Below are 41491 nucleotides of genomic sequence, written 5' to 3'. Positions count from 1 at the left end.
CCCGCCCCCTCCCCCGCTCCCACCCCGCCACCCGCGGAACCCCAGGGCCCGCCCCCCACCGACACGATCCACCTGAGAGGCACACCCCCGTCCCCGTCCCCTGCCCCGGCCGAACCGGCGCCGCCCCCGGCCCGGTTACCGGAAGCGCCCGCGAAGCCACGGCCGCAACCGCAACCGCAGCCCCAGCCGCAGCCGCAGCCGCAGCCCCAACCGAAAGCACTGCTCGCCGCCGTGGCCGTCCTGCTGGCGTGCGCGCTGCTGGCCGGCGGGATCTGGTGGTGGGCATCCGACGACGACCCCGGGACCACCACCGCGCGGCCGGGCGCCTCCACCTCGTCGGGCGCCTCCACCTCGCCGCCCGCCTCCGGCTCCTCCGCCCCGGGCCCCTCCTCGGCGCCGGCCCGCCTCCCGGCGCCGCCCGCCGCCCCGGCGGGGTGGCGGGCGTGGCACGCCTCGATCGCGCCCGACGGCGACGGCGCGGGGAGCCGGGACGGCGACTGCCTGGTCGCCGGCGGATCCCTGTACTGCGCCAACAGCGACTACCGCGCCATCCGCGTCGACGTGGCCACCGGCAAGGTGCGGTGGCGCGCCGAGCACGGCGCCGCGGCGTACCACAGGACCGGCGTCGTCGGGGTGCACGGCGACACCGTGGTGACCCGCACCGGCACCCACTCGCTGGCCGGCCTCGACCGCGACACCGGCCGGGCCCGCTGGGTCCAGGAGGTCACCGCGTCCGGGGTGGTCGCCCACGTCGAGGGCACCGTCTTCATCACCTCGCAGTCGCTCCGGACGGGGGTCACCACCCTGTGGGCGCTCGATCCGGCCGACGGCTCCGTGCGCTGGCAGCGGGATGTCGGCACTAGGCGGAACACCGAGCTGGTGGCCGCGGGCGACGTGGTGATGTACGTCAGCCCGCCCGCCGGGAACGAGAAGGACACCTGGGTGCACGGCTACCGCGTCCGCGACGGCGGCCGGCTGTGGGAGCTGGAGTTCCCCCAGAGCCTGCACCCGGTGGCGATCGAGGGCGGCGGGGCCTACTTCACCGAGCGGGGGACCGGCGGCGAGGGCGGCGTGGCCCGCCTGGACCTCGGGACGAAGAAGCTGACCCGGGTGGCCCTGCCGACGGCCCCGGTGCACGGCGAGGTCGCGGACGGGGTGGTGTACGTGGCGGACTCCGGCACCCTGTACGCCGTCGACCCGCGCCGCGGCACCCGCCGGACGGCGCCGCTCCCGGGCGTCGAGGGCAGCCCGCCGCTCACGGTGGTCGCCGGCCGTGTGCTCATGACCGAGGGCGGCGAGCTGCTGGCGTTCGACGCCCGCGACGGCCGCCGCCTGTGGAGCGCGGCACCGCCCCCGGGCAGCGGGCCGACCACGGAGCCCCACCCGCTCCAGGCCAGCCGGGTCCCGCCGCTGCCGGCCGGGGGCGTGGTGCTCGCGGTCACCCCCACGCACGTGGTCTACTCCGTCTCCGTGGCGGACCGGGACCGCTCCGGCTGACGCCCGGCCGGCCGGGCCCTCAGCCCGGGTCGTCCCCCGGCCGCCGCGCGACGAAGACGAACTCCAGGCCGGGCCGGTCGGGGGCGCCGCGGACCTCGTCCACCACGAACCCCCGCGCGGCCAGGTCCGCCTCGACCTCCTCCCGCTCGCGGAAGCGCAGCGTCGAATCCGACGTCAGCACCTGCCCGTCCGCGGCGAAGACATAGGTCTGCCGGAAGGTCACCAGCGGCCCGCTCACCTCGGTCACCTCGACCCACTTCTCGACCGCGCCGACGCCCGGGATCCGCCTCACCCGGTACGAGGACTCCCGGTTCCACTCCTCCCAGGCGCGTTTGGCCGGATCCCGGGTCTCGAACACCAGCCGTCCGCCGGGCCGCAGCGCCGCACGGGCCCCGCGCAGGGTCTCCCGCCACAGCCGCGGATCGACGATGGCCTGGGCGACGTTCCCCGTCATGGTCGCCAGGTCCACCCGCAGCGGCGGCAGCGCCGTCGCGTCACCGTGGATCCAGCGCACCCTCTCACCGCCAGGCTTGCCCCGCGCCACCTCCACGGACGCCTCGGCGGGATCGACGCCGACGACCTCGATGCCGCGGCCGGCCAGCAGCAGGGCGAACACCCCCGTCCCGCAGCCGATGTCCAGCACCCGGCGGGCCCCGCACTCCCCGGCGATGCGGAGGTACGCGTCCAGGTCGCCGCGGTCCGGTTCGAGCGGGTCGTAGACCGCGGCGAGCCGCGGATGCCCGAAGCACTCGTCAGCCATGCGACCGACGGTAGACACCACGCACCCCGGACAGCCACCCGTTTCCCGCCGCCCGCCACCGAGCCGTGCCCTCACCACCCGCGGGCGCTGCCGACGCCGACCCCCCGAGCCCGCCCTACCCCGTCCCGAACGTGACCTCGCGGTGGGCGGCGCCCGGGTCGGTGAAGGCCAGCAGCCGGTGGCCCTCCGCCTCGACGTCCGCCCGGTCGCGGGCCGGCAGCGGCCGGAGCGGCTCGACGGCGAGGACGGCCCGGCCGCCGGACCGGGAGACCGTCCACGTCGCCGCCACCGTCCCGTCGACCAGCACGGTGGCGGCGACCGCGGCGCCGTCGCAGACCCGGCGCCGCACCTCGTCGGTCATCACCCGGGTCCGGTCGGCGTAGGCGAGCAGGCACGCGTCGAACTCGGGCAGGAAGCGCACCGGCACCGGCAGGTCCCCGTCCGGCAGCGGCGCGCCCGGCAGGTCGAACAGCTCCCGGCCCCGCTCGTCCCGGAGGACGGCGAGCCCGGGGCGGAGCCGCTCGAAGACCTCGCGCAACCCGCCGACACCCGACCAGGCGCGGGCGTCCGCGACGGTCGCCGGGCCGAACGCCGCCAGATACCGCCGGACGAGCTCCGCCAGGTCCGCCTCGGTGGCCTCCCGCCCCGCCCCGGGCCGGTCCGCGAGCCGGAACGGGGTCGCCCCGCGGACGTTCCACGTTCCGCTCGGCGCCGGATGCGTCACCGGCAGCAGGTACTGCACGGTCCAGCCGAGCGCGGCCGGGTCCGCGCCCGGCCACCGCCCGGCCAGCAGCCGGCCGAGTTCCGGCCTGGTCAGCACCCGGCCGCCGGCCAGCAGCTCCCGCGCCTGCGCGACGAGGACGGCGAGGTCCACCCCCGCCGTGCGGCCGCCGAACGCGTTGCGCTGCACCCGGCGCAGCAGCGGGGCCACGGCCGGGCGGACCAGCCGGAAGTCCGGCGCCGTCACCATGTGCTGGGTGGCCCGCAGCAGCGTCGAGCGCACCACCGTCCCGTCGGTGACCGCCGCGGTCAGGTCGGCGATCGCGAACCGGGCCAGGCGGGTCCACAGGGCCAGGTAGGGCAGGTTCGGGTCCTGGGCGTTCAACCCGAGCACGCGCTCCACGGCGGCGGCGACCGGCAGGTCCGCGCGCCGCGTGAGCAACTGCCGCCGCAGCAGCGCGCGGTTCAGCTCCCGCGCGGTCACGGCCATGTCAGCGCAGCTTCCGGAAGAACGCCCGCACATCGGCGACCAGGACGTCCGGCGCCTCCATCGCGAGGAAGTGGCCGTACTCGTCCAGCTCAGTCCAGGACACGACCGCGTGGTCCCGCTCGGCCCACCGTCGGACGGTGACGTCGTGCGCGGAGACCAGCACACCCGTGGGAACGGTCCCGCGCGACGCAGCCCACCCGCCGTCCCCGCCACCCCACTCTCCACCGTCCCCGGCCTCACCCCAGGCCGCGCCGCCGCCGTCGCCGTCCCCCACCTCACCCCACCCGCTCGCCGACATCTCCTCGTAGTAGACCTGCGCCGCCGACCCGGCCGTGCCGGTGAACCAGTACAGCGCGATGCCGGTCAGGAACCGGTCCCGGTCGATGCTGTCCTCCGGCAGGCCGTCCTCCGGCCAGGTCAGCTCCTTGTACTTCTCCACGATCCAGGCGAGCTGGCCCACCGGCGAGTCGTGCAGGCCGTACGCCACCGTCTGCGGCCGCTTGGCGTTGCACATCAGATAGCCGTCATTGACGTTCTCCATGCGCTGCCGACGCCGCAGATCGGCCTCGCTCAGCCCTTCCTCCTCCCCCCCCTCCCCGGCCGGGAAGGTGACCATCGCGTTGACATGCACGCCGATGACCCGCTCCGGCGCCCGCCTGCCCATCTCCGGCGCCACCCAGGACCCCGTGTCGTACCCCTGGACGCCGTACCGCTCGTAGCCGAGCCGCCCCATCAGCCCGTCCAGCACCTCCGCCATGCGGGCCGCGCCCATCCCGGGCCCGGCCAGCGGCGTGGAGAAGCCGAACCCCGGCAGCGACGGCACGACCAGGTGGAAGGCGTCGGCCGGGTCCCCGCCGTGCGACCGGGGGTCGGACAGCGGCCCGACGACGTCCAGGAAGTCGGTGAACCCGCCGGGCCAGCCGTGCAGCAGCATCAGCGGCACGGCGTCCGGCTCGGGGGAGCGGACGTGGAGGAAGTGCAGGTTCTGCCCGTCCACGGTGGTGGTGAACTGCGGGTGGGCGTTGAGCGCGGCCTCCTGACCGCGCCAGTCGAAGCAGGTGCGCCAGTACTCGGCCAGCTCCCTGAGATAGCCGACCGGAACCCCGCGGCTCCAGCCGACGCCCGGCAGCTCGTCCGGCCAGCGGGTGTTGGCGAGCCGGGCGTGCAGGTCGTCGAGCCGGTCCTGCGGGACGTGGACGCGGAACGGGCGGATGGCGGCCCCGGAGGCCGTGTCGTGGATCATGCCCGGAAGGCTAGGCAGCGGTTAGGACGGATTCGTTCCCAAGCCGGTGGCAGGCTTGGCACCGTGTTGGAGACCTCCGCCCGGCTGCTGCGCCTGCTCTCGCTCCTGCAAACGCGCCAGGAGTGGACCGGCGCCGAACTCGCCGACCGCCTGGGCGTGACGCCCCGCACCGTCCGCCGCGACGTGGACCGGCTGCGCGAACTCGGCTACCCCGTGCACGCCACCCGGGGAACCCCCGGCTACCGCCTCGGGGCCGGGGCGTCCCTGCCCCCGCTGCTGCTGGACGACGAGGAGGCCGTCGCCGCGGCCATCGCCCTGCGCACCGCGGCGGGCGGCGCGGTCGCCGGAATCGAGGAGGCGTCCCTGCGCGCCATGGCCAAGCTCGAACAGGTCCTGCCCTCCCGGCTGCGCCACCGCGTGGACGCGCTGCGCCGCGCCACACTGCACATCGGCCCGCCCGGCCCCGAGGTGGATCCGGACACCCTCATGGCGATCGCCGACGCCTGCCGACGCCGCGAGGTCCTCCGCTTCGACTACGCCGCCCCGCGGGCCCCCGCCGCGGTCCGCCGCACCGAGCCCCACCGCCTGGTGCACTTCGACCGGCACTGGTACCTGGTCGCCTGGGACCTCGACCGCGCCGACTGGCGCACCTTTCGCGTCGACCGCCTGACCCCCCGCACCCCCACCGGCCCGTCCTTCACCCCCCGCCCCGCCCCCGACGGCGACGTGGCCGCCTACCTGTCCCGCCAACTCTCCCAACGCGCCTGGCCCCACCAGGCCACCGTCACCCTCCACGCCCCCGCGTCCCTGGCCACCGAACGCGTCTGGCCCGGCACCGGCGCGATCGAACCCGTGGACGCCCACACCTGCCTCCTCCACGTGGGCGCCGACTCCACCTGGACCCTCCTGTGGATGATCACCTCCCTCGACCTAGACTTCACCCTCCCCCAAGACCACCCCGAACTCACCACCGCCCTCCACACCCACACCGAACGCTGCCGCCGCGCCTTGCCACCGGGGTGACACCCCCCCTTCCCCTACGCCCCGCGCTCCGCGCGTGCGGGGAGCGGAACGGCGAAGCCGGGGACTTTCATCCGTGGGTTCAGGGTTCGAGCCCTTGGCGGCCCACCGAGGCGAATGGCCAAGCCCCAGGTCATGAGGGTTGTCACCTGGGGCTCACCCATGACTGGGCCCGTTCGGGATCATCTGTTCCACCGGTGCTTCACCGAGCTGCGGCGTCGGGTTGTCGTATCTTCGCCGCGCCGTGACGGTGTCCCAGTTCACCGCGCCGGCTGCCGGGGATCCGGACACGTAAGTGCGGGGCCTGTCTTGTTGCGCGGTGGTCAGGTCAGGACGGTGTGCCAGCCGCCGCGGGCGAGGATGGTGCGGCCGTCCGGGGTGATGAACACGCGTGCTCCGCGGACGGGGAGTTCGCCGTGGCTGAGCCAGTGGGCGCGGACCTGGTCGAGCAGGTTCCACAGGCGGCGTGGGCCGCCTTGGTGGACGGTGGGGTGGTCGGTGCCGTGGGCGGTGGCGCGGGCCCAGGAGCCGTCGGGGTGGGCCATCAGGGCGGTCCGCTGTTCGCCGTCGTCCTGGTGGTCGTGTTCGATGCCGGGGGAGATCAGGTCGAGCATGGAGGCCAGGTCCCATGCCTCGGCCACGTCCACCACCGGGTACGGGCCGGTGGTCACTTCCTCGCCGTCCTCCTCGCGGGCCTGGGCGAGCAGTTCGCCGACGCCGGGCGGGTAGTCGTCGCCGTTGCGGGCGTGCATGAATCCGGCGCGGTCCCATTCCACGCGGCCGGTGGCGCCGCCGTCGGGGTCCTTGTCCGCGGTGACGAGCAGGGAGGTGCCCGCGATCGTGGCGACCAGGCGCCCGCCGGGGCGCAGCGCCTTCAACCACGTGACCGGGACGGGGCGGACGGCGACGGTGGCCACGATCCGGTCGAACGCGCCCTCCGGGAGTTCGCCGGTGGCGTCCGCGACGGCCACGGTGGGGTGCAGCCCGATCCGGTCCAGGCGCTCGCGGGCGGCTTGGACCAGGTAGGGGTCGATGTCCACGCTCGTCACCCGGTGCTCGCCGAGGCGCCGGGCGGCGAGTGCGGCGCCGTAGCCGGAGCCGGTGCCGACGTCCAGCAGATGGTCGCCGTCGCCGAGCCGGGCGTGCTGGAACATGCGCACGACCAGGCTCGGCAGTGTCGCGGAGGAGGTGGGTCGGCCGGTGGGGTGGTCGTCGGGCTGGGCGTGGTCGGCGTGCTCGGGGCCGACGCGGGTGATCAGCGAGGCGTCGGCGTAGGCGGTCTCCAGCCACCGTCCTTCGTCGCTGGGGCCGTCGTGCAGGGCCCACCCGGTGCGGCCGCTGTGCCACCAGCGGGGCACGAACAGGTGACGCGGGGTGGTGGCGACGGGGCCGCGCCAGCGGGAGCGGCGGTGGGTGGCCTGCTCGGCCAGCGCGGCGGCGCGTGTCTCCCATGTCATGTGCTGGACTCCGGGGCGTGGGGGAAGCTGGGGGCGCAGGCGGGGGTGTTGGCGGGGTCGCAGTCGCCGGAGTCGTGCGGGGTGCAGGGGTCCCCCGATTCGGCGTCGCGCCGGGCCCTGCGGCGCAGGAGCAGCACGGCGGCGACCGCCATCAGGACGTTGCCCACCTCACCGCCCCCCGCGGAGGCGGGCCAGTCGCTCGAAGTGGTCGGCGACCTCGCGGGCCAGTCGGGCGGCCTGCCGGAGGAGCTGTTCCGTCGTCGGCCGCTCGTCGTCGGCGGCCTGGCGCTGGTGGTCGTGGTCGTTCACCGCTCCCACTCCCCGCCGCCGGCCGGGACGTAGGGGCGGACGTCTTTGATGTCCACGCGCCATTCGTGGCCGCCGCCCTGCGGCAGCAGCCACACGCACGACGGGGACGACTCCAGCCGGTACGGGGACCCGATGCCGTGCACGATGCCCTCGCGCTCCGTGGCCAGGTCCCGCACCAGCGCCCCGTGATGCAGCCACTCCGGCAGGGCCGGGCCCTTCTGCCCGGTCACCGGTCGGCCGCCCAGTTCCAGCGGGGCACGATCAGGAGGGTCCGCCGATGTGGGCCCCGCCGCCGGTGCCGGCCCGTGCCGCGCCGGGCGGCCAGGACGTAGGGGCGCACGAACGCCGAGCCGGTTACCGGCGGCGGGGCGGTGCGCACGGACATGGTGGTCGTCTGCTGCCTACCCATGCCCGTGACGCTAAGTGTGCTCGGCGTCACACATCAATGGCACTTTGGTGAGGCGGCGAAGCAAAGTGCCAAGACGCGTGTTCGACTACAGCGGCAAGCCCACTCCGTCCGCCAGATCCCGCATCTCCGGCGTCAACGTCCGCCGCCGACCGACCACACCAGAGAGAATGTCCCGCGCGTACCGCTGCTGCGCCAGCCACTCCGGCGCCTCGGCGCGCACCTCGCCGAGCACCTGCACCGCGGGCCCGTACTGGCGCAGCATCAGGTGGGCCTTCGCCACATCAAGCCGATGGCGGTGCCACTCCGTTCCCCCGGCAGGGCGCCCCTTGGCCAGCCGCTCGGCCACCGCCAGAACTTCGTCCGGCCGATCCATGATGATGTGCCGCTCGACTGCCTTGTACGCCACCGTCTCCGGGCCCCACGTCGCGAGCCGGACCTCGCCGCGCGAGATGCGACCCGTGGTCGCCGCGGCCCCCCGGGCCAGACGCAGCATGTGATCTGCCTCGCCGCACCGGTTGTCCCGCAGGCTTGCCGCAGCCGCCTGAAGTAGCAACCAGCCCCACGCGGCCAGCTCCTCGGCGGTCGCCCGGGACAGCCGGGGCTCGCTGTCGTCTGCCCACTTCACCGCCATGTCACGGGCCTCATCCATCCGACCCTGCCGTACCAGCAGCCACGCCCACGTGGTGATGACGGAGGCCGCGCGCAGCCGGTCAGGCGCGTCGTCCAGGGCGCGGCGCAGCGCGGTCTCGGCGGCGGCGAATGCGCGCGCCTGGGTGAGTGTGGACCCGGCGATCTGGAGCAGGTGCGCCCGCACGGCCCGCGCCTCCGGTTCGCCGTCGAGCGCGTCGGCGTCCCGCAGTAGCGGTACCAGCAGGGCCACGGCGTCCCGCATCCGCTTGTCGAAGTAGGCTTCGCGGACCGCGCGCAGGCCCTCCGTCAGCCCGTCGAGCGTGGGCTCCTCGTCGGGCTGCACGGCCGGCTGCTCGACCGCTCGCTGAAGCGGCAGCCACGGCTCGGGAGCGGGCCCAGGCGCGGGATCGGCCCGCCGCAGGAGGCTGGTGGTAGGCACGCGCAGCGCAGCAGCGAGGCGGCGAGCGGTTTCCATGCGGGGGTCGGACACTTCCCCCTGTTCGATCTTCCTGATGAGAGACACGGACACGCCGGACGCCTCGGCGAGCTGGCGCTGGCTCAGGAGACGCCGCTTACGGATCTCGGCGAGACGGGCGCCGAAGTCGTTGGACTCGGGCATACTGCTCCCCTAGGTGCTGTGATGGCCTCGACACCCAAAACGGTACCCCCGGGCCCGCCCCGGAACAGAGCGATTGGCCCCCACCGGGAAACCGGGGGGGCCGTTGCGCTGTCCGGGCCGCGCAACGACGAAGCGCCCTCTGCTGGGCCCGTGTTGGGTTCGGCAGGGGGCGGTCTCATGTGCGTCTGCGTTCGGCTGGTAGCGCGGCCGGGTTGCTGGCCCCGGGTCCGGTGACGGGTCGGGCACGGAGTTCCGGCGGAGAGCACGTCGGCGCGGCGTTTGTCCCAGCGCCGCTGGGCGGCTCACCTCCGCTCGCGCGGAGGTGAGCCGCGCCCGGAGGGGCGTTGGCAGTGCGCGGCATGGTGCTCTCCCCGCGAGCGGAGGTGATCCGGAGGCGTAGGGGTAGCCGGGGAGGGGGCCGAGGCCCAATTACCTCCCGGGGGTATATTGAGCGGACCCGGCCCCACTGACAGGAGCCATGGATGGACGCGATGACGACAGCCGGCCCCCGGTGGGCCCTTGGCCGCCGTGGGGCCACCCCCTGGGCGCGGGCTGCTGTCGTTGTGCTGTTCGTCGTGCTCGCGGTGCTCGTTCATCACCAGTCGCCCGCCGGAGCGGTCCCCGCGTCGCCGGTTTCGGCCATGGCCGGGATGCCGGACATGGCGCACGGAGCCTCCATGACGGCGGTGAGCTCGCACGGCGCACTGCACGGCGCCGCGGCACCGGGCGGCACCGGTCACTCCGCCGACGGCGCCTGCCCCGGTCCGGTGATGAAGCACTGCGCGACCGCGAGTGTGGACACGGTGAAGCTGCCCGCGCCGCCCGGGGCGTCCGCGGGTGGCGCTGGGGACTCGTGGGTGCGCGCGGTCGCCGGGCGCCATGCGCCGGGCAGTGTGGGCCGTGCGCCGCCCGACCTCTCTGTTCTCTCTCGTTTGCTGATCTAGGCCGCACCCGACGGCGTGGCCGCGCGCCCTCGCGTGGCCGGGCCGTGCCCGCGTGTATCCCTCGGCCTCATCAAGAACGAGAACAGGATTACTCATCGTGAACAGCATCAACCGTCGGTCCGTGCTGCTCGCCGGGCTCGGCGTCGCCGGCGCGGGAGCGCTTGCCGCGTGCGGGGGCGGCTCGGGTGGCAAGCCCGCTCTGGTCAGCCCGTCCGGCTCGGAGGTCGCCGCCGCCGAGAAGAAGCGCCTCAGCACGGGCAGGGTGCGCAACGTGTCGCTGACCGCCGCGCCCGCCACGGTGGACCTCGGCGGCGGGGTGAAAGCCAGGACCTGGGCCTTCGACGGGCGGGCCCCGGGCAGGGAGATCCGGGTGTCCGTCGGCGACACGCTGGCCGCCGAGCTCTCCAACCGGATGCCGGGCAGGACGACGACCTCCGTCCACTGGCACGGCCTGACACTGCGCAACGACATGGACGGCGTGCCGCCCGCCACTCAGGCCGTCGTGCGGCCGGGGAGCACCTTCACCTACCGCTTCCTCACCGACGCCCCCGGCACGTACTTCTTCCACCCGCACGTCGGCGTCCAGCTCGACCGGGGCCTGTACGCCCCGTTGATCGTGGAGGACCCCAAGGAGCCGCTGTCCTACGACGAGGAGTGGGTCGTCGTCCTGGACGACTGGCTCGACGGCGTCACCGGCACCCCCGACCAGGCGTTCGCCGAGCTCAGGAAGGGCATGAGCGGCACGGGCTCCGGCGGGCACGGCGGCCACGGCACGGGCGCCACGGACGGCATGGACACGGGCTCGTCCAGCGGCTCGTTCATGATGATGGGCGCCGAGAGCGACCTGCTCGGTGGCGACGCGGGTGATGTGCGATACCCGTACCACCTGGTGAACGGCCGGGTCCCGGACGACCCGGAGGTCTACCGGAGCAGGCCGGGACGCCGCGTGCGGCTGCGGATCATCAACGCCGGCGGTGACACGGCCTACCGCGTCGCCCTCGGCGGCCACCGGATGACGATCACGCACACCGACGGCTACCCCGTCCGCCACCAGCAGGTCGACGCCCTGCTGCTGGGCATGGGCGAGCGCTACGACGTGCTCGTCACCCTCGCCGACGGCGTCTTCCCTCTCGTCGCACTCGCCGAGGGAAAGAACGCCACCGGCATGGCGCTGGTCCGCACCGGTTCCGGTGCCGCGCCCAAGGCGACGGTCCGCCCGAAGGAGCTGAAGGGCACGATCATGCCCGCGTCCGGACTGCGCGCGGCGGACGACGTCCGGCTGCCCGCGAAGAAGGTTGACCGCGTGCACCGGATCGAGCTGAACGGCGGCATGGACAAGTACGACTGGGCTGTCAACGGGCAGCGGTTCGACATGAGCGACCCGGCCGCGAACCCGCTCCTGATCGAGCAGGGCCAGCGGGTCAGGCTCGACTTCGTCAACAGCACGCGGATGTGGCACCCGATGCACCTGCACGGCCACACTTACCAGCTCGGCGACGGCGGCCCGCGGAAGGACACCGCCATCGTGCTGCCGAATCGGAAGCTGTCGGTCTTCTTCGACGCCGACAACCCCGGTCAGTGGATGCTGCACTGCCACAACGCCTACCACGGCGAGGCCGGGATGATGGCGCTGGTGGCCTATCGGAGCTGACCACCACTCCGCCTGACGCCGGGGCCGACCGCCCCGACGAGAACCGGTGCGGCACCCGGCGCCCGGGGCGGGGACACGTGTGCCCCCGCCGCACTGCCGGTACGCCTCCGTTCGCGGGAGGGGCGGAGCCCCGCCCCTTCCGCGACGCAGGTGGCTCAGCTCTTGTCGAGCATCTCCCTCAGCCGATCGTCGGGAAACGCCGCCCGCGACGGAGCGGAAGCCGAGTGCCACGGCTGGCGCCCAGGCCGACCGCGCGCCCGTTCCGGACACCGCCGACCTGCTGCTGAGCTGGGAGCGCCCGCCAGGGCAGGGCGTCCTGTCCGGGCGTCCTGTCCGGGCGGCCCGGAGGGCCCCGGGCCAGGTTTCGTGTCCACCCACGGCACCGCCGAGGGACCTGCCGACGGCCGCCGTGGCGCGTTCACGCCATGACGTGCGTTTGCACTCGCTCAGGCCCCGGGTGTCGAGTCCCTCTCTGTCATTCTGTTCATCAGCCCCGCACGGATGTGAAACGGGGGGCATTTCCGGAATGGGTTCGAGGACATGCAAAGTCGTGAATGCGGATGCGTTTCCGTTCCTTGGGTGCGATCACCGCCACCCTCGTGCACCTGGGCATTGGACAAGGACTGACGGAAGCAAAGGACTGACGGAAGCACATGCCAACCTGCCGCGCCCCCACGCATCGCCCATGCCATTTGAGTTCCTCGGCGTCCGTTCCCTTTCCCTTCCGCTCCGAGCCCCGCTGGGAATCCGTGGCCCAGCGGCTTCCGCACCACAGTCAAGGAGGCCCGTCCATGAGCCCCCAACTCTGGATCACCGCGACTCCGCCCGCCGGCGACGGCGAACTGCACATCGGGCACCTCTCCGGTCCCCACGTCGCCGCCGACGTGCTGAGCCGTCACATGCGCGCCGAAGGACAGCCCGTGCTGTTCACCACCGGCACCGCCGAGCACGCCGACTCGGTGGAGGCAAGGGCGCTGCGGGGCGGTCGCAGGCCGGAGGAGGTCGCCGAGGGGTACCGCGAAGCGATCACCGCCGACTTGCTGCGCTCGGGTGTCGAGTTCGACCGCGTCGTCCAGCCGCGACGTGACCACGCCTACCGGCGCTGGCTTCAGCACCTGTTTCTGGACATGTACGCACGAGGCGCCCTCGTCCCCCGGACGCGGCTGCTGCCCTACTGCGAGCCCTGCGACCGCTGGCTGTACGGGACCTACGTCACGGGTGCCTGTTCCCACTGCGGGAGCCGGAGCGGCGGCGGCTTCTGCCACGAGTGCGCCCGGCCGCACGACGGCGATCTCCTGGCCCCGGTCTGCGCGCTGTGCGGCTCTCCGGGCCGCGCACGTCGCTGCCGTCGCCTCTACCTCCCCTTGGAGCCGCTGCGCGACCCGCTCGCCGACCACTGGGCCTCCGCCGGTCTGCCGCCGCGCCTCGCCGCGCTGTGCGAGAGCCTCGTCGAGGACGGCCTGCCGGACCTGGTCGTCGGGCAGCCGGGAAGCTGGGGTGTACCGGTTCCCGTCAACGGTTTTCCCGGGCACCGCATAGCCGCCGGCTTCGAGGAAGCCGCGATGCATCTGTTCGCCTGCGGCTACGACGACGAGCCGCTGCCTGAGCGAACGGCGCACTTCTGCGACTTCGGCCATGCCTTCCAGCAAGCCGTGGTCCTGCCCGCGATCCTCCTCGTGCGCGGCGTGAAGCTGCCGCAGGAATTCCACGTCACCGAGCCGTACCGCGTCGACACCCAGGACGCGGCGGGCCCCGGCGGCGGGCCGACGGTGTGGGCCCTGGACCTGCTCACCGAGTTCGGCTCCGACACACTGCGCCGCCACGTCCTCGAAGTGACGCCGCTCGGACGCAGCACCGGTTTCCGCCGCGACCTGCTCGATCGGACCCGGCAGGTATTGGACGGCACCTGGAACGGCTGGCTCACCCGGCTGTTCACCGCCGTGCGTGAGGACTGCGACGGACTCGTACCTGACGCGGAGCCGGGCGCCGGGTGGGAGACCCTGCGGCGACGGCTGCACCGGGCCGCCGACGACCTGTGCGAGGCGTACGCGCCGGAGACCTTCGACCCACGTCGTGCCGTGGCCCTGCTGGACGAGGTGGTGCGCTGCACCGCGGACTTCGGCCATGTCAACGCCTTCGAACGGCTCAGGCCCGGACGTGCCGGGGGACATCTGTCCGCGCTCGCCGCCCAGTTGTCGGTGGCCTCCGCGCTGAAGTCATGGGCGTGGCCCGTCATGCCCGAGGGAGCGGGGCGACTGGCGGCGGCGCTGAGGGGAACGCCGGGCGGCCCCGTGCACCCACGGGCCCTGGTTCCGCCCCCCGCCGGGACTCGGCTGTCACCCCCGTCGAGCCCCGTCTTCGGGTTCTGAGTCGCCGCGCCCCACCGTCCCGCCTCCTTCGCGGAACGGGTGGGCGCGGCCTCGCCACCGGCACCGCCGACCTCGGTACCGGAAAGCCCCTCTCCGCGGGCGCGGACCGGTCAGTCCAGCCAGCCCAGACGGGCCGCGCGCACCCCGGCCTCGAAGCGGCTCGACGCGCCCAACTCCTGCATCAACTCGGAGATCGTCCTGCTGACCGTGCGCAGGGAGACCCCGAGGCTGCGGGCTATCTTCTCGTCCTTCATGCCCGAGGCCAGCATGCGCAGGGCGGCCCGATGCTGCTCCGTGAGCCCGTCGCCGCCGCGCACCGGGCGGACCTGCTCACCGTACGGCGTGGCCGAGTGCCAGCAGTGCTCGAACAGCGTCCGGTAGGAGCGGACGAGAGCCGGCCCTCGGGCCAGGATGGCCCCCGCGTAGCGGTCCGCGGGGTCGACCGGGAGCACCGCGAACTGCTCGTCGGCGATGATCATGTTCATGGGCACCACCGGGGAGAGGCGCACCTGCACACCCAGCTCGGCCTTGTTCCTCAGGTGCTGGCCGGCCTCGGGCAGCGAGGTGAGGTGCCTGCTGAAGATGGAGCGGACTCGCACACCCTTCTCGATCTGCCGCTGGTCGCGGCTCAGCGCCCGCTCGGGGATCTCCCTGCCCAGCGCGATCGGGTGCATCGAGCAGAGGGTGTGCCGCACGGTGTCCGTGATGTCCTCCAGTACCTGCTGGATGCGGCGGTAGTCGCGCAGGATCTCCACTTCGACGTCGGCCGCCTGGGCGAGCGTGTCGGCGCGCAGGAAGTCTCCGGCGAGCGTCTTCAGCATGCTCTGGACCCGGTCCGTCTGCTCCAAGTGCTGCCGGAGCCGGGCGCGCTCCCTCTCCAGCAACCTGAGGAGGGCGACCTCTGGTGCCACTACCGTGACAGCGTCGGTCTCGGCCCTTGATGTCCCGCCCGCGTCCAGCTCAAGGCGGTTCTCATGCGCCTGTCCCGTTGGTATGACGAGGCCGAGGCCGATCAATTCGGCGTGGCACCGGTCGCGTTCGTCGTCCGTGAGCGCCATCTCGGCCGCGACCGCCTGAAAACTCGACGCGCCGCGCGCTCTCAGTTCCCGGTAGAGGGCCAGAGCCGGATCGGTGGACTGAGTGCCTGCTCTGCCATCGCCGTTCACCATCGTGGAATCCCCCTCTCCGAGTCGTCGCCGCCACACCTTGTCGTACGGCCGTCCACGGGAACCGTCCAGCACGATCGGCGATGTGACCCGCGTTTGTGGGCGAAGCGGCGCACTCGCGAAATGCCTCCTGTCCGTTCTCAGGCGTTGCATGAGGCGTTTCCTCATGTCGGCAGCGGCGGACGGAAACGCCCCCCGCCGCTGCCGCGCCGCGCGCCATGGCACGGCCACGTTTGCCGTGTGAGGCCGTGCTCCGACGGCTCAGGGGCGCGTGGCGGCGAAGTACGGCATGGAGTCCAGGTCGGTGATCTCGACGTTCTTGCCGGTGCGCGGTGCGTGGATGGCCTTGCCGTTGCCCACGTAAAGACCGTTGTGCTGGTTGTCGTTGTACCAGTAGACGATGTCGCCGGGCTGGAGGTCGGAGCGGGAGACCTTGCGGCCGGCGGTGTACTGCTGGATGACTGTGCGGGGCAGGGAGACGCCCGCGGCCTTCCAGGCGGCGCCGGTCAGACCGGAGCAGTCGTAGGAGTTCGGCCCGGTGGAACCCCACTGGTACGGCTTGCCGAGCTGGGCGTAGGCGAACTCGACGGCGGCGCGGGCGCGGCCGCTGGCCGGGCCGTCGTAGGTGGCCGGCTTGTCGCTGCTGCCGGATGCCTTGTCGGCCGCGGCCTCCGCTGCCTCGAGCTCCGCGCGTTCGGCGGCGGTGAGGCTGTTCAGCAGCTCCTGCGCGTCGCGCAGTTTGCCCTGGATCTCCCGCTTCTTCCCGGCCAGTTGCTGGCGTTCCTCCTCCACGGCGGTGAGCTTCCCCATCGCCTGGGAGCGGGTCCGGTCGAGTTCGCGCTGCTTGTCCCGGAGCGTCTCCAGCAGGGTGGCCTGACCCGTGCCGACGCGGTCGAGTGCCTCGGCCTGCTCCAGGTAGTCGTCCGGGTCGGAGGAGAGGAACAACCGCAGGCTCGGATCCATGGTGCCGTCGCGGTACTGGGCGGCGGCGAGCCGGCCCATCTCCTGCCGCAGCTTGTTGATCTCGGCCCGCTGGTCGGCTACGCGCTCCTGAGCGCGGTCGGCCTCCTTCTGTAGGGCCTTCTTCCGCTCGACGATGGCGTTGTACTCCTCCGTGGGCGCCTCGGCGTCGTGGTAGAGATCCTCGACCTGCTGGCGCACCTCGTCGATCGACGGCTTCGGCTCGGCCTGGCTCTGCGATGGGAACAGGGAGAAGGCCCCTGCCGTGGCGGCCAGGACGGCGAGCCGGGAGCGGCTCGGCGGCTTCGGGCGGCGGTGGGTTCCCATCCTGCGACAACTCCTCGGTTCGCCCGCGCGGGCAGGGGCCGCCTCTCGTGCGGTACCGGTCTGGTCAAGCAAGTGCGTTAAAACTTAGTAGCTTCGTAGTTGGAGTGCAATCCAGCCGTCGACGCGGAGGCTGGGCGGAACGCGGCGCCGTGGGCGGCTCCGATCTGGGGCCTTCGATGTGCGAGACCGCCGCTGCGCTCGGTGCCCCGGGTCTCGTCCGGGTCCGCGTCCGAACCGCGGCAGGCTGCCCACCGGTGCCCGCAGGGTCGGCTCCTATGCCGTCCTGGACGTTTTCGGTGTCTCTCCGGCTACGCGATCGGCGGTGTGCAGCCGAGGAGGAAGGGCAGCAGCGGTGCCGCGACGGCCGCGACCCCCATCGAGACCGACATCGCCGGGTGCGGACGCCGCTGCGGTCCCAGCACTCGCTGCAACCGCACCAGGGCGCTGGGACCGCCGATCGCGAAGGCGCCCCGCGGAACCCTGGCCGCCGCCATCTCGTACATGGCCGTGGCGAGCACCTCGCGCGGCTGGCGGCGCAGCGCACGGTCGTCGGCGATCATCTCCAGCAGCACGGCGGTCTGCTGCCGCGCGTGCCGGGCCAGAGGCAGCCCGCGGAAGACGGTCGCGAACGCCTCGACGGCGGCCATGGCCAGGTGGTGGCGGCCGGTGATGTGGGAGCGCTCGTGCTCCAGCACGGCATCGAGCTGCTCCGGGGAAAGCAGCCGCAGCGCCCCCTCGCTCACGACCACGCGCGGGCGCAGACCGGGCAGGCAGTAGGCGGCGGGCAGGTCGTGTTCGAGGACGGTGACGCGCAGCCGGGCCGAGCGTCGGCCCACCATGTCGAGCACGCTTCGGTGGCGGGTCCGTGAGCGGCGGCCCCGCGCGACCTTGTAGGTGAAAGCGCCGAGGACCAGCCCCACGATGCCGAGCGGCAGGGCGAGGGCCAGCAGATCCGCCGTGTTCGCGTACGGCTCGGCGGCGGCTTCACCGGCCAACCCGCAGGAGTGCAGGAAACCCATGAATCCGGCGTGCAGATGCTCGGTCGGTGTGGCCGCGTTGTAGGCGGCCAAGGCGACGGTGAGCGTGAAGGACACGGTCAGCGCATGCCAGGCGGCCACCGCGAGAGCGGGTGAGCGGTGGGACCAGGTGCCGCGCAGCATCAGGCGGGGGGCGAGGAACCCGACCGCACCCGCGTACCCGATCAACGCCGGAGCCGCGTTCACGTCTGCGTCCGCTTCCCCGCGGTGCGCAGCGCCTTCCGCAGCGCGTTCACCTCGTCCGGGGACATCTGCTCGATGAAGTGGGCAAGTGCCAGCCGGCGGTCCTCGCTCGCGCCGAGGGCGTCCTCCATCAGGGCGGCGGAGTACTCCTCGCGGGTGCGGACCGGTTCGTACAGCCAGGCCCGCCCCTCCTTCTGGTCGCGCCGCAGCCAGCCCTTGGTGTGGAGGATGTTGGCCACGGTCAGCACGGTGGTGTACGCGACAGGCCGTGTCCGGTTGATGTCATCGACCACCTCGCGAACCGTCGCTGGGCGCCGCCATCGCCACAGGCGGTCCATGATCTCCGCCTCAAGGTCGCCCAACCGCCGCATGACCGTTTCCCCTTCTCCGCTGGAGTACGTAGCGCAATAGTAGTTGGCAGCGCCCGGTCACCGCCCTCCGTGATGGCCTCGGTGACGCAGTGGCTGAGGTGGTCGTCCAGGAGCGCGAGGGCGCAGGACCGGAGTGCCGCTGTGGCCCGCTGCCGGCCCGAAGGGTGGGAATCCGTCTGTGTCCCACTTCACCGTGCTGGCTGCAAGGAACCCGGACATGACGAGGCCCCGCACCGGATGCTCACCCGGTGCGGGCCCGTCTCGTGCGCCCATCCTGTGCTGCCCGGTGGGACGGGCTACTCGATCGTGGCTTCCCACTGGCCATGGCTGAGGTGGCACACCCCGTCCGGGTCGATGCGCACGCGGGCGCCGTACAGCCCGACGGTGCCCTCCGTGTTGAGCCGGTCGCGGATGCGCTCCAGTTCGTCCCACAGGCGGCGGGGGCCGCTCTGGTGCACGGTCGGGCGGTCGGTGCCGCGGCCCTCGGCGCGGGCCCAGGAGCCGTCCGGGTGGAGCAGCCACGCCGTGCGCTGCTCGCCGCGCCGCTCGGAGTGGGTCTCGACTCTGGGGACAGCCAGGAGGAGCTGGGTCTTCACCTCCCAGGCGTCACCGACGTCGAGGACGGGGTAGCGGCCGGTGGTGACCTCCTCGCCGTCCTGGCGGCGGACGTGGGGGAGGCGGGTCATGAGGCGGGGCGGGTAGTCGGGGCCGTGGCGGGTGGCCATGAACCCGGCCCAGTCCCGCTCCACCCGGCCCACCGCGCCGCCGTCGGCGGTCTTGTCGGCGCCGATGATCAGGGATGTGCCGGTGATCGTGGTGACCAGGCGTCCGCCCGGCCGCAACGCGGTGAGCCACGAGGCGGGGACGTGGGGGACGGAGACCATGGCCACGATGCGGTCGAACGGCCCCGGCAACGGGCCGGTGGCGTCCCCTGTGACCACCTCCGGCCGGTGCCCTGCCTCCGCCAGGCGTCCACGGGCCGCCTCGGTGAGGTACGGGTCCACGTCCACGCTCGTCACGTGCCGGTCGCCGAACCGGTGGCACAGCAGGGCGGAGGAGTACCCGGAGCCGGTGCCCACGTCCAGCACGTCCATGCCCTCGGCCGGGCGGGCGTGCCGGAACATCTGCACCACCAGCGACGGCAGGGTGGAGGAGGAGGTGGGCCACCACTCCGGGCGGTCCTCGGGCGCCGCGTGGTCGGCGTGCAGGGTGCCGATCTTGGTCACCAGGGTGGTGTCGCTGTAGGCGGCGCGCATCCACAGCCCGGCGTTGCCGGGCCCGTCGGCCAGGAGCGCCCCGTCCTGTTCGGCCCACCACCAGCGGGGCACGAACAGGTGTCTGGGGGTGGAGCGCACGGCGTCGCGCCACCGGGACTCCGGGTGCGTCACCTCGTCGGCGAGCGCGGCGGCGTGCTCCTGCCAGCCGGTCACCGGGCGACCGCCCGGGGGGTGGGCGGGACGGCGGGGAACTTGGGCAGGCAGGCGGGCTGGCCCGGCTGGCAGCTCTGGTCGTCGGGGGAGCAACCGGCCGTTCGCGGGGCCGGGATCAGGGCCGCGATCCGCGACCACCGCCGGCCGGTGAGGATGTCGGCCAGGCGCTGCTCGCGGACGTTGCCCACCGGCATCTCCCTCGCCATCAGGCACAGGGCCACCTCTCCGGTGGGAAGGACGGCCGCCTTGCCCCGGCCGCACCTGCCGCACAGCTCCGCCACGCCGGTTCCGGAGGTGTGCCCGGAGGCCCGGCCGACGCCGCGCATCCGGTCGATCGTCACGTTCGTGACGCCGAGGGTCTCCAGGTCCGCGCGGGCCTCGGCGACGCGCTGCCCGTCCAGCACCTCCACGATCCCGGCGCGCAGCGGGATGCCGCGGCGCAGGGCCTCGGCGATGTTGGCCCGGGTGCGGCGGTGGCTGCCGGGCCGGGTGGTGACGCGGTCGTGCTCGGCGGCGTCGTCGCTGTAGTAGGAGGTGGCGAGCGTGACGCCGTCCTGGGCGAGGACGTCCCACCACTGCGGCTTGATGTGGAACAGGTTGGAGTACACCTCCACCATCAGGCCCAGGCCGAGCGCCTGCTCCAGCAGCTCGGTCCAGTGGGGGGAGAGGGTGGGTTCGCCGCCGATGAGCTGGATGGCGGGGATGCCGAGGGCGGCGATGTCGGCGATGACGTGCTGCCAGTCCTCGCGGGTCATCGTGCCGGGGGGCGCGGTGGGGCCGGAGTCGGTGCAGCAGTGGGTGCAGCGCAACTGGCAGGTGCCGGTGATCTCCAGCTCCACGGACTGGATCCCCGTTAACACGGACGTGTTCACGCGCGTACCTCTCTTCGTGATCGACAGATCGATGGTGCCCTGCGGATCGGGCGCGCCCGCGCGCTGGTCGTCACGGCAGCACCGTCCTGGTGGCGGTGCGCAGCGCGGCCAGCAGGACGCTGGAGCGCGTCAGGTGCCGGGAGGTGACGGGCACCTTCCAGTGGGTGCGCGGTCCGTCGTCGTGGGAGACGGGGGGCACCGCCACGTAGTGCGTGCTGCGGGGGTCCGCGGTCAGTACCGTCGCGGGCACCAACTCCACGTCGTCACCCACCGGCGGCCGCCAGCGCTCCGGCGAGCGAGACTTGGCCGGAAGCGCCGACTTCTCGAAGATGCGGGAGATGTGGTGACTCACGCTCATCAGCTCCTCGTGGCTGGTGGCCATCCCCCGGGGCCGGTCGCGCGGTCGCCGGGGGCTCTTGCGTTCCCCGGCGGAGCGGCTCCTGGGCGTGTGGCAGGTCGTGACCGGCAGCAGGTGCGCCACCGCGGGCCATGACGCTACGAGGGTGATGTGCGCCACTTCCAGCCGTGTGCAGAAGTGTGCGCACACGTCACCCGTTCGGTGCGGACGGGCAATCGCACCCTTGACCTCGGCGGCCGAGCCGGATGACCGTGGTGCAAACCTGTGCACAGGCAAGCCCTCGGAGGCTGAGATGCCGCTAGTTTTCGTCGGGATCGACCCGAACACCGGAGACCACGAGAGCCCGACCGTGTGGGTCGATCCGGAGAAGAATGAACTCGTCTTCCAGGGCTGGAAGCCGAGCCCCGAGGTCCAAGCCGAATGCGCTGCACAGGAGGTCCCCGGCCACGCCGTGGGGATCCCCGAGACCGAGGCCGTCATCCGCATGCCGGCCCGCATGGTGCCACTGATCAGGGAGGCGTGCGATGCCGTCGAGCGTGCCATCGACGTTCACTGAGCTGCTCACCCGGTGCACGCGCTCGGCACTCCACCTGGAAATGCGGGACGCCTACGCCGTGGACTATGAGAAGGGGCCGTTCGCCGACTGGCGGGCCGGGGTCCGTCTTGACCCGGACGACCGGGCCTCGTGGTGGCGGCCCTGGCTCGACCTGGTGCGGGAGACGGTCAGCCGCGGTGTCGTCATGCGGCGAGCCCGGGTCGTCTCCGAGCCGGTCAGCGAGTACACCCGTTTCCTGCACAGCGGCACCTTCACCAACGTCGCCGCGGGCGAGCACGTGCGGTGGCTGCCGCGCCGCCGCGCGTCCGACCTCGCGCTGCCAGGCAACGACTTCTGGCTCTTCGACGGCCGTGTCATCCACTGGAACCACTTCACCGGTGACGGGTCGTCGCTCGGCGGTGAGATCTGGCACGACGCCCCGGCCGCTGCCGAACTGTGTGGGAAGGCGTTCGAGACCGTGTGGTCCCGGGCCATTCCGCACGACCAGTACGAGATTCGGTAGCAGGGCCGGCCAGCCGATGTCCGTCTCCCCGTCGTCCTCAGCCCAAGCCGCGCGAGAAGTCGTCGCGCGGCGCCTGCGCGGGCTCCGCAAGGAGGCCGGGCTGACGGTCGTGCAACTGGCCGACCGGTGCGGCTGGCACCACGCCAAGACATCCCGGATCGAGAACGCGCGCACGGCGCCGTCCGCAACGGACATCCGCCTGTGGTGTCGCGCGTGCGGAGCCGAGGAGCAGGCGCAGGACATCATCGTGCAGTCACTGAACGCCGAGTCGATGTACACCGAGTGGCGCCATCAGGTACGCAACGGGCTGAAGCAGCTCCAGGAGGACTTGGTCCGCTTCTTCCGGCAGACCCAGCTCTTCCGGGTCTACTCCTCCACGCTCGTTCCGGGGCTGCTCCAGACCGAGGGCTACGCTGCGGCGGTTCTCAAGATCGCCGCTGAGTTCCGCGAGCTCCCCGTCGATGACAGCGCCGCCGCGGCGCGGGCGCGGGTGCAACGGTCGAAGGTCATCCACGAGCCGGGGCACCGATTCGTGCTGCTCATCGAGGAGTCGGTGCTGTACCACCAAGTGGGCGACGCCGACGCGATGGCTGCTCAGCTCGGGTACCTCCTCACTGCCGGTGCCCTGCCGGCGGTGTCTCTCGGTGTGATCCCGATGACCACGTCGGAACGGCGGCACTGGCCGCGCGAGACCTTCCACTTGTACGACGACACGCTGGTGTCCGTGGAGCTGATCTCGGCAAGGGTGAAGATCACGCAGCCTGCCGAGGTGGCACTGTACCTGCGCGCGTTCGAGGAACTGCGGAGCATGGCGGTGTACGGGGCACAGGCACGCAAGTTGATCGTGAAGGCGATCGACGCGCTTCGGTGACATTACGCAAACCCCCATGCCGGGCCCGGCGTGGCTCGGTAGGGGGCGGTCCGTCAAGGCAGGGTCACCCGGACCTCGCCGCTCTCCGGATGGCTCTCGACCGTGTACCCGGCTTCGACCAGGATCACGTGGAGTGCCTGGGTCAGCACATGCCGGAGACCGTCGTACCGGGGTGCCGCACCGCCGTCCTGAGCGTGCTGCCGTGGTGCGGCCAGCTCGTCACCGGGATCCCAGGTGATGATCACGGTGTCGTCCACGCGGCGTAAGAACAGGCCGGTGCTTCCCGCGGAGCGGATCTGCGAGACGTCGAACCCCGCACGGGACAAGGTGCGGGACACCTGGTCGATCAAACGCTCCACTTCGGGCATGGGCGGATTCTATGGGCGCGAGTTGCGGGGAAGCTCGCGGTTCCGCCCTTCTGGATGGGGGCCGTTGCGCGACGAGTACCCCGCCGGGAGGCCGGTGCCCGGGGTCAGACGTCGAGGAAGCGGACGTCCTTGGCGTTGCGCTGGATGAAGTGGCGGCGGGCTTCGACGTCCTCGCCCATCAGGACGGAGAAGAGGTCGTCGGCGACGGCCGCGTCATCGAGGGTGACCCGGCCCAGGACCCGGTGGTCGGGGTCCATGGTGGTGACGCGCAGTTCCTCGGCGTTCATCTCGCCCAGGCCCTTGAAGCGCTGGATGGTGTCGTCCTTGATCCGGCGGCCGTCCTGCCGGCCCCGTTCCAGGAGCAGGTCGCGTTCGCGGTCGGAGTAGGCGTATTCGACGTGGTCCCGGCTCCACTTGATCTTGTAGAGCGGGGGGCGGGAGAGATGGACGTGGCCACCTTCGATCAGCGGCCGCATGAAGCGGAACAGGAAGGTCAGCAGCAGGGTGTTGATGTGCTGGCCGTCGACGTCGGCGTCCGCCATCAGGATGATCTTGTGGTAGCGGAGCCTGGCGATGTCGAAGTCCTCGTGCACGCCCGTGCCGAAGGCGGAGATGATCGCCTGGATCTCCGTGTTCTGGAGGATCCTGTCGATCCTGGCCTTCTCCACGTTGAGGATCTTGCCGCGGATCGGGAGGATCGCCTGGTACCGCGGGTTGCGGCCGGATCTGGCCGAGCCGCCGGCGGAGTCCCCTTCGACGATGAAGATCTCCGACATCGCCGGGTCGTTCGACTGGCAGTCGGAAAGCTTGCCCGGCAGCGCCGCCGTTTCCAGCAGGCCCTTGCGGCGGGTCAGGTCGCGCGCCTTGCGGGCCGCGACGCGGGCCGTGGCCGCCTGGATGGCCTTGCGCACGATGTCCGATGCCTCGTTCGGGTTCCGGTCGAACCAGTCGGCCAGGTGCTCGTGGACGACCTTCTGCACGAAGGCGCGCGCCTCGGTGTTGCCGAGCTTGGTCTTGGTCTGGCCCTCGAACTGGGGCTCGCCGAGCTTGACCGAGATGATCGCGGTCAGGCCCTCGCGAATGTCCTCGCCGGAGAGGTTGGCGTCCTTTTCCCGCAGCAGTTTCCTCTCCCGCGCGTAGCGGTTGACCACGGTGGTGAGTGCCGTGCGGAAGCCCTCCTCGTGGGTGCCGCCCTCGTGGGTGTGGATGGCGTTGGCGTAGGAGTACACGCTGTCGGTGTACTGGCCGTTCCACTGGAGGGCCACCTCGACCGACAGCAGCCGTCCCGGGTCCTCGGCGGCGATGGTGATGACCGAGGGATGGACCGGTTCGCCCTTGCGGGCGTTGAGGTGGGCGACGAAGTCGGTGATGCCGCCGTCGTAGCGGTAGGAGACGGTCTTCGCCGCCGGGTCCGAGTCGGGTTCGTCCGCCGCGGCCGTCGCGCGCGCGGAGGCCCGTTCGTCGGTGAGGGTCAGGGTGAGCCCGCGGTTGAGGAAGGCCATCTCCTGGAAACGCCTGGCCAGCGTCTCGAAGGAGTATGCGGTGGTCTCGAAGATGCCGCCGTCCGCCCAGAACGTCAGCGAGGTGCCCGTCCGGGAGGTGGCCTCGTGGCGGGCCGGCGGAGCGGTGGGAGCGCCGTTCCGGTACTCCTGCGTCCAGCGGTGGCCGTCGGTCCGGATCTCCGCCGACAGCCGGGTGGACAGCGCGTTGACCACCGAAAGGCCCACACCGTGCAGACCGCCGGAGACCGCGTACCCGCCGCCCCCGAACTTCCCGCCCGCGTGCAGCACGGTCAGCACCACCTCTATGGCCGGCCGCTTCTCCACCGGGTGCAACCCCACCGGGATGCCGCGGCCGTTGTCGACCACCCGCACCCCGCCGTCGGCGAGGATCGTCACGTCGATCCGGTCGGCCACCCCCGCGAGCGCCTCGTCCACGGAGTTGTCCACGAGCTCCTGCACGAGATGGTGCAGCCCCCGCTCTCCCGTGGAGCCGATGTACATCCCCGGCCGCTTGCGCACCGCGTCCAGGCCGTCCAGGACGGTGATCGCGTTGGCGTCGTACGCCGTCCGCCCGGCATGGCCGGGCTGCGGGGACTCGGGGGTACCGCCGCCGGTGCTGGTGCGAGTGTCGTAAGTGGTCACGGATGCTCTCTTTCGGGCATGGCAGACCGCGCTCCCACGCCACGGTGCGGGAGCGGCCGGACAGCTTGCGGAGACAGGGCACGGCAGCCCAAACAGGGCCCCGGGGCTCACGGGCCTCGGGACCGGTGGCTACCGGGACGCTGTTCAGAGTACCGGAGGTGAACCGTGCAGATGGGGCGGGAAAGCCTTCGTGCGCCTCTGTGTGCCTCTTTTGTGGTCGCAGACGATCCCCCCTGTTCTGGACCGTCAAAAGTGCGCGAGAACGCCTCTCAGGGGTCCTCTTGGCGTCTTGTCGCGCAGTGCCTCAGGCACCATTTCCGACGTGACACTCCGCGGTCACCGGTCGCGCTGCGTCAGGCCGTCGGCGTCCGGCGTCCGGCCTCCGCCGGACCCTGGGCGCGGGCGGCATCCGGACCGGCTGATGTCTCAAGTGATGTGTCAGGGCATGCTGTTCGTCCTGCGGCGCTCTCCACCGGGAGGCCGACTCCTGAGACGGGTGAGCCGCCGCCGGCTCGGCCCCGCCCGTCATGACGCCTGACCAGCACAGAGGAGCACCCGTGGCAGACCCGATATCCCTCCTGCTCCAACGCCTGCACGCGGCCGGACTGACCGACGTCGTCGCGGTCGAGCCGGCCACCGGAGGGCTCGCCGCGACCGCGGGGATCGCGCTCCGCGGTGACGGCACGTCGGTGTTCGTCAAGGCGTTCGACGAGCCGCCGTCGGGTGACGCCTTCGCCGCGGAGGCCGAGGGGCTCACCGTGCTGCGCGAGGCGGGCGGCGTCGCCACGCCCGAAATCGTCGTCGCCGACCGCGACCTGCTCGTGCTGTCCGTGCTGCGGCCCCGCCCGGGCACCGGGGAATTCTGGGAGCGGCTCGCGAATGTGCTCGCCCACCTGCACACCGCCACGCGCCACCCCCGGTTCGGGTGGCACCGGGACAACTGGTTGGGGCGTCGTCGGCAGGTCAACACCTGGGAGGACGACGGGTTCGAGTTCTTCGCCCAGCACCGTCTGCTGCGCTGGCTGGGCGAGCGTCGCGTCGAGGAGGCGCTGGACGCCGCGGACCGGGCGGCGCTGGAGCGGCTGTGCGACCTGCTGCCCGAGCTGCTGCCGACCAGGCCCGCGTGCCTGACGCACGGCGACCTGTGGACGCAGAACGTCATGGCCACCCCCGACGGGCGGCCCGCGCTGATCGACCCGGCCGTGTCGTACACGTGGGCCGAGGTCGATCTGGCCCACCTGTGGACGACGGCGCCGCCGCCCGAGGCGCACGTGTTCTTCGAGCTGTACGCCGAGCTGACCGGGCTCGACCGCGACTGGCGCGCACGCATGCCGATCCTCCAGTTGCGCCAGCACCTGGCCGTGATCGCCCAGTTCGACCCCGACTGGGGCGCCGCCGACCTCGTCCGCGCCACGCTCGCCCCGTTCCGCCGGCGGCGCTGAGCTCGGCCGCCGAACTGAGGTCATTCACCGTTGAAGATCCACTTCCGATGCGCGATCCAGTTCGCGCGCAACACTTGAAACGATCAATAGAATGCGCTTACATCGACAGTGTTTGACCGTGTACGTTCACGGGCTGATGCTGGGTCACACTTCAAGAGAGGCTGGCGAGCCCGACCGCTCGATTCGAGTAAAGCCCCTCAAGTCCCCCGGAAGCCCTGTGGTACGGCAAAGCGGCGGCGGCGCCGAGTCCGCCGAACTGCTCCGCGCATGCGTCGGCGCTTCCCACCCATGATCAACGGGGGGCCCACGAGTCCGCCATGACCACCCGCCACCGCGCCCTGGCGGGTCGGCCTGCCTGGTTCCGGCACCCGCAGGATCGGAAGAGAGGAAATGCCCATGATCTCACCAGCAGGGAAAGTAAAATCCATTTTCCTTGCCGTTGCGTTGGCGGTCGCCGCATCCGTCGCCGGCTCGGCGAACCAGGCGTCGGCCGACACCGCAACACAGATGAACGCCTCGCAGATCGTCGCCGACATGGGCGCCGGCTGGAACCTGGGCAACCAGATGGAGGCCAACATCAACGGGTATCCCAGCGAAACGGCATGGGGTCAGCCGACCATCACGCAGGCCCTCATCGACAAGGTGAAATCCGCGGGATTCAAGACGATACGAATCCCGGTCTCCTATCTGGGACACATAGGCCCCGGCCCGGACTACACGGTCAACGCCGCCTGGCTGAACAGGCTCCAGGAAGTCGTCAACTACGCCTACAACCGTGATATGTACGTGCTGATCAACATGCACGGCGACGGTTACAAGACCATCAACGGCTCCTGGCTGATCTGTGACTCGTCCAACCAGACGGCGATCAGGGCCAAGTACCAGAAGGTCTGGCAGCAGATCGCGACCAAGTTCCGGAACTACGACCAGCGCCTGATCCTGGAGTCCATGAACGAAAACTTCGACGGTCAATTCGGCCGCCCCACCCAGCCGTGCTACTCGAACATCAACAGCTACAACCAGATCTTCGTGGACACCGTCCGGAGGACCGGCGGGAACAACGCTTCCAGGTGGCTGCTCGTTCCCGGCTGGAACACGAACATCGAGTACACCGCAGGGAACTACGGCTTCGTGCTGCCGACCGACCAGTATCGTTCCCCCGCCATCCCCGCCAATGAGCAGCGCATCATGATCTCCGTCCACTACTACGACCCGTGGGACTTCGCCGGAGAGGAAAGCGGCACCATCACACAATGGGGACGAGCGGCGACCAATCCGTCGAAGAGGTCGACCTGGGGGCAGGAAGACTATCTGGACGCGCAGTTCAAGAAGATGTACGACAGATTCGTCGTGCGGGGATACCCGGTGGTCGTCGGTGAGTACGGTGCGATCGACAAGTCGTCGTTCGACTCATCGAACCCCAGGTATCGTGCGGACTACGTGCGCGCCGTCGTGTCCACCGCCAAGAAGTACGGAGCGGCCACGATCTACTGGGACAACGGCGCAACCGGGCGTTACGGGTTCGGACTGTTCAACCGACACTCTCATGCGGTGACCCAGCAGGGCATCATCAGTGCCATCATGAGCGGCGTCGGTGCCAGTGGCCGCAGCCCGGGCCTACCGTCCGCCGCCTGAGGGTTGTCCCGTGAATGATCCGGGGCATGCTGGTTGACCTGCCCGCCTCACCCTCACCGGTCAGCCGGTGAGGGTGAGGCCGTGGAAGCGGGTGACGCCGAGCACGGCGTGGTGCACGCCGTGCCCTTCGAGGTGGCAGTCGCGTCTGCGGTGGTGCGGATGATCAGGGCGGTGCCGGTGTCGCCGCCGTCGGCGAGCGTGGTGGTCTTGCCGTAGGGAGTGCAAGTGATCATGCCTGCGCCGCCCCGGCGCTCCTGCAACCGGCACAGCACCGACGGTTCCCGATGCACCAACACCACAGAACGGGCCCTTGGGCCGAGCGCAACGACGAAACCTGGCCGTGCCGGTGTGCGTAGGTTGGTTGCCGTGACTGTTTCTCTTCGCGAGATCACCGATGACAACCGCGATGCCGTGCTGGCGCTTCGGGTGGCGGCGGATCAGGAGCGGTTCGTCGGGTCGGTGCGTGACGCGTTGGCGGATGCCGCCGAGTATCCGCACGCGCGACCGTGGTACCGGGCCGTCCACGCCGGCGATGAGCCGGTCGGGTTCGTGATGCTGAGTTGGAACGTGGAGCCGCGGCCCCCGGACATCATCGGACCGTGGTTCCTGTGGAAGCTCCTCGTCGACCGGAGACATCAGGGCCGCGGCCATGGTGCCGAGGCTGTGCGCCGGGTCGCGGAGCTCGTCCGGGCCGAGGGTGCGTCCGAGCTGTTGACCAGCTATGTACCGCTGGACGGCGGACCGGCGGGTTTCTACCGGAGGCTCGGGTTCGTGCCCACCGGCGAGCTGGACGGGAACGGCGAGGTCATTGTGCGTCTCGTACTGTAGATGGACGAGTCCGTGGGAGCGGCGCGCACATTCGCCGGGAGCCGGTGCGTCCTCGGATCAGCGGCGGGAGCGCTCCGTCGTCCTACCCCGGTGCGCAGCCCCGCAGGAGGTAGGCGATCACGTCGTTCAGGCCGTGCTCGGTGATGGCCGGGGGGAGCATGCCGCTCACCGCCATGCTGGCGTAGCCGTGCAGGGTGGTGAAGACGGGGAGGCCGATGCGTTCCAGGTCGCCCTGCCGGACCTCGCCGCGGCGCTGGCCGTCGGCGATCAGGTCGAGTACCTGCTCGGACCAGCGGTGGGCGGCCGCGCGCAGGGCGTCCGACGCCTCGGGGGCGTGCTTGACCGAGTACATCAGGTCGAGCAGCGCGGCGTTGTCCGTGGCGAAGCCGACGTAGGCGCGGGCGGCCGCGTCCAGCCGTTCGGCGAACGACTCGCCGGCCCGTTCCTGGGACGCCGCGATGATCCCGCCGAGGCGCTCGAAGCCGGTCAGCGCCAACGCGTCGAGCAGGGCCTGCTTGTCCTTGAAGTGGCGGCTCGGCGCGGCGTGGCTGACGCCCAGGTCGCGGGCGAGCTCGCGCAGTGACAGGGACGCCGGGCCCTTCTCCCTGAGCGTCTCCTCGGCGCGGGTCAGCAGCGCGGCGCGGAGGTCGCCGTGGTGGTAGGGGCGGGGGCGGGTCTGCATGGGCGCATTGTACCTGGGATGTGAACGGCGCCTACATTGTTGCCGTCGCCAGCTTTGTTGCCGTCGCCAGCTTTGTTGGCGACGTCATCTTTGTTGGCAATGGCAGCATTGTTGTCGTTGACAGCATTGTTGTCGGCGTCTACATTGAAAGGCATGGTCACTGCATCCGGTAAGTGGAACATCTCCGACATTCCCGATCAGGCAGGCCGCACCGCCGTCGTGACGGGAGCCAACAGCGGGCTCGGCATCGCCACCGTCGAGGGCCTCGCCGGCGCGGGGGCGCACGTGGTGCTCGCCGTGCGGGATCTCGAGCGGGGCAAGGCCGCCGCCGCGACTGTGCGGGGCAGCGTGGAGGTGCGGCGGCTGGACCTGGCCGACCTCGCCTCCGTGCGCGAGTTCGCCGCGGGATGGCACGGCGACCTGGACGTGCTCGTCAACAACGCCGGTGTCATGAACGTCCCCGAGGGCCGCACCAAGGACGGCTTCGAGACGCAGTTCGGCACCAACCACCTGGGCCACTTCGCCCTGACCAACCTGCTGCTGCCGCACATCACCGACCGCGTGGTCACCGTCTCGTCCGGCGCCCACCGGCTGCCGGGCAGCCCGCGCATCCACTTCGACAACCTCGACCTGGCCGGGGAGTACGCCCCGATGAAGGCGTACAGCCAGTCCAAGCTGGCCAACCTGCTGTTCACCCTGGAGCTCCAGCGGCGGCTCACCGAGGCGGGCTCGCCCGTGCGCGCCCTGGCCGCGCACCCCGGCTGGGCCGCCACCAACCTCCAGGGCCGCGACGCCAGCCCCGTGCGGCGCGCCCTGCTGCGCCTGGGCAACCGGCTGCTCGCCCAGGACAACCGGGCCGGCGCGCTGCCCACCCTGTACGCCGCCGTCCGGGACCTGCCCGGCGCGAGCTACGTGGGCCCCGACGGCCTGGCCGAGATGCGCGGCGCCCCGACCCTGGTGGGCCGCTCGCCCGCTGCCAGCGACCCCGCCTCCGCCCGGCGCCTGTGGACCGTCTCGGAGGAACTGACCGGCGTCACGTATCCGGACGGGGGGGTGGGGTGAGAGGCGAGTGACGGAAAGTCAGACGGCACCCTTCACACCTGGAGCACTCATGCGCGTGGTCGTGTTCGGAGCGTCCGGCATGGTCGGGCACGGTGCGCTGCGCGCCTGCCTGCTGGACGAGGAGGTCACCGAGGTTCTGGCGATCGTCCGCAGACCGCTGGGCCTGCGGCATCCGAAGGTCAAAGAGATCGTCCACACGGACTTCACCGACTACTCGGCCGTCCTGGGGGAGCTGAAGGACCTGGACGCCTGCCTGTACTGCCTGGGGGTCTCCGCCCTCGGCCGGAGCGAGGAGGAGTACACCCGGATCACCTACGACTACGCGCTGGCCGCGGCCCGGGCGCTGAGCGCGGCCGGTACCGGGCCGACCTTCGTGTACGTGTCCGGGGAGGGCACCGACAGCACGGGCGGCGGCCGCACCATGTGGGCCCGGGTCAAGGGCCGCACCGAGAACGCGCTGCTGGCGATGCCGTTCACCGCGTACATGTTCCGCCCCGGCTACATCCAGCCCGTCGGCGGCGCCGTCTCCAGGACGCCCCTGTACCGCGCGGTGTACCGGCTCACGGCGCGGTGCTACCCGCTGCTGCGCCGCCTCGCCCCGCGCTGGGTGACCACGACGGACGACCTGGGCCGCGCGATGCTCGCCGCCGTCCGCCCCGACGGCCGCGGCCCCTTCGTCCTGCGCACCGCCGACATCAACCGCCTCGCCGCCGCCTGAGGACACCGGACGCGCGGGCGGGGGCGTTCCCGAACCCGTCGTGCGGGAGACGTCCGGTGTCCATCTGGCGCAACTACCGTCCCGCGGGTCACTCGCGGAACCTGGAGGCTCGATGGACACGGACATCTCACGGAGGCGGCTGCTCGCCCTGGGCGCGGGCACCGCGGGGGCGGCTGCCGCGGGATCGCTGCTGCCGCCGTCGCTGCGGGCCGCGCTGGCCGCTCAGCCGCCGTCCGGCGGTCTGGACGCGATCAGGCACGTGGTCGTCCTGATGCAGGAGAACCGCTCCTTCGACCACTACTTCGGCACCCTCCGCGGCGTCCGCGGATTCGGCGACCGCAACGCCATCGAACTCCCCTCCGGGCAGTTGGTCTTCGCGCAGCCGGGCCCGTCCGGCGCCGTCCTGCCGTTCCCGGTGCGCGAGGCCGCCGAGGCGCAGCGCAAGGACCTCCAGTACATCGGCGACCTCGACCACAGTTGGGACGGCGGCAACGCGGCCTGGCACGGCGGCTGGATGGACAACTGGGTCGGGGCCAAGACCCCGGCGACGATGGCGTACTACGACCGCCGGGACATCCCCCTGCACTACGAGCTCGCGGACACCTTCACCATCTGCGACGCCTACCACTCCTCGATCCACACCTCCACCAGCCCCAACCGCAACCACCTGCTGAGCGGCTGGACCGGCCACGAGGCGGACGGCAGGCGCGCCGTCGGCAACGACGCCTACGCGGAGGGCACCCACCCCGGCTACCCCTGGACCACCTACCCGGAGCGGCTGGAGCGGGCCGGGCGGACCTGGAAGACCTACCAGGAGTGGGAGAACTTCACCGACAACAACCTGGAGTTCTTCGCCACCTTCAAGGCCGTCGCCCGCAAGGCGCTGGCCAAGGCCGGTGACTTCACCTACATGGAGGCGTTCTACGCCAAGGTGCGCGACGAGGCCACCTCCCGGGCCGAGCGCGACCGGCTGCTGGGGCTGCTGGAGGAGGGCGTGGCCGCGCTCTCCCCGGCCGAGCGCAGCCTGTTCGAACGCGCGCTGCGCAGGGAGCCGACGGGCAGCCTGGCCGCGCGGTTCCGGGCGGACGTCGCCGCGGGCAGGCTGCCGGAGGTCTCCTACCTGGTGCCCTCCGCGGTGGACTCCGAGCACCCCGGCGCCTCCTCGCCGATCGCCAGCGCCACCCTCGTCTACCAGGTGCTGGACGCCCTCGCCTCGCACCCGGAGGTCTGGCGGCACACCGCCGTGTTCCTCACCTACGACGAGAACGACGGCTTCTTCGACCACGTGCCCCCGCCGGTGCCGCCGCAGGGCGACCGGGCCGAGACCTGGCAGGGACGGCCCACCGGGCTCGGCATCAGGGTCCCGATGCTGGTCGTGTCCCCGTGGACCGTCGGCGGGTACGTGTGCTCCGAGGTGTTCGACCACACTTCGGTGATCCGCTTCCTGGAGCGGTGGCTCGGCGTCGAGGAGCCCAACATCACCCCCTGGCGCCGCGCCGTCACCGGCGACCTCACCTCCGCCTTCGACTTCCGCCGCGGCCGTCCGCAGCCCGAGCTGGACCTGCCCGGCCCGATCCCGCCGTTCACCGGCCGCTGGCGGCCCGTCCCGCCGCGGGAGCAGCGGATGCCGGAGCAGGAGCCGGGCACCCGGCGCGCCCGCCCCCTGCCCTACCAGCCGGACGCCCACGGTCGGCTCGACGGCTCCGCGCTGCGGCTGACCGTCACCAACACCGGGAGCTCCAGCGCGCACTTCGCCCTGTACCCGTACCGGGGGGAGTTCCCCGCCCCGCGGCACAGGGACGTGCGGGGCACCGCGGTCTGGGAGGTGCCCGTGGCGGGGAGCGGCTACCGCTTCACGGTCACCGGCCCCAACGGCTTCCGCCGCGAGTTCGCCGGCACGACGGGCGACACGGCCGAGGTCGCCTCGCGGATCGACCCGCGCCACCGCACCGTCCGACTCGCCCTCACCAACCGGGGGAGCAGGCCGCTCACCTTCACCGTGCGGCCCGTCGGCTACGCCGGTCGGCGCGGCGCGGAGCGCCTGACCCGCAAGGTCACGGTGCTCCCCGGCGGCAGCAGGACCGTCCTCCACCCGGCCGCGGACACCCACGGCTGGTACGACCTGACGGTGACCGTCGCCCAGGACCGCGCCTTCCACCGCCGCCTGATGGGCCACATCGAGAACGGCCGGGAGAGCGTCAGCGGCTGACCCGCCCCCGCCCGGCGGCGGCACCCCGCTCCGGATGACGCCCCCGGCACCGGGCGTCATCCGGAGCGGGGCCCGCCCGGCCCCGGGGCGGCCCCGGCCCGTGGGACGGGCGGCCGCAAGGCGGGGGACACCACCTGGGCCAGGACCGCGCCCAGAGGGGGTCCGCCGAGGACGCCCCGCAGCTCGTCCACGCCCCGCCGCCGCTGTCCCGGGGTGAGCGCGAGGTGGGCCTCGATCCGCTCGTTCCAGGTGCGCCGGAACCGCGCGTACAGGCCGTCGTCCTCCCAGACCCGGCCCGCGGCCCGGGCCAGGGCGGCGGTCCCGGCGAGGTCGTCCTCCGGCACCCGCAGGGACGGCAGGACGTCGGCGAACCGCCCCGCCGACCGGCCGAACAGCGTGGCCCCGAGCTGCCGCACCGTGTACAGGTGCGCGTAGTGCTGCTCGTGCAGCGCCAGCGGCAACCGCCCCAGCGCGAGCGACTCGTGCAGCGCGGTCAGCCCGGGGGCGAGCAGTTGGCAGGGTGTGCCCACCACCTGCCGCAGCAGCTCCCGCTGCGGCAGCAGACGGCACACCGCCCGCCGCCCGCCGACGGTGAGGGTCCGCTCGCGGCCCCCGCCGAAGGGTCCGCCGCAGACCAGGACCCTGCGGAAACGCGGCCAGTCCCGCAGCAGGTCGGGCAGCCACCGCAGCAGCAGCCGCACGTACTGGTCGTGGGTGTCGAAGTCCAGCAGGAAGTTCTGGAATCCGCCGACGTCCACCAGCAGGTCGTACTCCGGCTCCGCGGCGGTCGGCGGGTCCCGCAGCCCTTCGTGGTCGATGATCGGGCCGGTGAGGTGGGTGGCCGGTCCCGTGCCGAGCGCGGCCAGGTCGGCCAGGCGCCGGGGCACACCGGGGAAGTTCTGCACCACGCTGTGCGCGGCCAGCAGGTGGGCGGCGACCACCCGTTCGTGCGGTGTCAGCGCGCCCAGGTGCCGGTCGGCGGCGGCGAACGAGGAGCGCGGCAGGCTCGCGCACAGGTCCCGGATGCGCGCCAGCGGGTGCCGCAGCCGCCAGAAGCCGAAGAGGCTGTCCACCATCACCACCGGGCGGCGCGCCACCACCGCGCGCAGCACCAGCTCGGCGTTCATCACCGACACCACCAGGTCGCCGCTCTCCAGCAGGCCGTCGGGCACCGCCGAGTCCGGCCCGCACGTGTCGTGCACGGCCTCGAACGCCTCCGGGTTGCGGCGGACGAACAGGGCGGACACGCCGTCCCCGACGAACACCCGCTCGTGGCCGGTGAGCAGCCGCGAGACCGCGACCAGCTCCGCGGCCGGGCCGAACCCGCAGTTCTGGGCGCCCATCACGATCCGCACGCGCTCACCCCGCCTCCCGGCCCGGCGCCCCGCGCCGCCGCGGGCACGGCGGCGAACACCTCCGCCAGCCGCGCGGCGAACCCGGCCGGGTGGTCCACGAATCCCACGTGGCCGCCGGGGAAGAGCTCCGGCTCACGGCCGAGCAGCCGCGCCAGGGCCGCCGCGGGCCGGTGGACGGCGTCGGCGCGCGAGTCGAGGCCGCCCGCCACGACGACCCGGTCCCCCAGGGCCGCCAGCGCGGGCACATCGGGCACGAACCGGGTGGACGGCCGCAGGACATGGTCCAGGAAGTACGCGCTGTTCTCGCCCGCCGCGGGCAGCTTCGGAGCGGGACGGCCCCCGAAGAAGGGGTTGAGCGCCAGCAGGCCCGCGGCCAGGCCCGCGCGGTGGAAGGTGCGGTGGACCTCGTCGAGGAAGGCCGTCTGCTCCTCGGCGTCCGGCAGCAGTCGCACCGCGGGCGGCTCGTGCGCGACCACGGCACGGACCCGGCCGGGGTGCCGGGCGGCGAGGTGCAGGGCCGCCTGCGCGCCGGAGCAGTTGCCGAGGACCAGCGCCCGCTCCCCGTCGGCGGCCACGTGGTCGAGCAGGCGGCGGGCGTCGTCCGCGTTCACCTCGACCCGCTGCTCGCCGGGCGGGCCGTCCAGAGGGCTGCGCGAGATGCCGCGCGGGTCGTAGGTGAGGACGCGGTGGTCGCGGGCCAGGACGGCGGCCAGGGCGGTGAAGACGGCCGCGTCGCAGCTTCCGCCGGGGATGAGCAGCAGCAGCGGCCCCGCTCCCCGCACCTCGTAGTGCAGCCTCGCGCCCGGCACCGCCAGGGTGTGGCTCTCCAGGGTGTCCATCGCTCTCCGGGGGTCGGGGCCGATTCCGTACCGCACAGGTAACGTTACGGACGGTGAACGGCTTGAGGGAGGCGTGCGTGCAGGAGTGCGAAAGCGCGAACAGGCGTACGTATCGCACCGCGCGCCCCCGCGGGACCGCCATGTCCGCCCCGCACGCGGCCTCGGGCGTCGGCGCGACGGGGCCGCGCCCGCCCGCGCGGAGGTGGTGACGCCCGCATGAGAGAGCGGTGAACTCTTGCCGCGCGCACTGTCATGAGCCGTCGGCAGGGCAGCACAATCGGCGCCGTGATCCAGCTCTCCCCGACCCATCCGCGCGCCGCCGCGCTCGCCCTCCTGACGACCGCCGCGCTGCTGCTGTCCCCCGGCACGGCCGCGCCCGCCCCCGCGGCCCCGGCCGAGGGGGCGCCCCCCGAGGCGAAGCCGCCCTACTCGCTCCTGCACATGAACATCTGCGCCAGCGGATACGCGGGCTGCTACCCCAAGACCGCGTACCCCAAGGTCATCGACGAGGTGGTGGCCCGCATCCGGGCCAACGACGTCAACGCGGTCACCCTCAATGAGGCGTGCAGCGGCGACGTGGCCGACATCGCCGCGCGCACCGGCTACCACCACCGCTTCGCCACGGTGCTCTACCGCGGGGCCCCGCTGGCCTGCAAGTCGCCGGACGGGCGAGGCGTGTTCGGCAACGCCGTGCTCACCAAGGAGGCCGTCCGCGCCGCCGAGGACGCGCCGTTCTCCGTGTTCAGCGGGGTGGAGCAGCGCCGCTGGCTGTGCGTCACCACCGCCCGCCGGGTGGACGTGTGCACCACCCACCTCTCCACCGACGGCGAGGCCCCCGGCAGCGCCAACTCCGTCCAGTGCGCCGAGCTGGCCCAGGTGCTCGACTCCCGCGGCCGGCGGACCGTCTTCGCCGGAGACGTGAACCGCCGCACCTCGTGCGCGCCCGAGGGCCAGTGGACGCTCACCGACGCCGCCGCCACCCAGGCCCCCGGCATCCAGCACGCGTACGGAAACCTGACGGCGCCGACGCTGGAGCTCGAACCGGCGACCCACACCGACCACGACGCGCTCGTGGTGCGCGCGGGCCTGCCCCGCTGACCCGGCGGCGGTATCGGTGGCGATGCCGGCGGCCCCGGCCCCGCGGCCCGCGGGCGTCCCTTCGCCCGTGCCCCGCGGCGCCGGGGCAGCGCCCTCTCGCGGCACCGGGGCGGCCGTGCCCGCCGTGAAGCGGGCTGGTCGCCCGTCCTCCGTCGCCCTTGACAACGTTTTCCGGCGAAGTCGTTGACCCTCGCGGAACCGGCCCCTACCGTTCCGTCCGGAGGACCCCTCCACCAGCCCCGCGCCTCGTCTCTCGCCGGGAGTCCCCATGCGGACGTGGTTCCGAAAGCGCCGTACCCTCGCCCCGCTGATTGTCATGCTCGGGTCATTGACCGGGTCGCTGATCGCCGCGGCCCCGGCCGCCCCCGCACCGGAACCCGCCCCCGACTCGGTGCGGGCCGCCGTCTGCAACATCCACTGCGACGCCCGCGACCCCGCGCTCGCCGCGCAGGACCGGGTGCCGGTCACCGCGACCGTCCACTCCCGCGCCATCTCCCTGCACTTCGACGACACCGCCGCGATGGGCTGGGCCGCGATCGGCGGCGGCAGCCCGGGCGACGAGGTCTGGCTCGACCGCTCGTTCGACGGCGGCCGCACCTGGGCCTCCGGCAGCAGGCTCGGCAGCACCGCCGTCCCGTCGGGCCGCCGCGACTGGCGCACCCTCATGTACAACGTGGACGACTGGGCCGCCCGCGGCGTCGGGGCGCTGCGCGCCTGCGGCAAGGCCGGCGACCGCCCGGAGATCGCCTGCACCGCCTGGGCCCGCACCACCTGGAACGCCGGCAACCGCCGCACCGCCGCCGCGACCGCGCTCATGCAGTTCTACGACAACGGCACCGGCCTGTTCCGCACGACCGGCTGGTGGAACTCCGCCAACGCCCTGACCGCGCTCGTCGACAACATCCGCGTCACCGGCATGGGCAGCTACCGGTACGCCATCGCCACCACCTACGACCGCAACCTGAACGCGAAGGACGGCCAGTTCAGGAACGAGTACATCGACGACACCGGCTGGTGGGGGCTGGCCTGGATCGCCGCCTACGACCTGACCGGCGACCGCCGGTACCTGGAGACCGCCCGGGCCGACGCCGAGCACATGGCCCGCCACTGGGACGGCACCTGCGGCGGCGGGGTGTGGTGGAGCACCGCGAAGACGTACAAGAACGCCATCTCCAACTCCCTGTACCTCCAGCTCAACGCCGCGCTGCACAACCGCATCCCGGGCGACACCGTGTACCTCGACCGCGCCGTGCGGGGGTGGGCCTGGTTCCGGCAGACCGGCATGATCAACGCCTCGAACCTGGTCAACGACGGCATCGACCTGTCCACCTGCCGCAACAACGGCCAGCCCGTCTGGTCCTACAACCAGGGCGTGCTGGTCGCCGGCCTCACCGAGCTGTACCGCGCGAACGGCGACGGGGACGTCCTGGCCGCCGCCCGCAGGATCGCCGACGCGTCCACCACGGCCCCGTCCCTCCACACCAACGGCATCCTCCGCGACCCGTGCGAGGCCGGTGGCTGCGGTGCCGACGGCCCGTCGTTCAAGGGCGCCCACGTCCGTGGCCTCGGCAGGCTGAACGTGCTGCTGCCCGACCGCCCGTACAGCGCCTATCTGAAGCGGCAGGCCGACACCGCCCACGCCGCCGACCGCAACGCCCTCGACGCCTACGGCCTGAAGTGGGCGGGCCCCCTGGACACGACGGACGCGGCGAGGCAGCAGAGCGCGCTCGACCTGCTGAACGCGGCACCGTAGCCGCCGCGGGCCGCGGCGCGGGCCCGGTCCGCCGCCGCGCCGGGGCGGGACGTCACCGCGCCGGGGGCGGGGACGTCACCGCGCCAAGGCCGACCGGGCCTCCGTGAGGGCCTGTTCCGCGTAGCCGCGGCCGAACAGCACCGCGTGCACCAGGAGCGGGAAGAGCTGGTGCAGGCCGATGCGGCGCCGCCAGCCTTCGGCGAGCGGCGACGCCTCCTGGTAGCCGTCCAGCACCCGGTCCAGGTGCGGGCAGCCGAACAGGTGGAGCATCGCCAGGTCGGTCTCCCGGTGCCCGCCGTGCGCGGCCGGATCGATGAGCCACGCCCGCCCGTCGGCCCCCCACAGCACATTGCCGTTCCACAGGTCGCCGTGCAGCCGGGCGGGCGGCTCGGCGGGCCCGGCCAGCTCGGGCAACCGCTCACAGACCCGCTCGACCACGGCCGCCTCGGCGTGCCGCACCGTGCCGTCGTCCACCGCCCGGCGCAGATAGGGCAGCACCCGGTGCTCGGCGTACCAGCGCGGCCAGTCGGCGCCCGGGACGTTGCGCATCGGGGCCGCCCCGATGCGCGCCCGCTCGCGGCCGCCGGGCGGCGGGGCGCCGAACGCGGGCGCGCCCGCGGCGTGCATCGCGGTCAGGTCCCGGCCGAACCGGTCGATCCCGGCGGCGCCGGGCCGGCCCGGCGGAACGCGGTCGGTCACCAGCCAGTCCTCGTCGTGGCCGCGCACCACCGGGACGCGGACCGCTCCGGCGTCGGCCAGCCAGCGCAGCCCCGCCGCCTCGGCCCGCGCCGCACCGGGCCCGTCGCCGCGCTTGACCACCACCACCTGCCCGCCGTCGAGGGTGACCTCGGCGAGCGCCCCCGACAGCGGACGTGCGCCGGTCACCGGGCGGCCGGTGAGCCGGGCCGCGGCGGCACGGTGCTCCCCGCCGCCTCCGGCCGCCGGGCGGGCGGTCATGCGTCGAGGCGCTCGCGCACCCAGGCGAGCAGGCCGGGCATCGCGGCCTCGATCATGGTCAGCATCTCCTCGAACCCCTCGGGGCCGCCGTAGTACGGGTCCGGCACGTCCGGGTCGCCGGTCGGCCGCGGGTCGAAGGAGCGCAGCAGCCGGACCCGGGACGGGGCGTCGACCAGTCGCCGGAGCGCCTTCTCGTGGCCGCGGTCCAGCGCCACGAGCAGATCGGCGTCCAGGTGCCCGTCGCCCACCTGGGCCGCGACGTGCTCCACGGCGTAGCCGCGCCGCGCGAGCAGCTCACCGGCCCGCTCGTCGACGGGTTCGCCCACGTGCCAGGGGCCGATGCCGGCGCTGGTGACCCGTACCGCGCCGTCCAGGCCCGCCCTGCGCAGATGCTCGGCGAACACCAGCGCGGCCGACGGCGACCGGCAGATGTTCCCGGTACAGACGAAGCAGATGTGCACGACGGCCATGGTACGGCCGAGACTCCGCGGCCGGACCGGGGCCGACCGGGCCTTTCGGGGCGGTGAGGGGGCGATGTGCCGCAGTGAGTGGGCCCGTCGGTTGGTGGGCCGGTGGGCGTCACGTTCCGCGAACTTTCGGCGGGCGGGTGGTGGTTTTCGGCCAGTTCGGTGGTGCGGCGCGCGGCGGTGGGAGGTTCAGTCGCCGGGTGGGTGAAAGGGCTGGTGACGCTCGTTCACCAGTCCAGGCAAACGCGAGTTCCTCGCGAGGGGCCGCCGTGCTGGATGGGCGGGCGCGGACGGTGGCCGGAGCGGGGGTGTTCACCGCTCGCCGGGCCCGTCACCTGCTGGGATGACGGTGGGTGTGCGGGTGCCCGGTCCGGGGCCGGTCTTCGCCCCACGACTGATACTGACACTTGTGCTTACTAAGCAGCAAGAGCAGACTCATGGCATGACGACGGAACAGACGCAACTGAAAGAGATCGGGGAGGTGGTGGTCCGCCACCTGACCGACACCGGCCGCGAGGCGGCCGACCTGACCCTCGCCGACCTCGCGGAGATCGTCGGCATATCCCGGGCCACCCTGATCCGCCGCATCGGCAGCCGCGCCGCCCTGGACAACGTCCTCGCGGCGGCCGGGGTGCGGCAGGTCAAGCGGCCCAACGCGACCGAGCGGTGCGTGGAGGCCGCCGCCCGGCTGTACGCGGAGCGCGGGGTCGCCGAGGTGACCCTGGAGCATGTGGCCGCCGCCGCGGGATGCACCGTGCAGGCGATCCACGGCGGGCTCGGCGGCAGGGACGGCCTGCTGGTGGCCGTCTTCGAGCGGTACAGCCCGCTGCCGCGGATGGCCAAGGCCAAGCAGCGGCAGCCCAGGGACCTCACCGAAGGCGCCCGGGTGCTCTACTCCCAGGTCCTCGCCACGCTCCTCGGTGACCCGCCCGTGCTCCCCACGCTCATCGTGGAGGTGCTCTCCCGCCCCAGCGGGGCCCTGGCCTCCCACGTCCGCGACAGCTACGCCCCGCGGGTCGCCGAGCTGGTGGAGGGCTGGCTGGCCGGGCACCTCGCCCGCGGCACCGTCCGCCCCTTACCCCGCCCCACCCTGATGAGCCTGTTCACCGGACCGGTCCTGCTCCAGTCCGTCCTGGCCGCCGTCGTCGGCGACCACCCCACCCCCAGGCAGAGGGAGCGCATC

Annotated in this window: 42 protein-coding genes; 19 read left to right on the top strand and 23 right to left on the bottom strand. The window is 72.7% G+C overall.

Annotated features, from left to right (window positions below; translation table 11 throughout):
- Window positions 1-231 precede the first annotated feature (231 nt).
- Window positions 232-1497 (top strand): PQQ-binding-like beta-propeller repeat protein, encoded by a 1266-nt coding sequence (locus tag ACYVO2_RS32760; RefSeq protein ID WP_461011724.1) that lies wholly within the window; start codon window positions 232-234, stop codon window positions 1495-1497.
- A 19-nt stretch (window positions 1498-1516) separates the two neighbouring features.
- Here the strand turns inward: ACYVO2_RS32760 and ACYVO2_RS32755 are convergent, their stop codons facing one another.
- The 3 genes from ACYVO2_RS32755 to ACYVO2_RS32745 all read right to left on the bottom strand — a co-directional run bounded on the left by ACYVO2_RS32755 (window position 1517) and on the right by ACYVO2_RS32745 (window position 4710).
- A complete protein-coding gene (locus tag ACYVO2_RS32755; protein ID WP_461011723.1) occupies window positions 1517-2257 on the bottom strand; it encodes a class I SAM-dependent methyltransferase in 741 nt (246 codons plus the stop codon).
- Window positions 2258-2372: 115 nt separating this feature from the next.
- A complete protein-coding gene (locus ACYVO2_RS32750; RefSeq protein ID WP_461011722.1) occupies window positions 2373-3467 on the bottom strand; it encodes a winged helix DNA-binding domain-containing protein in 1095 nt (364 codons plus the stop codon).
- Between the two features lies 1 nt (window position 3468).
- Complete coding sequence (locus ACYVO2_RS32745) at window positions 3469-4710, bottom strand: epoxide hydrolase family protein (RefSeq protein WP_461011721.1); 1242 nt, start codon at window positions 4708-4710, stop codon at window positions 3469-3471.
- 63 nt (window positions 4711-4773) lie between these two features.
- Between ACYVO2_RS32745 and ACYVO2_RS32740 the strand changes: the two genes are divergently transcribed.
- Window positions 4774-5733: a helix-turn-helix transcriptional regulator gene (locus ACYVO2_RS32740; protein ID WP_461011720.1), complete on the top strand. Its 960-nt coding sequence runs from the start codon at window positions 4774-4776 to the stop codon at window positions 5731-5733.
- 320 nt (window positions 5734-6053) lie between these two features.
- On the opposite strand, the gene ACYVO2_RS32735 is transcribed toward ACYVO2_RS32740, so the two are convergent.
- From ACYVO2_RS32735 to ACYVO2_RS32710, 6 genes are all read right to left on the bottom strand, one after another.
- Window positions 6054-7187 (bottom strand): methyltransferase domain-containing protein, encoded by a 1134-nt coding sequence (locus ACYVO2_RS32735; protein ID WP_461011719.1) that lies wholly within the window; start codon window positions 7185-7187, stop codon window positions 6054-6056.
- Window positions 7184-7354 carry a hypothetical protein gene (locus ACYVO2_RS32730; RefSeq protein ID WP_461011718.1) on the bottom strand — a complete coding sequence of 57 codons (171 nt, stop codon included), beginning with the start codon at window positions 7352-7354 and terminating at the stop codon, window positions 7184-7186. Before ACYVO2_RS32730 ends, ACYVO2_RS32735 begins: the two co-directional genes overlap by 4 nt.
- A 1-nt stretch (window position 7355) precedes the next feature.
- A complete protein-coding gene (locus ACYVO2_RS32725; RefSeq protein WP_461011717.1) occupies window positions 7356-7496 on the bottom strand; it encodes a hypothetical protein in 141 nt (46 codons plus the stop codon).
- Window positions 7493-7726 (bottom strand): hypothetical protein, encoded by a 234-nt coding sequence (locus tag ACYVO2_RS32720; protein WP_461011716.1) that lies wholly within the window; start codon window positions 7724-7726, stop codon window positions 7493-7495. The genes ACYVO2_RS32725 and ACYVO2_RS32720 overlap by 4 nt, the downstream gene beginning before the upstream one ends.
- Window positions 7723-7905 (bottom strand): hypothetical protein, encoded by a 183-nt coding sequence (locus tag ACYVO2_RS32715; protein ID WP_461011715.1) that lies wholly within the window; start codon window positions 7903-7905, stop codon window positions 7723-7725. Before ACYVO2_RS32715 ends, ACYVO2_RS32720 begins: the two co-directional genes overlap by 4 nt.
- An 85-nt stretch (window positions 7906-7990) precedes the next feature.
- Window positions 7991-9154 carry a helix-turn-helix domain-containing protein gene (locus tag ACYVO2_RS32710; RefSeq protein ID WP_461011714.1) on the bottom strand — a complete coding sequence of 388 codons (1164 nt, stop codon included), beginning with the start codon at window positions 9152-9154 and terminating at the stop codon, window positions 7991-7993.
- 482 nt (window positions 9155-9636) lie between these two features.
- Between ACYVO2_RS32710 and ACYVO2_RS32705 the strand changes: the two genes are divergently transcribed.
- The 3 genes from ACYVO2_RS32705 (at window position 9637) to ACYVO2_RS32695 (ending at window position 14118) form a co-directional block, all read left to right on the top strand.
- Window positions 9637-10098, top strand: coding sequence for a hypothetical protein (locus ACYVO2_RS32705; protein WP_461011713.1), 462 nt, complete (start codon window positions 9637-9639; stop codon window positions 10096-10098).
- Between the two features lie 97 nt (window positions 10099-10195).
- Window positions 10196-11749, top strand: coding sequence for a multicopper oxidase family protein (locus ACYVO2_RS32700; RefSeq protein WP_461011712.1), 1554 nt, complete (start codon window positions 10196-10198; stop codon window positions 11747-11749).
- Window positions 11750-12540: 791 nt separating this feature from the next.
- Complete coding sequence (locus ACYVO2_RS32695; RefSeq protein WP_461011711.1) at window positions 12541-14118, top strand: class I tRNA ligase family protein; 1578 nt, start codon at window positions 12541-12543, stop codon at window positions 14116-14118.
- A 110-nt stretch (window positions 14119-14228) separates the two neighbouring features.
- Here the strand turns inward: ACYVO2_RS32695 and ACYVO2_RS32690 are convergent, their stop codons facing one another.
- The 7 genes from ACYVO2_RS32690 to ACYVO2_RS32660 all read right to left on the bottom strand — a co-directional run bounded on the left by ACYVO2_RS32690 (window position 14229) and on the right by ACYVO2_RS32660 (window position 20822).
- On the bottom strand, window positions 14229-15029 hold the full coding sequence (locus ACYVO2_RS32690; protein ID WP_461011710.1) for a helix-turn-helix transcriptional regulator: 801 nt from the start codon (window positions 15027-15029) through the stop codon (window positions 14229-14231).
- Between the two features lie 516 nt (window positions 15030-15545).
- Window positions 15546-16571, bottom strand: a complete 1026-nt coding sequence (locus tag ACYVO2_RS32685) for a C40 family peptidase (protein ID WP_461011709.1) — start codon at window positions 16569-16571, stop codon at window positions 15546-15548.
- A 308-nt stretch (window positions 16572-16879) separates the two neighbouring features.
- A complete protein-coding gene (locus tag ACYVO2_RS32680; protein WP_461011708.1) occupies window positions 16880-17794 on the bottom strand; it encodes a M56 family metallopeptidase in 915 nt (304 codons plus the stop codon).
- Complete coding sequence (locus ACYVO2_RS32675; RefSeq protein ID WP_461011707.1) at window positions 17791-18162, bottom strand: BlaI/MecI/CopY family transcriptional regulator; 372 nt, start codon at window positions 18160-18162, stop codon at window positions 17791-17793. Before ACYVO2_RS32675 ends, ACYVO2_RS32680 begins: the two co-directional genes overlap by 4 nt.
- 296 nt (window positions 18163-18458) lie before the next feature.
- On the bottom strand, window positions 18459-19592 hold the full coding sequence (locus ACYVO2_RS32670; protein ID WP_461011706.1) for a methyltransferase domain-containing protein: 1134 nt from the start codon (window positions 19590-19592) through the stop codon (window positions 18459-18461).
- The gene (locus ACYVO2_RS32665) at window positions 19589-20464 is read right to left on the bottom strand and encodes a radical SAM protein (protein WP_461011705.1); all 876 of its coding nucleotides are present in this window, start codon (window positions 20462-20464) and stop codon (window positions 19589-19591) included. Before ACYVO2_RS32665 ends, ACYVO2_RS32670 begins: the two co-directional genes overlap by 4 nt.
- Window positions 20465-20534: 70 nt before the next feature.
- Window positions 20535-20822: a hypothetical protein gene (locus ACYVO2_RS32660; protein ID WP_461011704.1), complete on the bottom strand. Its 288-nt coding sequence runs from the start codon at window positions 20820-20822 to the stop codon at window positions 20535-20537.
- 292 nt (window positions 20823-21114) lie between these two features.
- Here ACYVO2_RS32660 and ACYVO2_RS32655 point away from each other — a divergent pair, with 292 nt between their 5' ends.
- From ACYVO2_RS32655 to ACYVO2_RS32645, 3 genes are read left to right on the top strand one after another with little or no spacing between them, the layout of a single operon-like run.
- Complete coding sequence (locus ACYVO2_RS32655) at window positions 21115-21378, top strand: hypothetical protein (RefSeq protein WP_461011725.1); 264 nt, start codon at window positions 21115-21117, stop codon at window positions 21376-21378.
- Entirely contained in the window at window positions 21347-21880 is a 534-nt protein-coding gene (locus tag ACYVO2_RS32650; RefSeq protein ID WP_461011703.1) for a DUF6879 family protein, read from the top strand. The genes ACYVO2_RS32655 and ACYVO2_RS32650 overlap by 32 nt, the downstream gene beginning before the upstream one ends.
- 16 nt (window positions 21881-21896) lie before the next feature.
- Complete coding sequence (locus ACYVO2_RS32645) at window positions 21897-22751, top strand: helix-turn-helix domain-containing protein (protein WP_461011702.1); 855 nt, start codon at window positions 21897-21899, stop codon at window positions 22749-22751.
- Between the two features lie 53 nt (window positions 22752-22804).
- On the opposite strand, the gene ACYVO2_RS32640 is transcribed toward ACYVO2_RS32645, so the two are convergent.
- Window positions 22805-23119, bottom strand: coding sequence for a hypothetical protein (locus tag ACYVO2_RS32640; protein ID WP_461011701.1), 315 nt, complete (start codon window positions 23117-23119; stop codon window positions 22805-22807).
- 104 nt (window positions 23120-23223) lie between these two features.
- Window positions 23224-25263, bottom strand: coding sequence for a DNA topoisomerase (ATP-hydrolyzing) subunit B (gyrB, locus tag ACYVO2_RS32635; protein ID WP_461011700.1), 2040 nt, complete (start codon window positions 25261-25263; stop codon window positions 23224-23226).
- A 557-nt stretch (window positions 25264-25820) separates the two neighbouring features.
- Here gyrB and ACYVO2_RS32630 point away from each other — a divergent pair.
- The 4 genes from ACYVO2_RS32630 to ACYVO2_RS32615 all read left to right on the top strand — a co-directional run bounded on the left by ACYVO2_RS32630 (window position 25821) and on the right by ACYVO2_RS32615 (window position 29168).
- Window positions 25821-26705, top strand: a complete 885-nt coding sequence (locus ACYVO2_RS32630) for a fructosamine kinase family protein (RefSeq protein ID WP_461011699.1) — start codon at window positions 25821-25823, stop codon at window positions 26703-26705.
- 396 nt (window positions 26706-27101) lie between these two features.
- Window positions 27102-28340, top strand: a complete 1239-nt coding sequence (locus ACYVO2_RS32625; protein ID WP_461011698.1) for a glycoside hydrolase family 5 protein — start codon at window positions 27102-27104, stop codon at window positions 28338-28340.
- A gap of 81 nt (window positions 28341-28421) precedes the next feature.
- Complete coding sequence (locus ACYVO2_RS32620) at window positions 28422-28556, top strand: hypothetical protein (protein ID WP_461011697.1); 135 nt, start codon at window positions 28422-28424, stop codon at window positions 28554-28556.
- Window positions 28557-28706: 150 nt separating this feature from the next.
- Window positions 28707-29168, top strand: a complete 462-nt coding sequence (locus ACYVO2_RS32615) for a GNAT family N-acetyltransferase (protein WP_461011696.1) — start codon at window positions 28707-28709, stop codon at window positions 29166-29168.
- Window positions 29169-29250: 82 nt separating this feature from the next.
- Here ACYVO2_RS32615 and ACYVO2_RS32610 read toward each other — a convergent pair whose 3' ends face one another.
- Window positions 29251-29850 (bottom strand): TetR/AcrR family transcriptional regulator, encoded by a 600-nt coding sequence (locus tag ACYVO2_RS32610; RefSeq protein ID WP_461011695.1) that lies wholly within the window; start codon window positions 29848-29850, stop codon window positions 29251-29253.
- 20 nt (window positions 29851-29870) lie between these two features.
- Between ACYVO2_RS32610 and ACYVO2_RS32605 the strand changes: the two genes are divergently transcribed.
- From ACYVO2_RS32605 to ACYVO2_RS32590, 4 genes are all read left to right on the top strand, one after another.
- Window positions 29871-30023 (top strand): hypothetical protein, encoded by a 153-nt coding sequence (locus ACYVO2_RS32605; RefSeq protein WP_461011694.1) that lies wholly within the window; start codon window positions 29871-29873, stop codon window positions 30021-30023.
- Window positions 30004-30912, top strand: a complete 909-nt coding sequence (locus ACYVO2_RS32600; RefSeq protein ID WP_461011693.1) for an oxidoreductase — start codon at window positions 30004-30006, stop codon at window positions 30910-30912. The genes ACYVO2_RS32605 and ACYVO2_RS32600 overlap by 20 nt, the downstream gene beginning before the upstream one ends.
- A 49-nt stretch (window positions 30913-30961) precedes the next feature.
- The gene (locus ACYVO2_RS32595) at window positions 30962-31630 is read left to right on the top strand and encodes an NAD-dependent epimerase/dehydratase family protein (RefSeq protein WP_461011692.1); all 669 of its coding nucleotides are present in this window, start codon (window positions 30962-30964) and stop codon (window positions 31628-31630) included.
- 112 nt (window positions 31631-31742) lie between these two features.
- Window positions 31743-33839 carry a phosphocholine-specific phospholipase C gene (locus ACYVO2_RS32590; RefSeq protein WP_461011691.1) on the top strand — a complete coding sequence of 699 codons (2097 nt, stop codon included), beginning with the start codon at window positions 31743-31745 and terminating at the stop codon, window positions 33837-33839.
- A 56-nt stretch (window positions 33840-33895) separates the two neighbouring features.
- Here the strand turns inward: ACYVO2_RS32590 and ACYVO2_RS32585 are convergent, their stop codons facing one another.
- Both ACYVO2_RS32585 and ACYVO2_RS32580 read right to left on the bottom strand, forming a co-directional pair.
- A complete protein-coding gene (locus ACYVO2_RS32585) occupies window positions 33896-35194 on the bottom strand; it encodes a hypothetical protein (RefSeq protein ID WP_461011690.1) in 1299 nt (432 codons plus the stop codon).
- On the bottom strand, window positions 35182-36033 hold the full coding sequence (locus ACYVO2_RS32580) for an alpha/beta fold hydrolase (RefSeq protein WP_461011689.1): 852 nt from the start codon (window positions 36031-36033) through the stop codon (window positions 35182-35184). The genes ACYVO2_RS32585 and ACYVO2_RS32580 overlap by 13 nt, the downstream gene beginning before the upstream one ends.
- Before the next feature lie 285 nt (window positions 36034-36318).
- On the opposite strand from ACYVO2_RS32580, the gene ACYVO2_RS32575 reads away from it, so the two are divergent.
- Window positions 36319-37131, top strand: coding sequence for an endonuclease/exonuclease/phosphatase family protein (locus ACYVO2_RS32575; RefSeq protein ID WP_461011688.1), 813 nt, complete (start codon window positions 36319-36321; stop codon window positions 37129-37131).
- A gap of 316 nt (window positions 37132-37447) precedes the next feature.
- The gene (locus ACYVO2_RS32570; protein ID WP_461011687.1) at window positions 37448-38884 is read left to right on the top strand and encodes a glycoside hydrolase family 76 protein; all 1437 of its coding nucleotides are present in this window, start codon (window positions 37448-37450) and stop codon (window positions 38882-38884) included.
- Between the two features lie 75 nt (window positions 38885-38959).
- On the opposite strand, the gene ACYVO2_RS32565 is transcribed toward ACYVO2_RS32570, so the two are convergent.
- Window positions 38960-39841 (bottom strand): fructosamine kinase family protein, encoded by an 882-nt coding sequence (locus ACYVO2_RS32565; RefSeq protein WP_461011686.1) that lies wholly within the window; start codon window positions 39839-39841, stop codon window positions 38960-38962.
- Window positions 39838-40302, bottom strand: coding sequence for a low molecular weight protein-tyrosine-phosphatase (locus ACYVO2_RS32560; RefSeq protein WP_461011685.1), 465 nt, complete (start codon window positions 40300-40302; stop codon window positions 39838-39840). The genes ACYVO2_RS32565 and ACYVO2_RS32560 overlap by 4 nt, the downstream gene beginning before the upstream one ends.
- A 448-nt stretch (window positions 40303-40750) precedes the next feature.
- Between ACYVO2_RS32560 and ACYVO2_RS32555 the strand changes: the two genes are divergently transcribed.
- On the top strand, window positions 40751-41491 hold a 741-nt coding region (locus ACYVO2_RS32555), incomplete at its 3' end, for a TetR family transcriptional regulator (RefSeq protein ID WP_461011684.1).

The sequence above is a fragment of the Streptomyces capparidis genome (genome assembly GCF_054782095.1).
This window is presented reverse-complemented; position numbering and strand designations above follow the sequence as displayed.

Coding starts and splice junctions, on each gene's coding strand:
- ACYVO2_RS32755 (WP_461011723.1), bottom strand. CDS start 2,257: ATGGCTGACGAGTGCTTCGGGCATCCGCGGCTCGCCGCGGTCTACGAC.
- ACYVO2_RS32750 (WP_461011722.1), bottom strand. CDS start 3,467: ATGGCCGTGACCGCGCGGGAGCTGAACCGCGCGCTGCTGCGGCGGCAG.
- ACYVO2_RS32745 (WP_461011721.1), bottom strand. CDS start 4,710: ATGATCCACGACACGGCCTCCGGGGCCGCCATCCGCCCGTTCCGCGTC.
- ACYVO2_RS32735 (WP_461011719.1), bottom strand. CDS start 7,187: ATGACATGGGAGACACGCGCCGCCGCGCTGGCCGAGCAGGCCACCCAC.
- ACYVO2_RS32715 (WP_461011715.1), bottom strand. CDS start 7,905: ATGGGTAGGCAGCAGACGACCACCATGTCCGTGCGCACCGCCCCGCCG.
- ACYVO2_RS32710 (WP_461011714.1), bottom strand. CDS start 9,154: ATGCCCGAGTCCAACGACTTCGGCGCCCGTCTCGCCGAGATCCGTAAG.
- ACYVO2_RS32705 (WP_461011713.1), top strand. CDS start 9,637: ATGGACGCGATGACGACAGCCGGCCCCCGGTGGGCCCTTGGCCGCCGT.
- ACYVO2_RS32695 (WP_461011711.1), top strand. CDS start 12,541: ATGAGCCCCCAACTCTGGATCACCGCGACTCCGCCCGCCGGCGACGGC.
- ACYVO2_RS32685 (WP_461011709.1), bottom strand. CDS start 16,571: ATGGGAACCCACCGCCGCCCGAAGCCGCCGAGCCGCTCCCGGCTCGCC.
- ACYVO2_RS32675 (WP_461011707.1), bottom strand. CDS start 18,162: ATGCGGCGGTTGGGCGACCTTGAGGCGGAGATCATGGACCGCCTGTGG.
- ACYVO2_RS32660 (WP_461011704.1), bottom strand. CDS start 20,822: ATGAGCGTGAGTCACCACATCTCCCGCATCTTCGAGAAGTCGGCGCTT.
- ACYVO2_RS32655 (WP_461011725.1), top strand. CDS start 21,115: ATGCCGCTAGTTTTCGTCGGGATCGACCCGAACACCGGAGACCACGAG.
- ACYVO2_RS32650 (WP_461011703.1), top strand. CDS start 21,347: ATGCCGTCGAGCGTGCCATCGACGTTCACTGAGCTGCTCACCCGGTGC.
- ACYVO2_RS32645 (WP_461011702.1), top strand. CDS start 21,897: ATGTCCGTCTCCCCGTCGTCCTCAGCCCAAGCCGCGCGAGAAGTCGTC.
- ACYVO2_RS32640 (WP_461011701.1), bottom strand. CDS start 23,119: ATGCCCGAAGTGGAGCGTTTGATCGACCAGGTGTCCCGCACCTTGTCC.
- ACYVO2_RS32625 (WP_461011698.1), top strand. CDS start 27,102: ATGATCTCACCAGCAGGGAAAGTAAAATCCATTTTCCTTGCCGTTGCG.
- ACYVO2_RS32610 (WP_461011695.1), bottom strand. CDS start 29,850: ATGCAGACCCGCCCCCGCCCCTACCACCACGGCGACCTCCGCGCCGCG.
- ACYVO2_RS32600 (WP_461011693.1), top strand. CDS start 30,004: ATGGTCACTGCATCCGGTAAGTGGAACATCTCCGACATTCCCGATCAG.
- ACYVO2_RS32595 (WP_461011692.1), top strand. CDS start 30,962: ATGCGCGTGGTCGTGTTCGGAGCGTCCGGCATGGTCGGGCACGGTGCG.
- ACYVO2_RS32590 (WP_461011691.1), top strand. CDS start 31,743: ATGGACACGGACATCTCACGGAGGCGGCTGCTCGCCCTGGGCGCGGGC.
- ACYVO2_RS32580 (WP_461011689.1), bottom strand. CDS start 36,033: ATGGACACCCTGGAGAGCCACACCCTGGCGGTGCCGGGCGCGAGGCTG.
- ACYVO2_RS32570 (WP_461011687.1), top strand. CDS start 37,448: ATGCTCGGGTCATTGACCGGGTCGCTGATCGCCGCGGCCCCGGCCGCC.
- ACYVO2_RS32565 (WP_461011686.1), bottom strand. CDS start 39,841: ATGACCGCCCGCCCGGCGGCCGGAGGCGGCGGGGAGCACCGTGCCGCC.